The sequence below is a fragment of the Candidatus Magnetaquiglobus chichijimensis genome (assembly GCF_045865675.1).
Lineage (GTDB): Bacteria > Pseudomonadota > Magnetococcia > Magnetococcales > Magnetaquicoccaceae > Magnetaquiglobus > Magnetaquiglobus chichijimensis.
Genome location: NZ_BAAFGK010000001.1, coordinates 114443 through 172113 on the forward strand (window position 1 = coordinate 114443; position 57671 = coordinate 172113).

A 57671-nucleotide genomic window follows, 5' to 3' on the forward strand; every position below is an offset into this window, starting at 1 on the left:
GCGATTGCCGCGGCGTTGGTGGATACCGAGGGTGAGGCGTGAGGGGGCGGGGTGAAGGTGAAGGAAGGAACAGACCCCACTGTTGCAGGGGTCCGGGGACCGCGAGGTCCCCGGCGGAGGTTCGGAGGCAGAGCCTCCGAGGTTTTGGTTTTGACTTTTCTGGTCTTTTGACTTTCTGGTCTTTTGACCTTGATTTTGGCGCGCTCTTCAAAAAAGCGTTTTTTCGCGTTTTTTGCGAAAAAACGCTGCGCGCAGCCTTGGTTGCGGGAACGTTTTTGCGGTTTTGGCAAAAACGTTCCCGCGAACATGGCCCAAACAGGCTGCCGAGGGCGGTTTGAAAAGCTTATTATCTTAAGATCGCGCGAAAAATGAAGAGTCCCAAGGGCTTTGCCCTTGGATCCCGCCAGGGACCATTGGCCCTGGACCCCGGCCATTGTTTGAAACCGAAATCTCAAGGGGGAGCTTGAACATGCGACATGCACGTTGGATGGGATCGGCCTGGATTCTGGCCCTGCTCTTGGGGTTGTCGGGCACGCCGGTCGAGGCCGGCACCATCAAGATCGGCGTGGCCGGACCACTCTCCGGTCCCCAGGCGGCCTTCGGCGAACAGTTCCTGCGCGGGGCCGAACAGGCGGCCAAGGACATCAACGCCAAGGGCGGCATCCACGGCGAAATGATCGAGCTGGTCAAGGGGGATGACTCCTGCGAGCCGAAACAGGCCGTGGCCGTGGCCAACCGACTGGTCGATTTCGAAAAGGTGGCCGCCGTGGTGGGCCATTTCTGCTCCTCCTCGACCATCCCGGCCTTCGAGATCTACGCCGAGGCGGGCATCCTCTCCATGACGCCGGGATCGACCAACCCCCTGGTCACGGAGAGAGGGTTTTCCACCGTGTTCCGCGCCTGCGGACGCGACGACCAGCAAGGGGTGGTGGGGGCCGAATACCTGGTCAAGGAGCTGAAAGCCAAACAGATCGCCGTGATCCACGACAAGGATACCTACGGTCAGGGGCTGGCGGATGCCATGAAGGGCCATCTGGGCAAGCTGGGGCTCAAGGAGGTGCTCTACGAAGGTCTGACGCGCGGTGAAAAGGATTTCAACGCCCTGGTCACCAAGATTCGCGCGGTCAAGGCCGACGGGGTTTACTTCGGCGGGTTGCACAGCGAGGCCGGACCACTCGTGCGCCAGATGCGCGAACAGGGTCTGACCATCCCGCTGGTCTCCGGGGATGGGATCATGTCCGACACCTTCGTCACTTCGGCGGGCGGTCCCAAGTTCGTCGAGGGGGTCTACATGTCCTTCGGGGCCGATCCGCGCAAGATCCCGGCAGGCAGGGAGGTGGTGGAGAAGTTCCGCAAGGCCGGCTACGAACCGGAAGGGTATACCCTCTACTCCTACGCCACCATGCAGTCCATCGCCGCCGCGCTCGCCGCCAACAAGAACCGCGACGGCGCCACGCTGGCCGCCTGGCTCAAGGCCAACCCGGTGGAGACCGTCATGGGCACCAAGGCCTGGGACGCCAAGGGTGACCTGAAGGTTTCGGACTACGTGATCTATCGCTGGACTTCGGACGGCAAGTACGAAGAGGTTCGATAGCGATTGCCGTGAATGGCCACATCCTCGCCCAGCAGGTGGTCAACGGGCTGGTCCTGGGTTCGGTGTACGGCCTGATCGCCGTGGGATATACCATGGTGTACGGCATCATCGGCATGATCAATTTCGCCCACGGCGATGTGTATATGATCGCGGCCTATCTCACCGCGATTGTTCTCGCCGCCCTGACCGCATGGGGATTGCAGTCCATCCCGGTGGTGATCCTGCTGGTGCTGGCCTTCACCATGGTCGTCACCGCCCTGTATGGCTGGAGCGTGGAGCGGATCGCCTACCGCCCGCTGCGCGCCTCCAACCGGCTGGCGCCGCTGATCTCGGCGATCGGCATGTCCCTGATTCTGCAAAACTACGTCCGACTCTCCCAGGGTGCGCGCACCCAGGGCACCCCCACGCTGCTCGATGGGGGGGTGCGGCTGTTCGATGGCGGACCGGATCAGTTCGTCCAGATCACCCATGCCCAGATCCTCATCGTGGTCACCGCCATCGTCGGCATGGGGCTGCTGTGGTATCTGATCCACGGCACGGCCATCGGACGGGCCTGTCGCGCCGTGCAGCAGGATCGGGTCATGGCCAGCCTGCTCGGCGTGGATACCGATCGGGTGATCGCCATCGTCTTCGTGCTCGGGGCCGGCATGGCCGGAGTGGCCGGCTCCCTGGTCACCTTCAACTACGGTTCGTTCGATTTTTTCATTGGCTTCGTCACCGGAATCAAGGCGTTCACCGCCGCCGTGCTGGGCGGGATCGGCTCCCTGCCCGGAGCCATGCTCGGGGGGGTGATTCTGGGTCTGGCCGAATCGATCTTCTCCGGCTTCGTCAACACCGATTACAAGGATGTGTTCGCCTTTGCGCTGCTGGTGCTGGTGCTGATTTTTCGTCCGAGCGGCCTGCTGGGTCGCCCGGAGGTGGAGAAGGTCTGATGACGCGCCGGAGAGAGGTGGCATGAGCTGGACCACGCGATTGCGCGATGCCGGCCTCACCGGGTTGATCGCCCTGCTGCTTTTCGCCCCCCTGACCGGCGTCACCCTCACCGGCTACACTCTGGAAGGACACTGGCAGCGACCCTTGTGGCTGGCCGCCGGGGTGGTGGTCGGCAGGTTTCTGCTCGGACTCTACCTGGAGGCGCGCCATGCCCGGCTTCCGGTCGAGAGCGCCCCTGCGTCCGAAACGGTGGGCTGGATCGACCGCAACCGCCCGTTCATCCTCGGCCTGGCCCTCGCCTGCGCCTTGCTGCTTCCCTGGTTCATCGGCAAATACTGGCTCAACGTCGCGATCCTGGCCTTGATCTATGTTCTGCTGGCCCTGGGACTCAACATCGTGGTGGGACTGGCCGGCCTGCTCGACCTGGGCTTCGTCGCCTTTTACGCGGTGGGCGCCTACGGCTATGCGTTGGGATTCAAGTATCTGGGCCTGAGCTTCTGGCTGGCGCTCCCCTCGGCGGCCATCCTGGCCGGTCTGTGCGGCATCCTGCTCGGTTTTCCGGTGCTGCGCATGCACGGCGACTACCTGGCCATCGTCACATTGGGATTCGGCGAGATCGTCCGGCTGGTGCTCAACAACTGGATGGCGTTCACCGGGGGTCCGAATGGGGTGCGCGCGCCGTTCCCCTCCCTGTTCGGCCTCGAGTTCGGACGCCGCGCCCAGCCGGGTCATACCACCTTCCACGAATACTTCCAGATCCCCTACGCCAGTGAAACCAGGGACATCTTCTTCTATCTGCTGCTGCTGATCGTGGTGTCCGGAATGATCTTCGTGGTGCGGCGACTGCGCCGCATGCCCCTGGGACGCAACTGGGAGGCGCTGCGCGAGGATGAGATCGCCTGCCGCTCGCTGGGGATCCAGCCGGTGTCGGTCAAACTGTCGGCCTTCGGACTCGGGGCCATGACCGGGGGCTTGGGCGGGGTCTTTTTCGCCGCCTCCCAGGGGTTCGTCAATCCCACCTCGTTCACCTTCATGGAGTCGGCCCACATCCTGGCGATCGTCATCCTCGGCGGCATGGGCTCCACCGGAGGGGTGATCATCGCGGCGGTGATCCTCACCGTGCTCCCCGAGGTGCTGCGCGACTTCGCCGAGTATCGCGGTCTGGCCTTCGGCATGGCCATGGTCTTCATGATGATCTGGCGTCCGCGCGGCCTGATGGGGATCCGCCGCGCCCGCTTCCACCGCTCCGAGGTGGGGACATGAGATCTCCGCCGCTTTTGAAGGTGCGCGATCGCTCCGAGGTGGGGACATGAGACCTCCGCCGCTTTTGAAGGTACGCGATCTCTCCATGCGCTTCGGCGGCGTGGTGGCGTTGAACCGGGTCGGTTTCGACGTGAAACCAGGTAGCATCACCGCCTTGATCGGTCCGAACGGCGCGGGCAAAACCACGGTTTTCAACTGTCTCACCGGATTCTACGCCCCCAGCGAGGGGGAGATGCGCTTTCATCCCCTGGACGGCCACGAGGTGGCCCTGCACGACCTGCTGGGCGGACCGTGGCGCGGCGTGGATTTCAGCTCGCCGGCGGCTTTCGCGCGGCGTCTTTATTACAAGATGTTCGGGGGCGCGGCCCTGGCCGCCCGTGTCGGGGTGGTGCGCACGTTCCAGAACATCCGGCTGTTTCGCGAGATGACCGTGATGGAGAATCTTCTGGTGGCCCAGCGCGCACGGGTGAACAACGGCATCCTCTCCGGTCTGCTGGCCACCCCGGATTACCGGCGCGCCGAGGCCGAGGCGGTCGAGCGGGCCTGGGGATGGTTGGATTTTTTTCGATTGGCCGAGGAGGGGAATCGTATGGCCGGCTCCCTGCCGTATGGCCGGCAGCGGCGTCTGGAGATCGCCAGGGCCATGTGCGTGGAGCCGCGTCTGTTGTGTCTGGACGAGCCGGCGGCGGGTCTCAATCCCAGCGAAACCGACGAGCTGGCGGAGTGGATTCTCGCCCTGCGGCGCGGTCACGGGGTGACGGTCTGTCTGATCGAGCATGACATGGGGTTGGTGATGGAGATCTCCGACCATGTGGTGGTGTTGGATCACGGTCAGGTGTTGGTGGCGGGTCGTCCCGAGGTGGTGCGCGACGATCCGGCGGTGTTGGAGGCCTATCTGGGCGCGCCGGAGGAGGGGTGAGGTGGAGAGGTCCGAACCGATTCTGCGGTTGAGCGGCGTGGATGTGGCCCATGGCCAGATTCAGGTGTTGCGGGATTTGACCCTGGAGGTGGGCAAGGGGGAGATCGTCACGCTGATCGGGGCCAATGGCGCGGGCAAATCCACGTTGTTGATGGCCATTTTCGGTCAGCCGCGCGTCCTGCGGGGGAGCGTCGTGTTCGACGGTCAGGAGATCACCGACCTGCCGACCCATCGCATCGCGCGGTTGGGTCTGGCGCAGGTTCCGGAGGGGCGGCGCATCTTTCCCGGCATGACGGTGTTGGAGAATCTGGTGATGGGTTCGCCTGGGGGCGAGGTGGATCAGGCGGTGTTGGAGCGCATTTACGGGTTGTTTCCGATCTTGCGGGAGCGGATCGGGCAGCGGGCCGGAACCCTTTCGGGCGGGGAGCAGCAGATGTTGTCGATCGGGCGGGCGATGATGAGCAAGCCGCGGTTGTTGTTGTTGGACGAGCCGAGTCTGGGATTGGCGCCGTTGATGATCCGACGGATCTTTCAGGCGTTGCGGGCGATCGTGGCCGAGGGTACGACGCTGTTTCTGGTGGAGCAGAATGCCAATCAGGCGTTGCGCCTGGCGGATCGGGGATATGTGTTGGTGAACGGTCGGATCGTGATGGAGGGAAGCGGGACGGGGCTGCTGGCCGACCCCGAGGTGCGGCGTGCCTATCTGGGGGGGCATTGATCCCGGTTCTGGGAACATCACAGCCGGGAACGCCGGCCTTTTCGTTTTATTCTCAACCAGTCACGCGCGACCGTGGCGGATGTCTGTCTGGCCATGTACCCAACCCCGCCCGTGGACCTCCCTGACGGGAGTTCCACGGTAATGCAGGGGTTTTGAATCGTTCTCTCTTGCAAACTTCAAAGAGCCCAGCATGCCCATGCTCCGTACTCCCCATCTTCTGGCGACCTTTTTCGGTTCGGGACTGCTTCCCAAGGCTCCCGGCACCTGGGGCACGCTGGCTACCGTGCCGCTGGCCTATCTCTGTCAGCAAATCAGCCCCATCGGGGCCTGGACGATCCTGCTCGTGGTGTGCGTGCTCGGGGTGTGGAGCGCCGGGGTGGTGTGTCGGGAGACGGGGCGGGAGGATCCGTCGGAGGTGGTGATCGACGAGGTGGCAGGATTCTTGCTTACCATGATCGATGCCCCACATGGCGCCATGGGAATGGTGATCGGATTCGCGTTGTTCCGGCTGTTCGACATCTTCAAGCCGTGGCCGGTGAACGCCCTGGAAAAACTGCCGGGGGGGTGGGGCGTGATGGCGGATGATCTGGCCGCCGGGGTGTATGCCGCCTTGTGCGTTCATGGACTGGTCTGGATGGGTTGGCTATGAAGTGTCTGTTGGTCATGCCACGCTGGAGCGAACAGGGGGCGTTGTTGCCGTCCTCCGGACGCCCCTACCTTGATCTCGCCCTCGAGTGCCTGGGGATCGGCCCTGTGGCGCTGATGGAGATCGATGGCGATGGCCCGTTCGATCCCGGCAAGATCTCCGAGGAGTATCCCCTGATCCTGATCCAGGGGGATGGCCAGGGGGGGCGCCTGCGCCGCTCGCTGGTGTCGAGTCTCGGGCTGTCGCTGGGGCTGGAAGGGGATGACTCCGATCAGCTCAAGGTGTTCGGCGCGCGCGCCCTGACCGATGAGGCCGGACACCCGGAAGGGTTCATCCTGCAACGCCGGGGTCGCACGGTGGCCTATTGCGAACGGTCGATCTGGGCGGCGCGACGCGCGCTGGTGAAGATTCTGCGTGGCCTGATCGGGGATGGAAACGGGGGGCGGCGCAAACGGTCGGTCGCCTGCTGGATGGTGGAGGGGGCCGGGGAACCGTTGGCGCTGGGCCCGGAACCGGGAGCGGCGTTGCATGCCGCCTGTCGGGTGCGCGATCTGCCGAATGGCGATGCCGGCCTGTTGATTCCCGCCACGCTCGGCGAGGCCTACCAGACCCGCCTCGCGGAGCAGTTGGGCAATCGCATCTATGCCACCTCCCCGAAACCTCTGGAAGAGGTGGTGGCGGCCTGCCTGCGGGAGGCGGGTGTCAAGGTGGCGGTGGCGGAGTCCTGCACCGCCGGTCTGGTGGCGGCGCGGCTGTCGGCCCTGCCCGGCTCCTCGGCGTATCTCTCCTCCGGTTGGATCACCTATGCCGACGAGGCCAAGATGCGCGATCTGGGGGTGCATGCGGATCTTTTGGCCAGTCGCGGGGCGGTGAGCTACGAAGTGGCACAGGCGATGTCCGCCGGGGCGCTGAGGCTCTCCGGGGCTGATCTGGCCGTGGCTGTGACCGGTATCGCCGGCCCGGAGGGGGGCAGCGCGGAGAAACCGGTCGGCACGGTCCATCTGGCGGTGCGCAGCCGTGAGGGCATGCTGTTGGAACATCGGGGATTCTACGCCGGCAGTCGCGAACAGGTGCGTTGGCGGGCGAGTCAGACCGCGTTGCATTTGCTGCGTCGCGTGCTGGCAGGTTGAAAAGCGGGAAGGAGAGATTGGGCATGGCGTGTCGCGTATGTTGCATGATGGGGGGAGAACCCCCTCACCCCCCGACCTCGGACCTCCCTGGCGGGCGTGCCACGGTCCGGAGCGGTTTTCGCCTCGGGGTGGCCGCGTTGGCCGCGTGGGTCTGGATCGCGGGCATGGAACCGCTCTATTCCGCCGATCCCCCGCAGGATCTGCCCCGCCGCCGCTATGTGCTCAAGGATCGCAAGGATGAGGTGATCGGCGGCACCTATTTCCGCCATCGTGCCACGGCCAACGATACCATGATCATCCTGGCGCGGGACAACCACATGGGTTTCAACGAGATCATGCTGGCCAATCCGGATCAGGATCCCTGGGGTCCGCGCGTGGGCAGCAAGATCCGCATGGATTTCCGCAAGGTGCTGCCCGGACTGAACAATCCGGCCAAAATCGTGATCAATCTCCCGGAGATGCGGTTGTATCATTTCCGGGGCGATCGCATCGAAACCTATCCGATCGGCGTGGGGCAGGAGGGGATGATGACCCCGCGGGTCCGTACCGCGGTGACGGGCAAGATGGCCGATCCGGTCTGGCGTCCGCCGGCCTCGATCCGCAAGGAGGATCCCTCTCTCCCGGAGGCGATCTATCCCGGACCGCGCAACCCCTTGGGCACCCATGCCATCTATCTGAGTCTGCCGGCCTATCTGATGCATGGCACCAACCGTCCGTTGGGGGTGGGACGACGGGTGAGTCACGGCTGTATCCGGCTCTATCCAGAGGATATCATCGAGTTTTTCCCGAATGTCAATCCGGGCGACAGCGTGGCGTTCGTCAACGAACCGGCCAAGGCCGGCTGGCGCGACGGCGAGCTGTATCTGGAGGTCCATCCGATTCTGGCCGACCTCAAACACGAGGGAAGTCTGCGGGCGTTGATGGAAAAGGCGGTCAAGCAGGCTCTGGCGCGCCGTTCCGATCTGCGCGCGGTGGTGGACTGGCGGCTGGCAGAGCGCATGGCCGACAATCCGGATGGTCAGTCGCGCCGCATCGCCGTGGCCGAGGGGTCCAATCCGGCGGCGCGCGACCGGTATCTTACCGTGCCCGAGGTGCCGGAAGAGCAGACCATCCCGGAGGGTGGTCTGAAACTCCCCGACCTGGAACGGCTCGACCGGGAGGATGGCAATCCGGCGGCGATCCGCATCGATCATCCGGTGCCCAAGAGGCCGGTGGAAGAGGAGCGCAAGGGCGCCAAACCCAATCCTGGTAACGGTAGCGCCTGGCCTCCCGACGGCGACGACTCCAACGCCGAGCCGATGCCGGCCATCGCGCCCGAACCGCCTCCGGCCTCGATCGCGGATCCGGCCTTCGAGCCGAAACTGGACTCCGAGGCTGACGAGGTGCCGCTGGAATCCGCCACCGATCCGTCGGACTCCCCCGGACAGGGCGTGGTGCCACCCGATTACGTGCCGCCGTCGCGATGACGCCTCCGCAAGCCGCAGGATCCCCGGATCCTGCGGCTTGCGAGACGGTCGATTGACTCCGCACTCCCCTCCAAGAGCAGCCGATGGTTCAGGATTTCTCCTTCAGGCGCAAGATCGCGCTGTTCTTTCTGCTGATCTTGGCGGCGTTTGCCGTGACCGTCACCCAATCCTACCTCCATTACGACACCAATCAATCCTCCTGGCAACGCGATCACCTGACCCGACGCATCAGCGAACTGATGCACGGCATCGAAAACGACATCGACCACGCCCATACCGAGGTGGAGTACTTTCTGCGCGTCAAGGATCCACGGGTCGCGGATCATGTGGAGAGGTTGATGCGCGATGCCCTGCCACGTCTGAAGGAACTCGACCGGCTGCAGGTCATTCCCGAGGACAACAGCCGGGAACGGGTGATGACTTGGCTGGAGAGCCAGCTGGATCTGTTCGCCGCGATCCGCAAACGGCTCGGGGCCATCGGATTCGACGCGAGTTCGGGCGAACATGGACGGATCCGCGAGGAGATCCACGAGGTCGAGCAGTTGTTGACCGGGCATGAGACGTCGCAACTGCTCGCCTCGATGTTGCAACTGCGGCGTCACGAGAAGGATTTCATGGATCGCAAGCAGACCGTCCACCTGGAGAAGTTCCATGCCGAGGTGGATCGGTTCCACGAGCTGCTGAGCGGATCCGGGGGCTCCCTGAGCGAGACTGAGAAGAGCCGGATCCGCGTGTTGACGGTGAGCTACGTGCAGGGGTTCTACACCATCGTCAGCGAGGTGCTGGCCCTGGCGCAGCAGATCGACAAGTTTCGCCTCGGCGTCGAGGAGACCCGCAAGGCGCTCGATGATCTGATGGACTCCCTGGAGACCATCTACCAGAGTCACGATTACCAGCAGACCGAACTGGTGACCACCCAGTTCTGGCGATCCCAGTTCACGGTATTGGCGATTCTTCTGGCCATTGGTCTGCTGATGGCCGGCATGCTGTTGGATATGATGAGCGCGGTGAACGGGTTGAGCGCCACCGCGCAACGGGTGGCGCGTGGCGAGGCGTTGACGATCGAGGTGGACCGTCACGATGAGATCGGGATTCTGGCCCACTCTCTCAAGACCATGCAGGAGAGCCTGACCACCCGCAATGACGAGCTGGAGACCACGGTGCGGGAGTTGCGGGCGAGCGAACGGGAGAATCGGCGCGCCCTGGATCTGCGCACCGCCATTTCGACGATTTTGCAGCTGTCGTTGCAGCCCATGACCCTGGAGGAGATTCTCGAACGGGCGTTGCGGGTGGTGCTGGCGGTTCCCTGGCTCAAGGTCGAGCAGCGTGGCGCGATCTTTTTATACAACCGGGCCACCGAGCGGTTGGACATGGCGGTTCATTACGACCTTTCGCCGCAGCTGCTGACCACCTGCGCCTCCATCGGGATGGGCCAGTGTCTGTGTGGCCGGGCGGCCAGCGAGCGCCGGATGGTGAGGAGCAACCAGCTCGATTCGCGTCACGAGGTCCGTTTCGAGGGGATGCGCGAGCATGGCCATTACTGTCTGCCGATCCTCTCGGATCAGGATCTGTTGGGGGTGTTGAACGTCTATCTGCCTGCCGGCCATGTGTTCGAGGAGGAGGAGAGCCATTTTCTCACCAGCATCGTCAACACCTTGTCCGGCGTGATCGCCCGCCATCACGCGGAGGAGAATCTTTCGTACCTGCTCGCCACCCTGGACGCCAAGGTGGTGGAGCGGACCCGTGAGTTGCGGGAGAAGATCGAGGAGCTGGAGACCACGCGCGGCGAGCTGATCGCCAGCGAAAAGCTCGCCTCTCTCGGACGTCTGGTGGCCGGAATCGCCCACGAGGTGAACACCCCCATCGGCGTGGCCTACTCCGGGGCCACGCAACTGCTGGACGAAAGCCGCGTCCTGACCCAGCTTCTGGCCCGGGACGAGGTGGAGATCGACGCGCTTCTGTCCGGCATCGAGGCCATCGAGGGGGCGGCGCGTCTGGTGGAGCGCAATCTGGCGCGGGCGGCGGAGCTGGTGCGGAGTTTCAAGCGCGCCAGCATCGACCACTCCTCCGAGGCGCTGCGCGACTATGTGGTGGGGGAGGTGGTGGGGGATGCGCTGATGAGTCTGCGCAACGCCTTCAAGAAGAGTACCGTCGAGGTCATGGTGGTCTGTCCCCCGGAGTTGTGCGTGGCCGGGGTGCCTGGTTATCTCAACCAGATCCTGACCAACCTGTTGATGAACAGCCTGACCCACGGTTTCGCGGAGGGTGCCCGAGCCGGGCGCATCGACATCACGTTGGCTTTGCGCGGGCATCTGTTGAGCCTTACCTATGCCGACGACGGGGTGGGCATGACCGCCGAGGTGCGGGAGAAGGCTTTCGAACCCTTTTTCACCACCAACCGTTCGGCGGGTGGGAGTGGCCTGGGATTGTACATTTGCTACAATCTGGTCACCACCAAGCTGCGCGGCACGATTCAACTCGACAGCCAGCCGGAGCAGGGGGTGCGGATCACCGCCGCCTGGCCGGTGGCGGTGAAGCGGGGATAGCGCGCCTGCTTGTCAGGCGCATGATGCCCCTTGCAACGTGCATGATGGGGGGAGCCCCTCCCCCCCTTACCATGGATCTCCCGAAGGCAGCCCCATGGTAAGACTATTCGCATTCATGCGCTGAATTTTGTTTGGCATCATTCATGGTATTTTTAAGAATATCATCTTCTGGTAACGACTCAATAATGATTGTCAATAAAAAATTGAAATTGACAGCATATGAATAATTTGTTACAAATGTGACACATTGTGACAAAATTTTATGAGGCTGTTTGGTGATTCCATCCATGGAATCACCAAACGCGCACGGTTCGAAACATGTGAACCGTGCTTGGACAAATTGCCGCGCAATTTGGCGGGCCATCCAGGGCCCGCATCGACTGTTTGGCAATGGCCAAACAGCCTCTCATGCGAGTACGCGCCCATGCCTGCCGAAAAACGCATCTTGCACCTGTCGGCCAAAAGTCCCGCCGCAACCACGGATCCGGGCGCCCTGCCGCCCTGGCTGGTGCTGGTGGTGGACGACGATGCGGACGTGATCGCGGTCACCCGCCTGAACCTGCGTCAGTTCCAGTTCGCGGGGCGGCGTTTGTCCCTGGTCGCGGCCTCCTCGGCCCAGGAGGCGCGGACGCTGCTGGAGGACACCCCCGGCGGTTTCGCCCTGGCGCTGATCGACGTGGTGATGGAGAGCGATGACGCGGGACTGCTGCTGGTGCGCCACATCCGCGAGACCCTCGGGGATCGGAAGATCCGGTTGATCATCCGCACCGGACAGCCGGGACTGGCCCCGGAACGGTATGTGATCGACCACTTCGACATCGACGACTACAAGGAGAAGAGCGAACTTTCTGCGCAGAAGCTCTACACCACGGTCCGTTCGGCGTTGAAGTCCTACCGCGATCTGACCACCATCGACATGGCCCGCCAGGGGTTGGAGGCGATCCTGGGCGCGGCCCCGCGCATGTATCTCCATCCGCTCGACTCCTTCGAGGAGTTTTATTCGGGGGTTTTCACCCAGATTCTCGGCTTGTGCCATCTGGGGGCGCACAGCGAGGTGCGCATTGCCAACGGTTTTCTCGCCCTGTTCAACAAGGACGACATCACCATCAAGGCGGCGGTGGGCGATGTGCGTCTGGACTCCTCGCCCGCCACCCTGCGGGAGAACTTCACCCCCACCGAGACGGTAATTCCGCTGCGGATTCGCGACGAGACCATCGGCATGCTCTATCTGGAGCATGGCCAGCCCCTCGACCCGCTGGCGTTGCACCTGCTGCGGATCTTCACCGGTCAGGTGTGCGTGGCGTTGCAGTCGTTGCGCATGCAGATGGAGCTGCGTCAGGCCCATCGTTCGGCGATCCAGATGCTCTCCGAGGCCGCCGAGGCCAAGGATGCCAACACCGGCGAGCACATCCAGCGCATCGTCGCGCTGACCCGGCGGCTCTCCCTGGCCCTGGGGCTCTCCCCGGACCTGGCCGAACAGTACGCCCAGGCCAGTCAACTGCATGACATCGGCAAGATCGGCATTCCGGACCAGATCCTCAACAAGCCGGGTCCGCTGGATCGGGACGAGTTTTCGCGCATCGCCACCCATTCGGCCATTGGCGGCACCATCATCAAGGACGGGAAGAACTTCGGCATCGCCCGCGAGATCGCCTTGTATCACCACGAAAAGTGGGATGGAAGCGGCTATCCCGAGGGGTTGCGCGGCGAAGCGATTCCGTTGTCGGCGCGCATCGTGTCGGTGGTGGATGTGTTTGACGCCCTGACCCATTGCCGGCCCTACAAGGGTCCGTGGAGCGTTGCCGAGGCGGTGGCGGAGATCCGGCGTCTGAGCGGCGCCAGTTTCGATCCGCGGGTGGTGGAGGCTTTCGAACGGCTCCATGCCGGGGATCAGTTGGGGGATCTGCTCCAGTAGTCGTTCAGGGCGCGCAACAGGGCCTCGCCGCTGGGCAGGGGTGGAACGACGGCGACTCCGACTCCGCGTCGGGTGAGAACCTCGGCGGTCAGGGGGCTCAAGGCCGCCAGCACGCAGCCGGGCGGCGGGCCGTCGGGCAAGAGATCGAGCAGGATCCCGGCCCCGCGCGGGCTGAACAACAACATGGCCGCCACCTCCGGGAGCCGCTCCAGCACCGCGTCGGGCAGGCGTTCCGCGGCCACGCTCCGATAGACCGCGACGGTATCGACCGTTCTGCCCTGGGCGGTCAACAGGTTGATCAACTCCTCCCGTCCCTCCTCGGCGCGCAGGAAAAGCAGACGTCGCGCGTCGGGCAGCCGTTCCAGCAGTGTTTCCCCCAGTTTTTCTCCCCCTTCGGCCTGGTCCGGCACATTCACCATCCAGCCCCGTTCGCGCAGCACGTTGGCGCTTTTCTGTCCCACGGCGAAGAGCGGGGGCGGGATGATGCCGTCCGGGAGCGCGGCGCTCAAGGCGCGGGCGCCGTTGGCGCTGGTGACGAGCAGGGCATCGTAGGTGTGCAGCCGGCTCAGGGCGTCGCGCAGCGGGGCGGGATCCTCGACCGGCTCGATGGCGGTGAGCGGGGCCAGAAGGGCCTGACCGTGCCACCGTTCGATCTGCCGGGCGGTCTCCGTGGCGCCGGGTTGGGGGCGGGTGACCAGGATCAGGCGGTTGGCCAAGTGCATGGGCGGCTCCTGGATCGATGACGTGAACGGGTTGACGAAAAAAAATGGCGGGCGCCGCATCAAGAGAAATGCATGCAATCGCTTCGGATCTCACGTATGATAGACGATCCCTTGAATGATGCCTCTTTGGCAAGGGTGATCCTTATCATTCCCATGGCGTGTTCATGAGTCAATCGTTTCTGGATCGCATCGTTTTGTTCGCATGTTCGCGCGCGTATCTGCCCGGCCTGTTGTGGCTGCTGGCGGTGGTCGCCTCGCTGGCGTGGAATCTGCACGTTTTGGATCTGTCCGACGACGGGAGTCATGGGCGTCACGCCGGCGAGGGCCCCATCGGCACCCGGAGCGTCGATGTCGCCACTCTGCGCACCGAGTCCTGGGTGCTCCATCTGTTCGTGCTGCTGGCGGGCGCCGGGGCGCTGCACCACTTCGACCGGACGCGCCGCAAGCGCGAACGGGACGAGGAAGAGCGCCAGCAAGCCTGGTCGCGGGAGCGGGACTCCCTCAAGGATACCAACCGCAAACAATACACCCTGCTCAAGAAAATGCTGGATCAGTCCAGCAGGCTGACCCGTCAGAACGAGTACCTGGAACAGCAGGGACAGGTGCGCGCGGTGATCAACCGGCTGCTGTTCGACTCGCTGGAGGCGTTGTCGTTGCGCGAGCAGCTCGATCAGGCAGTGCTGCTGATCACCTCGATTCCCTGGCTGGACAGTCCGATCGAGGCCGGGGCGATTTTTTTGTGGGACGAGGAGCGGCATGAGCTGCATCTGGCGGCGCAGCGCGGACTGCCCGAGCCGCTTCTGGAACGGTGCGCGCGCGTGCCGGAGGGGTACTGTCTGTGCGGACGGGCGGCCCGGTCGCGGCAAACGGTGCATGCCACGCGTCTGGACGCCCGACACGAGATCACCTACTACGGCATGAGCGATCACGGGGATCACTGCTTTCCGATCATCGGCGGCGAACGGCTGATCGGGGTGCTGAACCTGAAGATGGATGCCGGCTACCTTTTCACCGAGGAGAACACCAATCTGCTCAAGCCGGTGGTCAACACCCTGGCGGGTCTGATCATCCGCTGTCAGCAGGAGGAGGAGCTGAGCAAGGCCAGACGGAGCGCCGAGCTGGCCACCCAGGCCAAGAGCGCCTTTCTGGCCAACATGAGCCATGAGATCCGCACGCCGATGAATGCCATCATCGGTCTGAGCCACCTCTGTTTGCAGACCGGGCTGACCGACAAGCAGCGGGATTACCTGTTCAAGGTGCACAGCGCGGCCAACTCGCTGTTGCGGTTGATCAACGACATCCTGGACTTCTCCAAGATCGAGGCGGGCCGCGTCGAAATGGAGTCGGTGGAGTTCGAACTCGAGGAGGTTCTGGATGGCGTGCTGGCGGTGATCGGGGTCAAGGCCCTGGAGCAGGATCTGGAGCTGTTGCTGGATGCCGATCCGAAGGCGCCGAGCCATCTGGTGGGGGATCCGTTCCGGTTGGGTCAGGTGTTGACCAATCTGGCCAACAACGCGGTGAAGTTCACCGAACGCGGAGAGGTGGTGATCGCCACGCGGGTGCTGGTGGAGGGGGAGAGCGACTGGTTGATGCAGTTCTCCGTGCGCGATACCGGCATTGGCCTGACCGACGAGCAGATGGGCCGACTTTTCCAGGAGTTCAGCCAGGCGGACAGCTCCACCACCCGCAAACATGGCGGCACCGGGTTGGGGTTGGCGATCTCCAGGCGGCTGGTGGAGATGATGGGCGGCGCGATCGAGGTGGAGAGCGTGCCGGGTGAGGGGAGTTGCTTCACCTTCACGGCACGTTTCAAGCGGGCCAGCCGGGTCATGGAGGATTATCGGGCCCAGATCGGCGATCTGGCCGGACTGGCGGTTCTGGTGGTGGAGGATCATGATGCCACCCGGTCGGTGTTGGCCGGTGGTCTGGAGTCGCTGGGTTTCACGGTCTCCGAGGGGCGCGATGGCGCGATGGCCATGGAGGCCCTGAGCTGGGCCCGGCAGGAGGGTGAACCCTTCGCGATGGTGCTGGTGGACCGGCTGCTTCCGGATGGCGATGGCGTGGAGCTGGCCTGGGCCATCAAGAACCAGGCGCCCGAGGGGTCCGTTCCGGTGGTGCTGGTGGTGGCCGAGCAGGGGTTCGAGGTGCTCGAGTCGCGTCTCGGGGAGAGCGACGGCCTGGATGGCATCCTGGAAAAACCGGTGACGCGCGGCAGTCTGTTCGAGGCGGTGATGCGGGGCTTCAACCGACCCACCGAGAAGTCGCGGCACCGCTCGCAGTTGGGCGACAACGCCGTGGTGCGTCAGATCGCCGGGGCCCGTCTGCTGCTGGCCGAAGACAACGAACTCAACCAACAGGTGGCCCGTGAGCTTCTGTCACGGGTCGGGGTGGCGGTGACCGTGGTGGAGAACGGTCGTCTGGCGGTGGAGCGGGCGACACGGGACCACTTCGACGGCATTCTGATGGATCTGCAGATGCCGGAGATGGATGGACTCGACGCCACCCGTGCCATCCGGCGCGAAGGGTCGTGGGCGGCGCGCATGCCGATCATCGCCATGACCGCCAATGCCATGGTGCGGGATCAGGAGGCCTGTCTGGCGGCGGGGATGAACGACCACATCGCCAAGCCGATCGATCCGGAGATCCTCTACGCGGTGCTGGCCAAGTGGATCCGTCCGGACACCTCGCGGCTGGTGGGGGAGCCGGTGGTGGTGCCGGAGACGGAGGAGGCCGAGGTGTTGCCGCTGCCGGAGCTGCCGGGACTTGACACCGCTTCCGCCTTGCGGATCATGGGGGGAAACGCCAGGCTCTATTTGGACATTCTGGGCCGGTTTGTCCACAATCAGGGGGAGGCGTGCCGGGTGATGGCGCGGCAGGCCGATGCCGGGGCGTGGTCGGAGCTGGAACGGACCGCCCATACCCTGAAAGGGATCGCGGCCACCATCGGCGCCGCCGGATTGAGCGGAAGCGCCCAGGCCGTCGAGCATGCCGCCCGCGAAGGGGGAGAGATCGGCTCGGAGGGGGTTTCGGCGCTGCTGGAGCGGGCCGGGGTCGAACTGGAAAAGGTATTACAGACGATCCGGAACGCTTTGCCCGAACCCCCTGTCCAAGGGGAGGAGCGCGGCGAGCGGGATGGCGGAAGCGACAGGGAGGGGTTGGCGCCCCTGTTCGTCAAGGCGGAGCGGATGTTTCGCCATTTCGATTCGGATGCCGAGGGGGTGATCGAGGCGATGCGCCCCCTGGTGGGCACCGATGCGGACCGGGAGAGTCTGCGGGTGTTGAAAACATTGTTGGATGGTTATGATTTCCAGGCCTGTCTGCGCCATCTGTGGGCGTGGGCCGAGAAGGTCGGGATTCCCTTGCGACCGGACGAGGAGAGCGGGACATGAACACGGTGAACGGCGGTACGGTCAAGGAGGGGACGATTCTTCTGGTCGATGACCAGCCGGATCAGATCAAGGTGATCAAGGCGGCGCTGGATCAACACTTTTTCGTCAAGGTGGCGATTCGCGGCGAACTGGTGCTGCCCATCGCCGCCGAGGGCGGGGTGGATCTGATCCTGTTGGACATCCTGATGCCTGGCATGGACGGCTACGAGGTGTGCCGGCGGTTGAAGGAGAATCCCCGCACCGCCGAAACGCCGGTGATCTTTCTGACCTGCAAGGATACCCAGGACGACGAGACGGTCGGTTTGCGGCTCGGCGCGGTGGATTTCATCCGCAAACCCAGCAGCGCTTCGGTGGTGCTGGCCCGCTGTCGCAACACCATCTCCCATCAACGGGTCAAGGAGGATCTGCGCCGCAAGAACGAGGAGCTGCGCCTGGCGTTGAAGGTCCGCGAGGATATGGAACGGGTGTCGCGCCACGATCTCAAGGGTCCGCTCTCCGGGATCCTGGGTCTGCCCGAGATCATGCTCCTGGATCACAACTACACGGATAATCAGCGCAACCTGCTCAAATTGATCGAACGCAGCGGTTACATCATGCTCGACATGATCAACCGGTCGCTGGATCTCTACAAGATGGAGAACAACACCTACCAGCTCAGGTCCGAGGATTGCGATCTGGTCGAGATCTTGAAGCACGTCACCGGCGGACTGGAGAAGCTCATCCAGACCAAGCGTCTCAAGATCGTGATCACGCTCGAGGGGAGCGACCATGCCGCCGGTCCGTTCCAGGTGCGGGGCGAGCGGATGCTCTGCTATTCGGTCTTCTACAACGTGCTGCTCAACGCCATCGAGGCCTCGAACTTCAACAGCGAGATCCGCATCCACCTGGCCCCGGACGGGGATATGGGCGCCGCGCGCATCACCAACTCCGGCGAGGTGCCGGAGGCGATTCGCGAACGGTTCTTCGACAAGTACGTCACCCATGGCAAGGAGCACGGATCCGGACTGGGAACCTATTCGGCCTGGCTGGCCATCAAGACCCAGGGTGGCCGGATGGAGCTGGACGCCAGCCAGCCGGGTCAGACCAGCGTGATCGTCACCCTGCCGCGTCCAGGGCGGTGACCCGCGCGCTTCGCATGGCTCCCGGAGAACAGGACCGCCCCCCCATGTCGCGCCTCCTGATCGGGTTGTTGTTGTTGATTTCAATGCTTTCCGGCCCTGTCCAGGCCGAGCCGGTGGTGGTTCATCCGGATTTCGACTTCTCTCCCACGGTCAGCGCGGACGGGCGCTGGCTGGCCTACGTTTCCAACCGTTCCGGCAATCGCGACATCTGGATTCAGGAACAGACCCCCGGCAACACCGCCCTCGCCCGACAACTCACCGACCACCCCGGCGCCGACGAACAACCGAGCCTCGATCCGACCGGCGCGCGGCTGCTGTATGTTTCCCACGAACAGGATCCGCGCGGCGACATCGTGCTGATGGATCTGAAAACCAGGACCAGGGAGCGGTTGACCGATCGCGCCTTCGGCGAACAGAGCCCGCTGTGGCTGCCGGAAGGGAAAGGATTCCTCTTCACCCGCCAGGCCGCGCCGGGGAGGCCGGTGGCCGTGTTGCGGCGGATGCTCGGGGAGTCCGGGGCCACCGTGCAGGTGGAGGGGGCCGCCACCTGCACCCCGACCGTGGGGACATGGCTGGTCTGCTCGCGGGAGGGGCGGCTGATCGCCCTGCGCGCGGCAGGGGACGGCGTGGATCAAAGCAGCCTTAAAAACCTCACCCTGGGGCCGGAGTGGGATCTGGAGCCCCGTTTTCTGGCTCCGGACCGGTTGATCTTCACCCGCGTCTCTCCGGAGGATGACAGCCGCTCGGCGGTGTGGATGGCCCGGTTCACCCCGGAGCAGGGGCTTTCAGCCTTGTATCGGCTGACCCCGGAGGGGGACTCCCCGCGCCATCCCGCCGTGGCCGGTGAGGCGATCTGGTTCGGCGACGCCCGCGACGGGGAGATCCATCGACTGGAGATCCCGACCCTGCTGGCCGATTACACCGATCCCGACCGCGCGCGGGAGAAGGGATTCGCACTGTTGGCCGCCGGCAAGAGCGGGGAGGGGATGCGGATTCTGGAGAACCTGTTTCTCAATCCCGAACGCGTGCCGGAGGCGGAACGGTTCGGGTTCGACTGGGAGTATCTCGACCTGCTGCTCGAAACCGAGGCCCTGGATCGGGCCCTGGCGGTGGTGGAGCGGTATCGAAGGGCCGGCGGGGAGTCCGGCGCGCGCGCGGCGATTCAGGGGGTGGTGGTGCCGATGTCGCGCGACTTCCCCCGACTGGGGGCGGATGAGGCGCGGGCGCGCCTGGTCCAGGGGCTCGAGGCCATCGAGGGGATCGCGCGGGGTCATCCCAAAAGCGAGGCGGTGGGGGTGGAAGCGCGCATCGCCGCCAGTCGCCTGCTGCTGCTGGGTGGGGAGACGGCCATGGCGCTGGCGCGGCTGAACGGTCTGGAGAGCCTCCAGGATCGGGATGCCCGCGTGCGGGCGCTGCTGGCGCGGATGCGGGTGCTGGAGCGGGTGGGGGATGGGCCGGGACGCAAGCAGATTCTTTTGCAGGTGATCGGGTTGGTGGGCGAAAAGCACCGCTGGGGAGAGCGGGCCGTGGCGCGCCTGGTGGCGCTCGCCGAGGAGGGGGGGAAGTTCCCCCGTCAGATCGAGTCGCTGCAAGCGCTGATGCAGGCGCATCCCGGCATCGGACGGCTGGCCGTGGCGGCCTGGACCCGCATCGCCACCCTGCACCAGGAGAACGGCGACGAGGAGCGCTGCGTGGCCGCCCTCGAGGCGCTGTCGAAGCGTGACGCGCTCACCCTTCGGGAGCGGATCCGCGCCATCGGCTGGAAGGCGGAACGGCTCATCCGGCTGGAGGATTACGATCGGGCTGCTGCGGCCTATGCCGAATTGCGTGGCGTGCAGGGGCTCTCCGAGGCGGAGGCCGGGCGCGCCGCGACCCTGGAGATCCGCCAGAGGGTGCGCGCGGCGCGCAGACTGGCCGAACTGGGGGATCCGAAGGTGGCGCTCAAAAGGCTGACCGCCCTGCTGGTGGACCATCCGGAGTCGGTGGAGGCCCATCGCGCCCATATCGCCCTGCGGGTGCGCATGCAGGGCGCCGCGCCGGTGGTGGCCCATCATGAAGCGTGGCTCAAGGAGGATCCCAAGTCAACGACGCGCCGTTACGCCCTGGCCCTGGCCCTGACCTATGTGGAGCCGCTCGATCACGAACGGCTGATCGGCATGCTCGAGGCGGTGGTGGCCGAGGCTCCGGACGTGGCCGCCCATCACCAGACCCTGGCCTGGGTGCATGAGCAGTTCGAGCGGTCCGGCAAGGGGGAGCGCGGCCATCTGGAAAAGGCGTTGCAAGGGTATACCGCCGCGTTGCGCCTGACCGACGCGGCCACCGCGCCCCAGGATGAGGCGGATCTGCTGTTGAATCTCGGCCATGTGCACCACGCCATGCGCAACCACGGTGAGGCGTTCCGTTATTGGCAGCGCTGGACGCAACGCAAGCGCCCCCTGGCCGACCCGGTGGCCCATGCGCTGTTGTATCGCAAGATGGGGGAGAGCGCCTTCAAGACCGATCGCTCCCAGGAGGCGGCGCAATACTACCGACTGGCCCTGGATCTGCTTCCGGCGGATCGGACGCTGTTGCGCGTGGAGCTGACCGAACGGTTGGCCCTGGTCCAGCAGACCCTGGGGGAGCACGCGCGCGCGGCCCTGGGATTCGCCAAGGCGCTCGAGATGAATCTGGCCGGGAACCGCACCGGCAATCTGGCCCTTTTGCAACGCAACATCGCCTTCAACCTCCACCAGGCCACCCGGCCCGCCTCCACCCCGGAGGAGGCCCCGGTGGATCGCGAGGCGGTGCGCGCCGCTTTGGCCGGCTATCTCCAGAGTCTGGAGCTGTTGAAAAAACATGGCAAGGAGGAGCGTCCGCCGGAAAAGGGGTGGTTCAGTCTGCAACTGGCCCTGGGGGAGAACGGCTCCCAGGCGGCGTTGGGATTCGACCAGCACGGCGAGGAGAAGCTGTTGTTCGGTCTGGTGTCCACCCTGCATCAGGCCCTGGACGCGCCCGAACGGGCCCTGGCGGATCTGGAGCGCAAACGGGCGCTCCTGGAGTCGGGCGGGGTGCTCGAAGGGGGAACCCAGAAGGCCGAGCTGGCGGTGGTGCTCAACCGGCTCGGCCAGCTTCACCATCGGTTGAAGCAGTTCCAATCCGCCTGGGAACGGACTCTGGAATCCTTGACCCTCACCGAGTCGCTGCATCTTCAGGCCGGCTCGCGGGCCAACCTTTATAATCTTTCCAAGATCGCGGTGGAGCGGATCCTGGCCGGGGAGGCGCATGATCCGGGGTGGGGGGTGCTGCTCGCCGATCGGCTGGCGGCCCCGGAGTGGGAACAAACCCAACCCAAGCTGGCCTTTTTCACGCTGGCCAACGTGGCGTTTCTGCTCGCCCAGCCGCTGGATGGCATGGTGCTCCCGAAAGGGGGGAGCGAGGCCGGACGGATGGCGCGCTGGCATGGCTGGCTGACGGCGCGCGGGCGCTGCGACGGCTTCTACCGTCGCGCCGAGGCGCTGTTGCATGCCGACAAGGGGTTCGGGGCGCGGGAGTTGTGGAGTCATCAGCTGCGCATCCAGTTGAATCGGCTGGTGATCGCCCAAGAGGCGGGCAAGGAGGAGGCTGCGGCGCGGCTGCGAGGCGAGATCGATACCTTGTCCACGGCGGGTCTGGCCGAGGGGGGGTGGATCGTGGCGCTGCTGGAGGCCGAAGGGAGCGCGGATTCCGAGTTCCGGAACGCCCGGCTGGATGCGGCGCTCGCGGGGGCCCTGGACTGGCCGGCTCCGCTCCATCCGCGCGGGGCGGGGCGGATCCTGGCGCCGTTTTACGAGCGGTTGATCGCCCTGCGGGTCGAGCGACGGGTGGGGGAGGGGCATCTGGAGGCGGCCCTGGACGAAGGGGAGCGGCTGGAGCGGATGAGGTTGGCGCTGCTGCTCAACGACCGGTTGGGGCGGGGTTTTTTTCTCAACGGTCTGGAGCGGGAGCGGGGGGCGATCGAGGAGCTGTTGCGCGGCCTGGAGGCGGTGTCGCTGGGACGCAGGCGCGTCGCCAGCGAGGCGGCCTGGAAGGGGTGGCGGGAGGCGATCGCCGGGCTGCGCGAGAGCCATCCCGAGGCCGCCGGCTGGTTGTCGCCCCGCGAGCCGGCGCGCGCGGCGTATGCCGAAACCTCGGAGCGGCGTCCGTATGTGCGGTATCTGCCCGGCGCGGCGGGGGGACACCTGTTCACGGTCACCGGTCCGGGAAAGATCCGCCATGCACGGGTGGAGGTGGACGGTCGGATACGGGACGGAGAGTCGTCGCGGTTCCTGATCGCGGGGGCCGAGTGGCTGCATGCGGCCCTGCCCGAGGGGATCGAGGGCGGGGAGATCGCCCGGCTCGTGGCCACGGTTCCCGTGGCGCGGGTGAGCGGGTTGGAGGATCTCGTCGTTGGCGATCCCCGGCGTGGGGTGTGGAGCGGACGGCTGGCCACGAGTGGTCCCCTGGGGGTGGCGTTCGACCCCTCGCCGGATGTGCCGCCCCGGCGGGTGGCGCCCCTGGTGTACGGCGCGGAGCCGGAGCCGTCGAACGTGTTGATTCAATCCAACGTTTTCATGAGCCTGCTGCCGGTCACCTCCCTGGCCTTGCCGGTGCCGGGGAAGGATGGGGATCGGATCCGGCTCTCTCTCGCCGATTTCCGGCTTGCCGAGGGGCATGGGGCGTTGCTGGTGACCGGTTCGTCGTTGGCGGATGGGCGCGAGAGGGCGCTGCTCGAGGCGGCCCTGCGGCGCGCCGGCTTTGCCCATGGGATTCTGGTGGATGCGGGGGAGAAGCCGGAGCTGGTGGAGCGGGTGTGGCGGGATTACCTGGTCCATCTGGCGCGCATGCCGGCCCTGTTGGCCCTGGAGACGGCCTGGAAGGGGAGCGGGGAGAAACGGGCCAATCCGTTTCGGTTTTCCGGCCACGCCGGCTGGGATGGGGAGGGGGCGCGGGAGCGGTTCGAGGCCGAGGTGGCCGAGTCGGGACGTTTGCGGGAAGACGGAAAACCGGAGGCGGCGGTCGGGCGCATCGAGAACGCCCTGGCCCTGGCCGGACGGGCCGGACGGGAGGGGGAGATCGGGACGTTGACGGGCCGGGCGGTGGCGCTCTGGTCCGGGTTGGGGGAGGATGGGCGCGCGGCTGAGGTGCAGGGGTGGTGGCTGGAGCGTTTGAAGGCGGCGGGAACCAGCGGGGATACCCTGGCCCATGCCCATCATGTTCTCGGGGTGTTGCTGGCGCGGCAGGAGCGGTACGAGGCGGCGATGCCCCATCTGGACGAGGCGATGCGTCTTTGGGAGCAACACGGGGAGGGGGCGCGACCGGGTGCCCTGGCCTCCGGCGAGGTGGCGCGCGGGGTGGTGGCGGAGAATCGCGGTCTGGCGGGCGAGGCGCTGCACCGTTTCGAGCTGGCGTTGGAGCTGGATGGCAAGCGTCGGGATCGGGCGGCCATGGCCGAGCATCATTCAAGGCTCGGACGCATCCATTTGCACCGTTTGTACCGTCCGGCGCCCGCGCTTCAGGCTTTCGGGCAGGCGGTGGGGTTGTACGAGGCGCTTGGGGATCGGATCGGGGAGGGGCGGGCGAGGCTGGAGATCGTGCAAGCCCGGATCGGCATGGGGGAGCTGGAGGCTGCCGGACGGGAGCTGGATATCGCGCGTCGGCTGGCCGAGGCAAGCCGGGATGGGGCGTTGGAGGCCGAGGTGGCGTTGCGCGAGGCCAACATCGCCTGGTATCGCGGCGCGTACCAGACGGCGTTGCAGGCTTTGGAGCGGGTCGAGCCGTGGGTGGAGAAGCGTCGGGATCCCCGCCTGACCATCCAGCTGGCCAACAGTCGCGGTCTGATCTATTGGAGTCTCAACGAGCCGGATCTGGCGGCGCGTCATCTGGACGCGGCCATCGATCTGTCCCAAAAGCGCAATCTGACCGGCGAGCTGGCCGCCTCCCTGAACAACCGGGGTCTGATCGAGCGGCAGAGCGGCGATACGGCGGCGGCGCTGGCGTCATTCCAGCGGGCTCTGGCCCTGGACGAGGCGCGGCACGACAAGCATCACATGGGCAATTCGTTGCGCAACATCGGCATCACCCAGTTGAAAGCAAGGCAGCTCCCGGAGGCCGAGGCCACGTTGCGTCGTGCCGAGGCGTTGGCTCGAGAGACCGGGGATCGGATCCTGTTGGCCAAGGGGTGGTTGGCGTTGGCCCAGCTTGGGCGGGTTCAGGGACATGTCAGGGAGGCGCTCAAGGGGTTTGAGCGCACGGCGGAACTGTCGAATTCGATTGGGCTTGCCGAGGTGCGTTGGCGGGCGTTGACCGGTGCCGCCGGGGCGTTGCGGAGTCTGGGTCGGGATGGAGAGGCACTCGACCGGCATGCCGAGGCGATCCGGGTGGTCGAGGGGTTGCGTGCGCCGCTGGAGATCGACACGTTGCGGCATGGCTTTCTGGAAGACAAGCAGGAGCTGTATCGGGACATGATCGTCCTGTTGGCCGATCGCGGGCGGGAGCGAGAGGCGTTCGATCTTCTGGAGCGTTCCCGTTCCGGGGAGTTCCAGGATCTGTTGGCATCCGGCAGTGCGATCGAGGTGCATCCCGAGGATGAGGCCCGTTTGAGGCAGGTCAACGCCATGTTCGCGGAGGTGGAGTCGCGGGCGCGGGCGTTGGCGGCTCTCAAGGGGACGGAGGCGAAGCTGTGGGCCGACTATCGGGCCAAGCGTGCCGAGGCCGAGGAGGCGTTGGTGAGCTTGCGGGTGCGGAGTCCCGGTCTGGCGGCGCGGGTGGCGGTGGCGCCGGTCACGTTGGAGCGGTTGGAGCGTGTGTTGCCTGCCGGGGTGGGGGTGGCGAGTTATTTTGTGACCGAGAAGGAGCTGTTCATCTGGTTTTCGCGCGCTTCGGGAACCCGTTTCAAGCGGGTTCCGGTGAGCGAGGCGCGATTGGAGGAGACGCTGCGCGTCTATCGGGACGCCATGCAGAATCAGGCGCGGGTGGATGGCGTGCTCACCCGTTTGCATGGTTGGTTGATCGAGCCGTTGGCCGAGGATCTGGAGGGGGTGACCCATCTGGGGATCATTCCGCACCGGTCGTTGCATGTGTTGGCGTTTGCCGCCCTGCGTGCTCCGGAGGGGTGGTTGATCGACCGTTTTCCGATTTTTCACGAGCCTTCCGCCGCGTTGCTGGAGCGTGCCTTGAGCAGGCCGATGGATCAGAAGGTCGGCAACGGGCGGGTGTTGGCCATTGGCAATCCGGATCTGGGGGATGCGGATTTCGATCTGGCCATGGCGGAGTTCGAGGCCGAGAGTGTGCGTGGCAATTTCACCGAGGGGGATCTGCTCAAGGGCAAGCGGGCCACCAAGGGGTGGATTCTGGAGCACATTGGCGACTATTCGGTGATTCACATTGCCGCGCACGGGGACTTTCAGAACATCAACCCGCTTTTTTCCTCGCTTTGGCTGGCGAGCGGCGACAAGCCTGGCCATGGGAAGCGTGAGCGTGGGGTGGTGCCTTCGGAGGCGGGGCGGTTGAGTGCGCGTGAGGTGGCGGGTTTGCCGATTCGGGCGGAGTTGGTGACCTTGAGTGCCTGTCAGACCGGATTGGGGCAGTTGCGTGGCAGTGAGTTGTTGGGATTGAACCGGGCGTTTCTGTATGCCGGCACGCGGTCTGTACTTTCGTCGTTGTGGCGGGTGGATGATTTGGCCACGGCCTTGCTGATGAAGCATTTTTATCGTTATCATGGACGGATGGGCAAGGCGGAGGCGTTGCGGCAGGCCCAGTTGCTGGTGCGGCAGGCCCACGCCCATCCGGCCAATTGGGCGGGATTTGCGTTGGTGGGGGAGTATCGGTGAGGGGGTGATTGAACAACGTTCGCCGGGGTCCGGGGACCGGCCCGGTCCCCGGCGGAGGCCGGAGGTAGAGCCTCCGGGACGTTGATTTTGATTTTTTCTGTTGGTTTTGAATCTTATTTTTTGTTTTCTTGACTTTGTTTTTCAGGCGCGTCTTTCAAAGAAAATTTTTTTCACGGTTTTTGTGAAAAAAATTTTGCGCCAGCCTTGGCTGCGGGATCGTTTCGCGCCTTTGGCGAAACGATCCCGCGAACATGGCCCCCAAGCAGGCCACCGCAGGCGGCTGGTGCGCCGTTGGCTGCCCAAAAACGGCAACGACCCAGGACGCATGAGACCGCGCGCTTGCGTGATTTTTCGCAAGAATCGCTTATCGTAAAAGTGCGCAAGAGGCAAAAGAAGCGTCCCAAGGGCTGTGCCCTTGGATCCTACCAGGGGCCAATGGCCCTTGGATCCCGCCCGTTTACCGCTGGCCATTGGCCCCTGGCTCCGACTTCATGAACACATCCAACCTGAAACGACACATTCTCATCCTCGCCCTGGCCCAGGGACTGCTGACCCTCAACAACGTCACCCTGATCGCCATCAACGGCCTGGCCGGACTGCTCCTCGCCCCCGACCCCAGCTGGGCCACCCTGCCCGTGGCCGCATTTGTGGCCGGGGCCGCCCTGGCCACCCTGCCGGCATCCTTTCATATGCTGCGCCATGGCCGCCAGAAGGGATTCCGCCTCGGCGCCCTGTTCGGCCTGCTCGGCGGCCTGCTCGCCACGCTCGGCGTGATGGAACAGACCTTCACGCTGATTTGTCTGGGAAGCCTGCTCTCCGGATTCCATAACGCCTTCGGCCAACAGTACCGCTTCGCCGCCGCCGATGTCGCTCCGGAAGCGTGGAAAAGCCGCGCCATCTCCTGGACACTCGCCGGCGGCATCCTGGGCGGCGTGCTCGGCCCGGAATTGGGCAAAATCACCCGCGACCTGATCACCCCCCTGTTCGCCGCCTCCTACGGCTCGCTGAGCCTGTTCACCCTGCTGGCCTGGTGGGTGCTCGGTCGGCTGGATCTGCCCCCCCTTCATGAAGATCACTTCGCCACCCCGGGACGCCCGACCTGGCAAATCATCACCCAGCCGGTCTATCTGGTGGCGGTGCTCGCCTCGACCACCGGCTATGGGGTGATGAATCTTCTGATGGCCGCCACGCCCTTGGTGATGCAATCCTGCTCCCTGCCGTTCGGCGACGCCGCGTTCGTGCTCGAATGGCATGTGCTCGGCATGTTCGTGCCGTCGTTCTTCACCGGTTCCCTGATCCACCGTTTCGGCGTGCCGCGCGTGTTGCTGGCCGGCGTGCTGCTTCTGTTCGGCTGCGGGGCCGTCGCACTCTCCGGCCAGTCGCTGGCTCACTTCTGGTGGGCTTTGCTGCTGCTGGGGATCGGCTGGAATTTTCTCTACATCGGCGGCACGACCCTCCTGACCACCACCTACCGCCCCGAAGAGAAGGCCCATGCCCAGGGATTCCACGATCTGATGATTTTCGGCGTCCAAACCGTGACCGCCCTCTCCTCCGGCATGATCGCCACCTCCAGCGGTTGGGATGGCCTGAATCGCGATGCCCTGCCGGCCATCATGCTCACCGCCCTGGCCGTTTTCTGGTTGATGATCCGTGGTCTGAGAGCGGAGAATCCCAGGCCCTGAACCAGGCCCAGCCTGGAATATGTGGGTTTCATTGTTGAAAAATGGTCACCATTCAGGACTCCCGCTCCTGCAAGGTTCTCCGTTCCCTGCAAGCGTGGGGATTCTGAACGGTTGCCAAAAGACGCATCCCAAAACAGGTGCGATTCAGAACTGGAAAAATGGGGTGGCGAGCCCCCTGGCGGAGCATGTATGATATCCAGACATGACGGCAATCGCTCTTGCCGTGGAACGTCCGCAAGGGAGGGCCACGTCGGGGTAAGGGTGGGGGATCTCCCCCATCATGCAAGTTCGTCACTCTTCCACCGGGATCCCTGAATCATGGCCTGTGACCAGATCTTCATTCGCGACCTGTTGGTGCGCTGCATCATCGGCATCCAGGAGTGGGAACGCCACACCTTGCAGGATGTGGTGATCCAACTGGAGTTGACCACCGACACCGCCCGCGCCGGCGTGAGCGATAACATCGACGACGCGGTTGATTACAAAAGATTGACGAAAAAAATCATTGCCCATGCCGAGGGTTCGGCCTGCTGGCTGGTGGAGGCGCTGGCCGAACAGATCGCCGCCATCTGCCTGGAACATCCACGGGTCGAGGCGGCACGGGTGAGCGTCGAAAAACCAGGCGCGCTGCGCTTTGCGCGCACGGTCGGGGTGACCATCCTGCGTCGTCGCACCCCGGCGTGAACAGCCCGGTGCTGATCGCCTTTGGCGCCAACATCGCCCCAGAGGAGAATCTGGCCGCCGGGATCGCCCGGCTGCACGCGACGGTCAGGGTGCGCGCCATCTCCACGGTCTACCGCACCCCGGCCCTGGTCGATGCCAATGCCCCGATTCAAGCGCCACTCCCCGATTTTCTCAACGGCGCGCTCTGCATCGAGGGTGGCTGTGAACCCCTTGGATTGCGGGAACTGCTGAAAAAAATCGAACGCGAACAGGGGCGGCAACCCGGTCAACCCGGCTGGGCGCCGCGCCCGCTGGATTTCGACATCGCCCTGATGGGCGAGGCCCGTTTCGACCAGGAGGGGTTGACCATCCCGGACCCGGACATCCCCAAACGGGATTTTTTGGCCGTGCCTCTGGCGGAACTGGCCCCGGAGCTGATCCATCCATTGCTCGGTGAGCCCATGGTTCAGGTTGCGGCCCGATTTTTGGGTCACACCGCATCCATGCGCCCGGATCCGACCGCGACCGCCCGGCTGCGGGCCATTATCTCCTTGTGACCCGCTCGGGATTCCGGTATAGATAACGGTAGACAAAACGGCCCTGATTCATTCCTCCCGCATCACATTCATGGAGAGAGCATTCCGATGTCCAATCTTTTCGAAGGGGTCTTCACGGCCCTGATCACCCCGTTCAAGAACAACCAGATCGATGGCGAGGCGTTTCGCAATCTGATTGAATTTCAGATCGCCAACGGCGTCCATGGCATCGTGCCGTGCGGCACCACCGGCGAATCGGCCACCCTCTCCCACGAGGAGCATCGCGAGGTGATCCGACTGGCGATCCTGGCCGCCGCCGGTCGGGTCAAGGTGATCGCCGGCGCGGGTTCCAACTCCACCAGCGAATCCATCGAACTGGCCCGCCATGCCCAGCAGGCCGGCGCGGACGGCGCCCTGCTCATCACCCCGTATTACAACAAGCCGGGGCAGGAAGGGCTCTATCAGCACTATCGCGCCATCGCCGAAAGCGTCCAAATTCCTCTGGTGCTCTACAACGTGCCGGGACGCACCGGTGTGGATCTTTTGCCGGCCACGGTGGCCCGTCTGGCCAACATGGGTTCGATTGTCGGCTTGAAAGAGGCGACCGGCGGCATGGAACGCGCCTCGACCATCCGGCGCATGTGCGGCAATGCCATCACCCTCTTTTCCGGTGACGACGCCACTTTTCTGCCTTTTCTGTCGATCGGTGGCAAGGGGGTGATCTCGGTCACCTCGAACGTCGCGCCGGCGCAGATGGTGGCCATCTGGAACGCCTGGCAGGCCGGAGATGCCGCCAAGGCGCTGGAGGCCCACGAGTTTCTGCTTGACCTCAACCAGAAGCTCTTCTGCGAGACCAATCCGATTCCGGTCAAGGCCGCGGCGGCCATGCTCGGCCTGTGCGAACCGGAGATCCGTCTGCCGTTGACCTGGCTGGCCGAGAACAATCAGGCGATTGTGCGCGCCACGCTGGTCAAGATGGGGTTGCTGGCGGCGGCGTAGGGGGTCGGTTCGCGCGGCGTATCGACGCCAGCGCGCAGACCTGGTTCCGGATTGGTTGCGCCAACAAAAACCCCAAACCTATCCGGAACCCTTGCTTTGAAACTGGCCGCCTGGGCGGTCCCTTCGGAATATCATGGGCATCAAACTGATCAGCGAGAACCGCAAGGGGCGGTTCAACTACGAAATCCTGGAGAGCTTCGAGGCGGGCGTGTCGCTCACCGGGACCGAGGTCAAATCCCTGCGGGCCGGCAAGATCAACCTCAACGACTCCTTCGCCGTGATCCAACGCGGGGAGTTGACTTGGCTCAACGCCAACATCTCCGCCTACACCTACGGAAACATCCACAACCACGATCCCATGCGCACCCGCACGCTGCTGGTGCATCGGCATGAGATCCAGCGATTGATCGGCGTGACCAAGGAGAAGGGGCTGACCCTGATACCGCTCAAGGCCTACTGGAAGAATGGTCGGGTGAAGCTCGAAATCGGTGTGGGGCGCGGCAAGAAGCTCTACGACAAACGCCAAACCGTGCGCGAACGCGAATGGGCGCGCGAAAAAGGGCGCATCATGAAGGGGGAGTGAGCGGACGCCACCCCCGGATGGCCAGTGTGAAGCGAATGCCCCCCGGATGGCCAGTGTGAAGCGAATGCCCCCCGGATGGTCAGTGTGAAGCGAATGCCCCCCGGATGGCCAGTGTGAAGCGGACTTTACTGCCAGCAGGTATGGGTCCGACGGGTTGAGATCATCGGACCCATGCCAACTGGCCCCGGATCGTCATGGATCCAGGTCATGACTTCAAGATCGTCAGGCCGGTTCGGCCTCGGCATCGGCATCGGCTCCGGAAAGAACCAGAGGACTGGCCCGATAGGTCACCACCTTGCGGCTGGTGATTTCGATGGGTTCACCGGTTTTGGGGTTGCGGCCCGGACGGGCCCGTTTGCTGCGTACCGAGAAAACTCCGAATCCGGACAATTTTACGGTTTCTCCCTGTTCGAGCCGCTGGGTGATCATCTCGAACACCTGCTCGACGATGGCGGTCGATTTGGGTCTGGAGAGCCCGATGCGTTCATAAACCGCTTCGACCAGATCCGCCTTGGTAGTCGTTGCCATATCCTTCCCCTTGAATTCCAACTGCTCCATGGAATGTTTATCATTGATTCCCGTCCGCAGACACTTCGCTCTCCACGCGGTGCGCGACGAATCGGCCATTTTGGCATAATGCCCCACAGTATGCCCTGCAATCCGCTATATTCGCAAGAGCCATTATCACTTTTTGCAATAGGGCTTTTTTGATTGATGCGCTTCATTCGTTCGCCGGCGCATCGAGGATCGCGCTGATTTTCCTGTACTCCTCCTCCATGGCATCGAGTTGGGCGAGGGAGAGGGGTTTGTTCTTGAGTTCTACCTGTCCGCGCAGGCGCATGGCCTGCCATTTCACCCGGTAGGCGCCGATGCGATCGGAGGAGGATTTGAACCATTCCACCTCGTCCTGGGCCTGATGAAAGTCATCCGCCTGGAGGGCTTTGCGCAGCCGGGACGCCTGTTCGGGGGCCCGTTCCAGAAAGGCGCGGCGTTGCCGGTCGATCTCCTGGGGATCCCCTTCCACGGGCTTGAGAACCGCAGCGATGCCGGTCGGCGCGTCGGCCTTTTCTGCGGCGGGGGTGGCTGGTTTGCGCAGGAAGGGCTCGAGGGCGGCATGCAGCTCCTCGGCGCGGTAGGGCTTGCGCAAAAAGCCGTTCATGCCGTCCTCCTGACAGCGCTGCCGATCGGTCTCCAGGGCGTGGGCGGTGCAGGCGATGATGGGGGTGCGGGTGTTGGGGAACTGCTCCGGATCGGCGGCGCGGATGCGTCGGGTGGTTTCGTGGCCGTCGAGTTCCGGCATTTGCAGATCCATCAGCACCACGTCGAAGGGTTTGGTCTTGAGGATGGCGAGGGCCTCGTTGCCGTTTCCGGCCAGGGCCACCTCGTGACCGGCCTGCTCGAGCAGGTTGAGGGCCACCTTCTGGTTGTTGATCATGTCATCGACCACCAGGATGCGCAGGGTGATCGGGCGTCGGCCACCGATGCGTCGTGGCGGGGCCGAGGCGGTCACCCGTCCCAGGGCGCGGTTGACCGCGCGCAGCAGCGGAAAACGGAGCGCCGGTTCGGAAAAGGGGACGGCATCGGAGAAGGCATCGGCCAACAGGGTCTCTTCCACGCGACGGGCGGGAGGAGCGGTGACCACCGGTCGATTTTTCCAGCCGTCGCGTTGGGAGAGTTCCGGGGGCACGCTTTCGGCGTTGCGCAGCAGGTGGTAATCGACGATCAGCAGATCATGGGGCGCGCCACGCTCCGCCGCCTGGCGCAGCACGCCGCGCAGCGCCTCCAGATCGGCCACCATCGTGGTCTGGGCGCCGGCCTGGTCCAGAAGATCGTTTAAAATGTCGCGTCCGGTCGGATTGTCGTAGGCGGCCACGATGCGCAATCCGGCCATGGGCAGAGAGACCTCCCCGCCACCACCACGGGCCTCCATGACCGCCTCCTGGCCCGACGGGGCACGGCGTCCGGTGGCGAAGCGCGCGGTGAAGTGAAAGACGCTCCCTTCACCCAGCGTGCTCTCCACCCAGATGTTTCCGCCCATCAGATGGGTGATGCTGCGACAGATGGTCAGACCCAGACCGGTGCCGCCGTATTTGCGGGTGGTCGAGCCATCCACCTGGGTGAAGCGGTCGAAGATCAGCTCCAGGCGATCCGCCGGGATGCCGATGCCGGAGTCCGACACCGAGAATTGCAACAGCACGCTGCCATCGGTCTCCTCGGAGGCGCGTTGCACGTTCAAGACCACCTCGCCCTTTTCGGTGAACTTGATGGCATTGGCGATCAGATTGATGATCACCTGGGAGAGGCGCAACGGATCGCCCACCAGGGTTTCGGGCAGATCCGGGGAGATGCGGCAGTGGAAACCGATTCGTTTCTGATAGGCGCGGATGGCCATGGTTTCGCAGGCGGCGCCGATGCGGCCATGGACGTCGAAGGGGATGCTTTCGAGCTTGAACCTTCCGGCCTCGATCTTGGAGAGATCCAGGATGGAGTTGATCAGATCCAGGAGGGTCTGGGAGGCGTTCTGGACGATCAGCAGGTTGTCGCGTTGCACTTCGGTCAATTCGGTGCCGAGCACCAGATCGGTCATGCCGATGATGGCGTTCATCGGACTGCGGATTTCGTGGCTCATGTTGGCCAGGAATTCGCTTTTGGCGCGGTTGGAGCTTTCCGCGACCTGGAGGGTCTCTTCCAGGGATTTGAGCAGCTGCTTGCGATCGGTGATGTCGTGGAGAAAGGCGGTGAAGATGGTGTCGCCGTCGAGCACGTCCGAGGTGAGCGCCATCTCCATGTCGATGATCTCGCCGTCGGCGCGCATGGCCGGGGCCTCGATGCGGCGGCGCAGAGTGCCGTTCCGGTCTGTGCTGGTGGCCTTCCAGCGTTCCATGCCCGAGAGATGTCCATCGCGTTGATCGGGCGGGATGATCAGTTCGGCGACGGTCTTGCCGAGGGCCTCCTGGGACGAATATCCGAAGAGTTTTTCTGCCGCCGGGTTGAAGCCGATCACCCGGCCTTCGGCATCGGCGGTGATGATGGCGTCGAGGGCGGTGTTGAGGATGGAACCGAGCCGTCTTTCGCGACTCTTGAGCTGTTCGTGGGCCTCCATGAGACGGCTGGTGCGTTCGGCCACGAGGTTTTCGAAGTGGACGTTTTTTTCGATGATCTCGATGTTCTGGGAGACCCGGCAGAGCAGTTCCTCGTCGCGGAACGGCTTGGTCAAGAAGTCGTTGGCGCCGGCCTTGAGGAACTGGGTGGCCATGTCGGTGCTGCCGTGGGAGGAGAGACCGATGATGGCGGTGCGATCGCGGGTGTGGCGGGGTCGGATGCGTTTGATGAGTTGAAAGCCGTTCATGCCCGGCATTTCGTAATCCACGAGGATCAGGCGCACATCCGGGTGTTCAAGGAGCAGTTCGAGGGCCGCGGGGCCGTCGGCGGCCTCGAGCACCTGGAAGTTGCATCGTTTGAGGAACTGCCCGACGTGGTAGCGGGAGCTTTTGGAGTCATCGACGACCATGGCCTTGATGGAGGCGTTTTTGCGGAGGCGGTCGATGAAGTAGAGCACCGCGTCGATGCTGCTGGCGTTGTCCTTGATGAAGTAGTCGAGCACCCGTTTCGAAATGACGCTGGCGCGCACGTCGTCTTTGATTTCGCCGGTGAAGACCACGGAGGGGATGTCGAGGGACTGGATGTAATCGACGATTTCGCCGTTGGGCGCATCGGCAAGGTAGAGCCCGAGGATGCCGAGAAAGAAGTCGTTCCCCTCCTGGCGCACGATTTCCTTGGCCGAGGCCATGGTGGCGGCCCAGAAGACCTGGAAATGCAGTTCCGTTTCGATGCGCTGCCGCAGCAGGGCGGCAAAGCTTTTGGAACTTTCCACCAGGAGGATTTTTTCCACGGCTGATCCCGAGTTCGAGGAGAGGGGGCGTTTCGGGAGTGGTCCCGAATTCAGGCAATTCTGGAAATAGATACCATTACCGCGAAACGGTCGCGGGGACAAGTGTTTGTTTTAGCAATTATAGTATAAATGATATCCATTTGCGGTGATGGGTCGATTTCCGCGCCACGGGCCGGATTGCACCTGCTCCGGGGCACCCGGTTGGGGAGGGATTTTCTTGGATCGGCGTGGCGGTTTCGGATAGACTTGCAGACAAGATGATCCTTGACTGCTGTCGGAGATGGTGCCATGAGCAGCCTTGTCATGCCATTGGATCCCTTGGCGATTGTCAAGAAGCCGGAGTCGGCGCGCCTGTGCCGGCATGGGAAGGCATCGACTCCGCGAACCTGATGCATGCGGCGAGGCCGGGCGGTTGAACTCATTATCGAAATGCACGATAATTGTATGCAAAGGTCAAGAAATCCTCGCTTGACCCCTCGAATCCCATCGATGGGCGGAGAAAATCGGCATGCAGACGGCCAATCCCTGGCTCAATCCCCCTTCCGAGGCCCCACGACCCCCCAAAGTGGATGAAAAGCAGGCAACCGTTCCGGTTGGTATGCGCCGACTGACCCGTATCTGCCCGCAATGCGCACAGGAGGTGGCCTTCGAATACCCGGAGGCCGCCACCCGCTGGCAACAAAATTGCCCAAACTGCGCTCAGTCGATCACCATGGAGCTGGTCAACGGGCGGCGCTGTCTGGTCCACGAGGCGCGCGGACGCCGGGTGGTGGAGCGGCTCGGGCCGGGGGAGCGGCGCCGGCGTTTCTATCGGGTGCGCTGTCATGGTTGCGATGCCTGGCTGATGGTGGCCGGGGAGGAGCTTGACGCGGGTCGGGCGTGTCCGGTCTGTGGGCTTGAGCACCGGTTGCGCGTGGCGGATGGGGAGGTGTGCTACGAGAGCGAACCGCGCGTGGGCGGTATGGTGGTCTTATCCTGTGAGCGGGTGATCGAGATCTCCGGGTATGTGAACGATCCGGCGTCGCTCTTTGCCACCGGTGCGAGTGGGGCCATGGCGGCTGGACGCGGGGATGGCGCGGCTTTGTCGGTTGGGCGCGGCAGCGGCGCGGTTGCGTCGGGTCACGAGGAGCGGCTCGCCCTGGCGGACGCGCGTCGGGAGATGAAGCTGTTGCGCGAGCGGGATGTGGCCTCGCGGCTGGCGCTTCGTCAGGTGGCCGACGAGCGCGATGCCGCAAACCGCCGCCTGGAGCGGGCCGAAGGGGAGTTGACCCGGATTCGGGCCGAGCGGGATGCGGCCCTGGCCACGCTGGAGGCGACGCGACGGGAGGGGGTCGAGGCGCGGGAGACATTGCGGCGCGAGCAGCGCGAGCGCATGATGATGGAGGAGGCCCTGGCCACCAGTCAGGAGCGGGTGGAGGGTCTGGAGGCGGAACGGCGGCGTTTGATCCAATTGTTGGAAGAGGAGTCCGAGGCCGTGGAGTCCGCGACCTCCGGGAACCTTTTGCCTGGGCCGGGGTCCGAGGATGGGGGGACGATGACGCCTGATGAGGCGTGGTACTGTCCCGAGGGGCGGGAGGAGGCGTTGATCCCGGCCTGGGATGAGCTGGGTCTGGCGCGTCGGGTGTTGGGGATTCGCGGCGAATTGACCGTCGAGCGCATCCAGTGGGCCTACCGGACGCGGGTCAAGAGCTACCACCCGGACCGGCTCGCTTCGATGGGCGTGGCGTTGCGCGCCCTGGCGCACGAGAAGATGCGCGAGATCAACCGGGCCTATGGGATTCTGATGAAAGCGCATGGACATGGTTAGGGCCTGTTCTCGTTCGAGACGCCAAGGCCTTCAGACAAGGCGCGGGGAGGCGAGCAGCGCGGCATGCACGTTTGGTATGTGAGCGGCGAAGCGCTCCCGCCGCAGGTTCAAGGACTTTGGGACCGAATGAGAACCGCCCGTGGGCACATCATCGCCGGAGTGTTTCCTTCGCTCGCTGCCCTTGGGCTGTTCGCGAGCGGGGTCGCCTGGGCCGGCGCACCAACCGGCGCGGGACCGGATCCGTTGGAGAGCGTCCGCGCCGAGTTGCGCGCCGGGCGCCACGAGAGCGCCATCGACGGCTTCACCCGTCTTTTGACCACCGGCGAGCCGACCCGCGAGCGGCGTCTGGCCGCGCTCGAAGGGCGTTGCGAGGCCCAGACCCGTCTCTCCCTGGCCAAGAAGCGTCCCGAGGCCGCCGCGCGCGCCATCGAGGACTGTTCCGCCGCGTTGCACCTCGAAAGCGGGGTGGCGCGTCTCTGGCGGCTGCGCGGTCTGGCGCGTCTGGCCGCCGGACAGCCGGAACAGGCGTTGATCAACTTCAACCACGCCCTGCGTCTCGAACCGGCGGATGCCGTGGCCTTGCGTCATCGCGGGTTGGTGCAGTTGGGGTTGGGTCGGCACGCCGAGGCGGACGCCGATTTTCAGCGCGCCGCGCGCCTGGATCCGGATCAGGCGTGGCACGCCTTCAATCGCGGTCTGTTGGCAGCCCGGAGCGGCAAGATTCCCGAGGCGGTCGAGGCCTGGCGTGCCTTCGAGCAGGCCCGCGGTCCGGCGGGTCGGGAGTGGCTGGCCTTCGTGGCGCGTCGCGAGGGTGGGGATGCGGATGCCCGCCGCGTGGTCGAGGCCATGCAGCGTGCCGATGGCAACCGGGATGCGTCGAAGAACGAGCCCGCGCCCGAACCGGCGAAGAAAGCGGAGATTCCGCCCGAACCGGCGAAAAAAGCGGAGATTCCGCCCGAGCCGGCGAAGAAAGCGGAGATTCCGCCCGAGCCGGCGAAGAAAGCGGAGATTCCGCCCGAACCGGCGAAGAAAGCGGAGATTCCGCCCGAACCGGCGAAGAAAGCGGAGATTCCGCCCGAACCGGCGAAAAAAGAGTCCGCGTCAATGGCTGGCAAAGGGGGGCGTTATGAGTTCCGTTTGGGATCTTTTCTGGATCGAGGCAATCTGGAGTCCACGCTGCGTGCGTTGAATGGCGCAGGTCTGGCGGTGCGTGAAGAGGAGGTGATGGTGGGTGAAATGCGCTTCTTTCGCCTGACCGCCGGACCTTTTGTCACCGAGGAGGAGGCCAAGACCGCCCAGGAGAAGGCCGCCAAAGTGCCGGGGGTGCGTCCCGAGCCGGTGCGTGTGATGCGTTGAGAGGCTGTTGTTTGGCAAATGCCAAACAGCCGACGCGGATCCTTCATGGCTCGCCAGATTGCGCAGCAAGTTGAGAGGCACGAATCGATTTTTTCGATTCGTGCCGGTTTGATGATTCCATTTAGGGAATCACCAAACCGCCTCTGAAGATAGAGCGGCCTGCAACGTGCCTGTGCGGCATCTCTCTTCTGCTGGCCTGTTGCTGCGGCATCTCTCTTGTCAGTTGGCCTGTTGCGCGGCCTGCCTCGGCCCGTTTGAGGCAAGGCAAGCCCCCATCGTTTGCCAAAGGCGCAAACGATGGGGGCTTGCAAGGCTGCGCGCGGCGCATTTTTCGCCAAAATCGCGAAAAATGCTTCTTTGTGAAGAGCGCGCTAAAATCAAAGTCAAAACCCTGGGAGAGGAATCTCCCAGACGCTCTCTTTTTTTTCAACGATCACGTCAAAAGCAAAACCCTGGGAGAGGAATCTCCCAGACGCTCTCTTTTTTTTCAACGGTCACGTCAAAAGCAAAACCCTGGGGGCGTCTTGAGGCGCCTCAGTGCTGAATCCCCTTGCTCTTGGCCGCTTCCAGAAGGTTCGTCTTGGGATTCGAGGCACAATGATTGGCCAGACGCTCGGAGAAACGGGTGAAATCACTCGGCTTCCATACCGTGTCCCCGGAAACGCCGCTCAGATAGCCATCGATCCACATCAACACCACGCCGATATCCTCCTCGTCTCCCTCCGCAGCCTCCTTGAGGAACTGTCCGCAGGTGTAGGAGCCGAAATCGATGTTGCCTGAATCCTGGCTCTGCTTTTTGGCGTGAACCGGATTCATGGCCAACAACACGGTGCAGAATGCAAGTGAAGAAAAAATCAACTTTTTCATGATGGAACGCCTTACATGGAATCGGAGAACAAGAGAAGGTGGTATAGATCGAGAAATTGATTCTATCAATCTACAGAATTGAGAATGCCAGATCACCACCAGCCTGTCAACCGGTGGCCAAGAGAAACATGCAGGATGGGGGCGCCCGCTCACCCCCGGACCGTGGCGCTTATCTGGCGATCAGCAAAGAGCGTCCGTCTTGGTCGGATCACCCCTTCGGACCGGTCAACGCCGCCTTCAACTCCCTCCGGATCCGCCCCAGACCCGGTTCGTCGGCCTTGGGAAAAGGAATCGGTCGGCACAGGCGCAGACAACGCAAACCCACCCGCGCGGTGAACAGTGCGTTGGTGGCCGCCTGACCGGCTCCCGCCAGAGCGGCGCCGGTCAGGGTATCCCCAAGCGCCTCGGCGGCGGATTTGGCCAGCACGTCGCCCGATCCTGCGGCCAGCATCCCCTCGGCCACATGACGCATCAACACAAAGGTGCCCGCCGGTCCGGGACGCAGACCGTATACCTGGGCGATCTCGCGCATCATGCGCAGGTTGCGCCAGAAAAACAACAAAGCGTCCAGCAGCGCCAGGGGGCTGAGCACCGCCAGAAAGGCCGCCGAGGCGGCATGCTTGCCGATGATGCGCAAGGCGGCCTCGTCCAGGGGTTTCAACGCCCGCTGGGAGAAAAGCGTCAACGCCTCCCGATCTCCCAGATGGGCCTGGTTGAGGGCGCGGAACGCCTCCAGGGCGTCGCGCAACTCCGGACGCTCGGCGTGTTGATCGACCAGCCGGCGCAGCAGGGGTTGGGCATTGCCGAAACCATCCTCGGCCATCAACCGCGCCGCCTCGGCACGCTGTCCGTCCTGTGCCCGAATTGCCTTCAATCCGCGCAGCTCCCTAAGCAACGCCGAAATCAGCACAGAGATCAACACACCCACCAGGCCGCTGAAAAACAACCCCAGTCCCACATGCAGCCGGAACTGTTCCACGAGGAACAGGACGCTCTCCTCGATGAGAATGCCGGCCAGCAGCAAAAAAAACGACCAGAAGAACCAGCGCCAGCGTCGCCCGGAACCGGCTGCCCCCGGTGACTCGCCAAGTGGCGGCAATGGATCGGAAAAACCGTTGCCCGGCTCCTCCTCCTTGACCGGTTCGGCCTCGGTGGGTGGTTGAAACGTGGGCGTGACGCGCGGTGAATCGGCGATCAGGGGGTCTGGAGAAAGCTCCACCGGAGCTGTCCAGGTCGGGCGGCTTCTCATCGCAACTTATCCCCCAACAGAAACTCCAACGCCTGATCCAAACGGATGTGCGGCGGGGCCAATCCTTCGGTGTCCGGGGGTCGGCGCGGCTCGAACTCCATGAAATGAAACCGATGGGTATCCCAATCCTCGGCCTCGGGGAGGGCATCCGGGATTTCGCCGGGGAAAAGCAGCGTCTCTCGTTCGCGACCGCGTGGCGTCCCCTGAACGAACGACAGGCGGCGTCCCTGGTGCTCCCGCATCACGGTGCGGGTGCAACGCAGCGAGGCCAACGGCTGGGTCTGGATCTCCACCCCCTGGAACGAGGCGTCGTTGGCCGAACGGGCCACCAGGCGCCTCAGCAGACGTTCCAGATTGGGGTGCTGGTCTGCGGCCACGTAGTCGGCCTTGGTGGCGGCAAACAACAGCCGGTCGATGCGCGGATTGAACAGCCGGTTCAACAGATTCGACGGGCCATGGCGAAAATGGCCCAGAATCGCCTCCAGGGCGGCGCGCATGTCGGCAAAGGCCCCCGGACCGCGATTCAACGCGCCGAGCAGGTCCAACAGCACGATCTGGCGATCGAAGCGGGAGAAGTAACGTTTCAAGAACCCCTCGGCCACCAGTTTCTGATAGGATTCGAATCGTCTGGCCATCTCCTCGCGCAGCGAACCGGGGATCACCCCATGGGCGCCGGGCGGCGGCAGGGGACAGAAGGTCAACAGCGGTGCTCCCTTCAGATCCCCCGGAATGGTGAACCGTCCGGGTTGCAGAAAGCTCAAACCCACTTTCGAACTTTTGCAGGCGAGCAGAAAATCGGTGTAGAGCCGCGCCGACTCCCGCAAGGTCTCATCCGTGGCCTGGGCCGTGGGATCCAGGCGGGTCAGATGATCCCGCCACTGGGCGGACAACGAACGTCGCGGCTCCTCCTCGCAGTGACGCAACGTCTGCTCGGACCACGCCTCGAACGAGAGCTGCAACATCGGCAGATCGATCAGCCATTCGCCGGGATAGTCGATGATATCCAGATGCAAGGTGGCCGAGGAGGTCAAACGGCTGCTCAGGATGCCGGACGGCTTGTACCGGATCGCCAGCCGGATCTCGCTCAAGGCATCGGTGGGTACCGGCCAGGTGGGTTTGTTGCCCAAAAGCGACCGCATGTACCGCTCGTAGGTGAAGGCCGGCACATCCAGATCCGGTTGCAGCATCACCCGTGTGCCGAGCAGACGGTTTTCACTCGCCACGCTGAAGTTCGGCAGATTGGCCCCTTCCAGGGCGTGCAGCAGATGGTGGATCAGCGTGGTGGTGAAGACGGTCTTGCCGCTCTGGTTCAACCCCGTGACCGCCAGCCGCACGGTGCGATCCATGGTCAGATGGAACAGCTCGTCGAGATGGCGTCCGACCTGATTGGCATGCCGGCTCACTTCCTTGGAGCCAAAAACCCGTAACAGATTCTTCATGGTTGATTCATGGCCGGAGGACGGGGCGCGGTTCGATCGAAACGTCGCGCCGGGGGTCTGGAGGAGTCGGTGGATGGAGCGCCGCCCGGTTTGGGAAGCAGGGTGGTGATTTCGGGCGATGGCGCGGTTGCCGGCTCGGGAGGCGTGGCCGGCTGGTTGAAGTAGGCCTGGCTTTGCACCAGACCCGGCGTGCGCGCCGACAGCGACTCGATCTCCTGATTCAGCTCCGTCAGACGGGCCTCGCGTTGTTTGAGCTGCGCCTCCAGGGTCACCCGCGCCTGACGCGCCTCCCCGGCCTCCCGCGAACTCTCCTCCACCAGGGTGAAGAGCCGGAACACCTCGGTCTGCAACTGCTTGATGCGCGCCTCGCGACCTGCCAGCAGGCTCTCTTTGTTTTCGCCTTTTTCGACCGTTTTTCCATCAGGCTGGACGTCCGTGTGAGAGGCATCCCCCTTGCGATCCACAGGAGCGGTCTTTCCGGCCTCGCGCGCCTCCAGGGCGCGCCGCAGGGTCTCGTTGCGGGCGGTCAGGTCCGCCACCTCGGCGCGCAGCAGGGTCAGGCTCGAGGCCTCAGCCGCAGCGGAGGGGGGCAACGGCTTCCCCCCATCTCGCCCGGCGGAAGGGGCATCCCGGCCCTGAACATTCCCCTCCTGGGCCAGAAGCCGCGCCGACAACTCGGTGTTCTCGGCACGCAAACGGCGCGTCTCAGCCTCTGGCGGCTCCGCCGGACGCGGCTGGGGCTGGACGGTCACCAGAATCAGCACGAAAAACAGCATGCCGACCAGAAGATCGAGTACGAGAAGCGGCATGCCGAGTGAAAGGGCCTTCATGGGTTCGGTTGAATCTGCTTAAAGTAAAGGGTCCAATCCCAAATCCATCCGAATGTCCGGCCCGAACATGCGGGCCGTGTCATCCTGGTCACGTCAATCCAGAGATGTTGCGCGTCCGACGGCTGAAAAATTGTTGATACAACGCCGATACCCCTTCCTCCCGACCAACCGACTCCACCACCTGCCGCGCCCGATCGCCATCGAACTCTTCGATCACCTGCGCCACGATCTGCTGGTTGTTGCGTGCCAGCCGTTCCAGAAGCGCCTCCGCCGAGCGGGCGAAACTCGAGGACATGCGCTCGTTGAACCCCTCCACAGCCGACACCAACGCCTCCACGGCCTCGCGATTGGCCCGAATCGACCCTTCGCTGGCGCGGCGCGTTTCGCGGGCCAGCTCGCCCAATCCGTCCAACCCCTCGGATTGCCGCTCCAGGGAGCGGGCCGCCAGCTCCATGCGATCGACGATCCGCATCCACGACTCCTGCTCGTCACGCGATACCATGGCCGATGCCTCGACCGGACGGACCAGCAGGGGCTGGATCTCCCGCGCCAGATGCAACGCCAGCTCCCGCGCCAGTTGACGCCCCTCCTCGCGCAAGGAGTCCACCAGCGGGCGCCAGGCGGTCGGATCCAGTCCGATCAGCGTGGTGCCGGTCCCCTCGACGAGCATGGATTCGCCCGGCATGGGCAGTGGCGCGGATGGAAATTCAGGCAGGCGTTCGCGGATCAGATCGCGCAGTTTGCCATTCTCCTCGCGCAGGGCGGCGATCATCGGATCCAGGGAGAGCGGCGCGGGGGAGGGGACGGGGGCTGGCGGTGCGTCGGGCAGCCGTTCGCGGATCAGATGACGGAGTTTGTCGTTCTCCTCGCGCAGGGCGGCGATCATCGGATCCAGGGAGAGCGGCGCGGGGGAGGGGACGGGGGCTGGCGGTGCGTCGGGCAGTCGTTCGCGGATCAGATGACGGAGTTTGTCGTTCTCCTCGCGCAGGGCGGCGATCACCGGATCCAGGGAGAGGGTGACGGGCGTCTGACGCGCCCCATCCGTCCGGACGGCCAGGGGGGGCTGCCCCGTCCCTTGTCCCAGCTGTTGCATCGCGAGCAGTTGCGCGTGCAGAAGCTGCTCGCGGGAGACGAACGGGAAGCGCTGCGCCAGTTGATCGCAGAGGAGGGTCAGCTCTTTTTTCAGCCGTCCGCGCCAGACCCGCGCGCGCCAGGAGAAAAGCCAGGCGGAGAGCAGACCCGAGATCGAGGCGAGAAATTTGAAGGCCGCCAGGCCGAGCAGGTCACGGACCGCCTGTTGGGTGGCGGAAGGGTCGTTGGGCGCCAGACCCGTCGAGGCCACCTGCAAGGCGCCGAGCAGACCGACGAAGGTGAACAGCACCCCGGCCCCGATCAGCTGCAACGGCAGAAAATTTAGCCGTTCCGCGTGGCTGTTGGATTGGGAGAGGGTGGTCAGATCGAACAGGGTGGCGGGTTGCACGCCGCGCATGATCGGGGAGTTTGGGGTGTCGTGATCGATCAGGGTGGCCACAAAGGCGCGCCAGGCCGGAGCCAGCCTGGGCAGCCCCTCCATGCCGGCGTGCAGACGACGGAGATGGGGCGCGAACGCTTCCGGTTCGTCCGGGGTTGCGTCGCACAGCTCCCGCGCCGAACGGATCTCCTGGCGCAACGGCTCCAGCCAGGCATCGCGGGTGAACCACCAGGCGGCGATGGCCCAGACGGGCAGCAGATCCGCCGCGATCCAGGGGAGCGCGGGATGGTTGAGCAGATGAATCAGCCATTCGAACATGACGCGTGCTCCGCGTGGGTCAAATCCGGTTCACGGGGTTGTCACGCCCCAGATGTCACCAACGCCACGGCCCCCATCCCGGTGACCAGGGAGACCAATCCAGGCCGTTTTCACCCCTCCACGGCGTTCCAGCGTCGGAACGCCTCGATCACCACGGCCTTCACATGGGCGTGATAATGGCCGTAACGCTCGCGCAACGATCCGGCCAGGCTCCCGTCATCGGTGGCGGCGGTCAGGGTCTGGGCATTGGGCAGGACGTTTTCGAACACCGGAATCCCCAGGCGTTCGGCCAGGGCATGCACCTGTCCGATGTTGCGTTGATACTGTTGCCCCCGTTTGTCCGCGCGGTTGAGCAGCATGCCCAGACAGAACGGTCGCTCCCCGCCGCCGCGTTCACGGGCGTAGCGGATCATCTCCAGGGTGTTCGGCAGCGCCTCCAGGGAGAAGCGCGATACCTCCACCGGGGTGATCACCGAATCGCTCATGATCAATCCGTTCACCGCCAACAGATTGCGCTCGTCGATGTTGCCGGGCAGATCCATCAGCACGATGTCGCAGCGCGTGGCCAGAAAGGGACGCAGCTTCTCACGCAGGGTGGTGAGACGATGGAGGGGATTGACCTCGAAGGCGAATCCGCTCGCCTTGTCCGAGACCAGCACCGCGACTTCGCCGATCGCCGTGGCGCGTCCCTTGACCGGCGTCGCAGGACGACGGTGCAGATAGTTCTCGATCGCCACCGGTTGTCCGGCATCCAGGCGCCGCGCCAGATCCCCCAAGGTCAGGCCGCTCCGACGGGCCTCTTCCAGCGTGTCCTGTCCCAACAACGCGGTCCCGCATGACCCCTGAGGATCCAGATCAAGCACCACAACCCGCAATGGACGATCACGAATCACCAGCGAGGCGAGAAAATCGGCCATGAACACGGTCAAGGTCGATTTGCCCACGCCGCCTTTGTTGTTGTAGATGGCGATCGCGTACATGCATGGACCTCAGGCAGCGGTGGAGGTGTTCCGTCGAGCCGGCATGATCATTGCATTAATCATCCCTGAAACCTGCTTCCCCAAAGCCTCGAAGGAGACTACCATGAGCCGTGAAATCCAGGCACTGCAAGACAAAGTGAACTTCCTGCGCCAGACCCCCCACGTTTACGACATCGTGACCACCCATTGCGGCGTCAAGGATCTGACGAACCTCAAGGGCATCAGTCCGAGTTCCCTGCAACGGGTGCAACGCTACGTGGATTACTACTACGGGATCTTCGCCTATCCGTATTGAGACCGGTTGCCACGCCGCTCCGAATTCCCCCGCGACATCGGGGAGCTTGCCGCGCCAACCGCCTGCCAGCTCCCCGATCTTTCCTCATGCCGGGCATCGATCCGGTCTGATGCTTCGGTCCTGCGCGCGCCGTCGTGCCGTCCTCTCGACCAACCGTCCTGTCTATCCGGTCGCCGTTTTTCCGACCAACCGTCCCATCCATCCGGTCGCCGTTTTTCCGACCAACCGTCCCATCCATCCGGTCGCCGTTTTTCCGACCAACCGTCCTGTCTATCCGGTCCAGTCCCCCCCTGGAGGGGGCGTCACCACGGCATGAAGCGGTTGATGAAGCTCATGGGCCGCGACGCGCTGTTCATGTCGTAACTCATCACGTTCATCGCGCCGGTCATGGCATGCACCGCCTGTCCCATGGCCGCGACATTTTGATTGATCGGCGCCAGAACGCTCATCTTCTGGTTGATGTCGGTCATGCTCTTGTCCATGTTCTTGATGCTGCCGTTGAGCGAGGTGACGTTCTGGTTCATGCTCGCGACGTTCTGGTTCATGCCGTTGACCGAATCGGTGATGTTCTCCATGTTTTCGGCCATGTTCTGCAGATCCACGGACATGGTTTCCATGTTGTCGCTGATGTACTCGAGATGGGTGGACATCAGTTCGATGTTGTTGGAGAGCATGGCGATGTGGTTCGAAAGGCTCCCCATGTTCACCCCCATCTTCGGGTCGATGGAGGAGGCCATGGTGCGGATGTCCTGGGTGAGGCTGTAGATGAGGAAAAAGCCATACATCGCCAGAATGATGAAGGCAAACAGCGACGGATAGACGATCAACTCCCAACGACGGGCGCTCTTGTCGAAACTTTTGGCGAACTCGGACAGGATCATCGCCGAACATTCGCCACACTCCCGGTAACGTCCGGCAGGCACGATCGGCATGTTGGGCGGCATGGATTTGATTTTGGGCGCGGCTTTTTGACCGTCCATGCTGTCCGGGCTGATGGGGTCCTGGGGAGGTTCCCGCGGCGTGACGGTGTCCGACATGGATCAGGCTCCTTTTTTGGATGTGCGCGTCACCGGTTGCTTGCCGGTTGAGACCAGTTCTGGATAGAGCGGTTCCATCAGATCCAGAAACTCCTGGGTGGCCTTGCCGCTGGGCGACAGTTCGAATACCGCGCGCCCTTCGCTGAACGAGCGTCGATAGGCGGTACGCTGGGCGATGCGGGTTTTCAGAACCGTCACCCCTGGCAAGGTGCCCAGGGCGGCTTCGGTTTCGTCCGACTCCCGCAGCATGGGATGTGTATCGGCGCGGTTGATGAAAAGATAAATTTCCGGTCGCTTGTTCCGGGACGAGGCGGTTTCCTTGATGATGTCCAGGAAACGGGCCGTGGACCACACATCCGCCTGACTCGGCGGGACCGGGGAGATGATGCGATCCGCCTGGGCGATCGCCTGGCGCATGGCCCAAAGGTTGGAGGCGCCCACGTCCACCAGCACCTCGCCTTGATGATGGGCCATGATGCGGGCTGGGTCGCTCTCGGAACGATAGACCTTGATGTCGGGTTGGACCCCCTCTTCGCGGCGAACCTCGATGGCATCGCTCAAGGTGGCCTGGGGATCGAGATCGAAGGTGATCACGTTTTGGCCACGACGCGCCAGCCAGACCGCCATGTTGAAGGTGATCGTGCTTTTGCCACAGCCGCCTTTCAGGTTGCCAACGACGGTGATCATCCGCGCCTCATTGAGTTCCTTGACCGCCTTTGGGTTGATCGTAGCTCCAACTGACGGAGCTGTCTTCCAGGATCTTCCAATCTACGCAATAATTATCAAGAATTCAAGTCTCCACTTATGGATCTGGTCAAGTGGCGGTGATAAGCAGACTCGATGGGATCGGCTCCTTCCCCCCCCCGACCGTGGAGCTTCACGGCGAATCGACCGAATGGGGGCAGCCCCCCCTCACCCTTCCGACCCTGGAGTTCCAGGGCAAAAAAAAGGGCGGCCCAAAGGCCGCCCCCATGCAGGATACGTTCCAGAGAACGTATGGACGCGCAAGCCTGACTTACTTGCCAGCCGGAGCCGCTTCGGCGGGAGCGGCGGCGGGAGCCGGAGGAGCACCCCAACCCGGAGCGCCACCCCAACCACCCGGAGCGCCACCCCAACCACCACCCGGAGCGCCACCCCAACCACCCGGAGCGCCGCCCCAACCCGGACCATAACCATAACCGGGATTCCAGCCGTTGTTCCAGCCGTTGTTCCAGCCATTGTTCATGTTGTTGTTCCAGCCGTTGTTCATGTTGTTGTTGCCGGAACCAGAGGCGTCACCGCCCATGTTGAAACCGAAGTTGCCGGAGGCGCGGCCATTGCCGTTGCCGGAGCCGTTGTTGCCCCAGTTGTTGCCCCAGTTGTTGTTGCCCCAGCCGTTGTTGTTGCCCCAACCCGGGCCATTTCCCCACCATGCGGAAGCTTCCGGCGCCGTCAGCAGCGCGCCAGCACCCAACAGAACCGCCACTGCCAGCACCTTCATTCCAATTTTCATGATAATCTCCACTTTAGTATGTGATTGTGAGGGCTAATCGTTGCTGCCTTACGTCAAACTTTTACCACCAGCCGCCAGGTCCCCAGTTACCGGGCCCGTTGCCGGGTCCCCAGTTGCCGGGCCACCAACCGCCTGGCCCACCGTTCCAGGGACTGCCCCCATTGGGTCCCCAGCCGTTGTTCCATCCATTGCCGTTGTTCCAGCCGTTGTTCCAGCCGTTGCCATTGTTCCAGCCATTGTTCCACAAATTGTTCGCCCAACCGTCCATGTCGCCATCGATGGTGATGGTCAGATTGCCACGGGCGCGACCATTGCCGTTGCCGTTGCCATTGCCCCAGCCGTTGTTGGACCAGCTGTTGTTGTTGCCCCAGCCGTTGTTGCCCCAGCCGTTGTCCCACGGACCCCACCAGGCGGACGCACTCTCCGGGAGGGCCTGACCCAGAACGGTCAAGACTCCGGCCAAGGCCAGAATACGCGCGGATCTCTGCATGTCCCAAGACTCCTTGTCATCAAGAGTAGTGTCGGGCGGTCCGGAATTTTCCAGCCACCCCATTACCACCAACTGCCCCGGCGATAACCGTCGCTCCACGGACGGTAGGAACGCGGGGCGGCTTGTGGTTCGTCCTCGGGCAGTCGATAACCCGGCCCCAGGCGCGGACGCTCGTAGTAGGAGGGGTCATGCCAACGCCGCTCCGCGCGCGGATCCAGTGGCGGCTCGAGGGTATCCCAGGGGGGGAGTCCCGCCCCGTAGTAGCCGCGACCCCGATCCCAGTCGCCGGTGGCCGCCCAGCCGAGAGATCCTGGGTCGTTCCAGGGATTCCCGTAACCAGGCGGATGGGAACGGCCAGGATAGGGACTGTTTCCGCCCCAAAGTTCCCACTCCGGATAGGGTGAACCCCGTTCGGCGACACCCCATGGATCGTACAGCGGCATGTAACGATACATCTCGCGCGACTCGCCACGTCGTGCCGCCGGGTCATATTCATGGCTCCGGCGTCCATCCACCGGTTCCCGCATGCGCGGTTCCCCGCGCCATCCCTCGCCGCTTTGCTCCTGCGGGGATTTCATTTCGCGCATGAACGAGCCCATGAACTTGCCCATGCGTTGTCCCATCTCCGTGGCGTCACCCTGATCCGTGGCGCCCATCACCCCGGGCATGCCCGGCATGCCAGGGGTGACGGACATGCCGGGTACGGAGGGCATGACTTCTGCGATGGGATTACCGGCGTCCGCGTCCGCCGTCGGACCCATCCAAAACAGTCCGATGGTCGCGGCAAAAACTAAGTTTTGATAACGCAGAGAGATCCTCATGGAGTCACCGCTGGATCGTTGGTTCGAAAATCGTGCTTCGAGCATACGTTTATCGACCCATGATATCAATTTATTCAGTGACGAAACCAGGGGAGAAATCCCTCCGCAGCTATTATTCGTATATGATGAATTTCTAATATACCCATTCCGGGACGATTGCAAGGGAATTTTCATCGTCGGCTCATTTTTTTGACCAAAAAAGTCAGATTTAGGTTCCTGGATGCCATGTCAAGGCGCTTGCTTTTGATAGTCCTTGGGAATTTGAAACAGTTCCACAGGTTGAGTGCCCTCCTGGATGTTGGAAAGTTCGACTTGCAAACCATCCATGTATTGTTCCCGGATGGCGATTCCCAGCCGAGGGTCGATCCAAAGATGGGCCTGGGGGATTTCACGCTGGTCGGGACCGCGTTGCGAGATCTCCCAATGGATGGTTTGCCGACTATCGATTTTTTCGGTTCCAACCTGACGACAGATGAGCGATTTATCGCGTCGGCAGGGTCCATCTGGATCATCGGGCAGGGGAGGTCGGTTTTGGCTGACACCTTTGCGCTCGGAATATGTTTTTTGTTTTGGCAAAAGTATCCATAAAGTTTTTTCTTTGGCGAGGTGAATCATGACGACCGGGATATCATCCCGTTGCGACTCTCCACGCACCCCATCCGGGGAAACGAACAGTTTTCCACGGGTTTGGATCCATTTTTTTTGGGGAACCTCCCGTGGCGAGGCGCCACGGGCCGACGGGACCGGAGGTCTGGCCCCCTCCTGGACGATTTCGGGTCGGGAGCGGGTGACCTCTGCGGAGAAGGGAATCGGGGTGGAATCGGCATGGGCGTTCAAGGCCCACCCAACCCACGCGAGCAGCAGGGTGCGGGCCAGGAACGGATGGCGATGGCGACGCGCGGAGTGGTTCAAGTTGGGCATGGTCGCATGGCGGGAGTAGGGGAGGGAGGTTGAGAAACAGCCAGGACAAAAAGCCCGCCCAAGGCGCAACACACCACGAACCACAAGGCTCGCGTCAACGCCAGGGCTCCGTCAGCGCTCTTCGGGCCAATAGCGACCGCCGGAGGAACCGGAGCCGCGTCCCAATGTCCGTCCGTCATTCCGGAACCGCTCATCCTCGTAGCCGTTCGGGCCTGGATCCCGGTCGTCATACCCACGCTCCCGATACCCCCCGTCGCCCCAACGACCGCCGCCCCGCGAATACTCGCGCTGATAGGGGCCATCCCAACGCGACGAGCCACCACGCGATTCATGGGGATCGTCCCGGTAGCCGGATCGGGAGCCCGTGGAATCACGGGAGCGGGCCGGTCCGTCATTCCATCGCTCGCTGACAGGGGGACGATCCCCGGCAGACGAGGAAGAACGCTCCTCCATTTCATAACGATTCGGACCACCCCCGCCATTCGGACCACCCGACTCCTCCCACTGGGAGGGGACATGACCCCAGGGACGACTCGGACGGCGCGATTCATCATTCCAACCCCGCCCCCAGCCACGCGCCTGGCCGGACGGAGGGGGCGCATCATCCCGTCGTCCCTCGCGCCACTGAATGCCGCGATCATCCTCTTCGTAGTCGCGACGCGGGGCGGGCGGGCGGATCTTGAACGGGGTACGCTCGGGATCGACTCGATAGAACCCGGAATTCCATTGGGTATCCTCTTCGGCCCAGACATGGGCCGACCATCCGGCCATGACCCCGAAAACCAGCGCGAACGACAGGGTGACGCCCTTCGGCGTGCCACCAACTCCCCACCAACCCATCTGACGCATCGACGATTCCATCGGCCTCATCTCCAGGGATTGCCGTCCTGCCCATACCACTCACTGCCGGGATTCCAACCATCCCCGGAAGGGGCGGAATCGCTCAGGGGACCCGTCGGCAGCATCAAAACGCCGCGCGCCGGCATCTCGCCCGAAGCGCCCGGCGGTTCCAGGCCGGCGGGACGTCCGCGTCCGTTCGGTACCGGCGGAGGCGGCGCGAACAGAGGATCCGCACCGCTTAAAAAACCCTCTTCCAGCCGTTCGTTGGACGGCGGATTGGCATGGTCGCCCTTGACCCCGCCAGAGATCCCTGGCCCGAACTCCGTACGCCTGGACAGGCCACGTCCACCTCCCTCCACACCCCGCTCCGCTGCCGATTCCAAGGGTTTTCTCTCGGCCACGGGCGGTTGTCGGCCCTCCTCGCCGCGCTTTCCAGGCGGGGGACGACGTTTCTCCTCCTTGCCTGTGCCCGGCGTCCGCGCCGCTGGCAGGCCCGGAGGTGCATCCTCGGCCCGTTGAAACAGGCTGTCATCCATGAGATTCAACGGTTTTTCAGATCCAGGATCACCGGAATCCGCCGGGCTTCCCCACCAACGGAAACCGCCTCCGCGCTCGGATGGCGCGCTCTGCTGGTTCGGCAGAGTCACCGGCTTCTCCTCGCCAAAAGCCCAGAGCGGACCCGCGATCACGCAGCCGATCGCCGTCATCGCGACCACCACCCCGCCATGCGCGCCACCCCTCATCAACCGTCCCCGCGCGGTTCGTCCGTCTTGCCGTGGTCGCTCTTCAAGCGAATCCCACGCCTGGTCACCGGTTTCGGCCTGTTCTCCTCGGCACCGTTCTCGACCGGTTCGACCTTGGGATCGGGCGACGGGTCGCGGCTCTGGGGCGACTTGGATGCGGGGGCGGAGGAGTCGTCCAGCCGGGCGACCGGGGAGGGATCGACCGCCTTCTCCACCGACGCGGACTCGGCGACCGGCTCGGGATCCAGCACCACGGGTGCCATCGGCTGGGGAGTTGCCGGTTTTGGCCTGGCTTTGACCTTGGGTTTCTTCGGTCGGAAGATCAATCCCCAGAAAAGCTGCCAGATGGCGAGCAGAATGCCGGTCCGGGGGGCTTTGGTCACCTTGACCCCCGGCTTGGGAGCCGAGGCGTGGGGCAGGTCGGCCTCGCAGGCGCCGTCGAGTCGCCCGCCACCACGCGAGGGGGGCAGATGCTCCGGATCAACAAAGGCATGGCTCGCGCTCACGCAGCCCAGCGGAATCACCAGCAGGGTCAGAAGCGTCGAGACCAGGGAGCCGAACAACAACGAAATCGCCATGCCCTGGAAAATGAAGTCCCCCAGAATCACGCTCGATCCGGCCACCAGCGCCAGGGCGGTGATGATGATGGGCCGGGTGCGCGCCTTGCACGACAGGATCACCGCGTCACGCACGCTGGTGCCGCGCATGATCTCCTGCTTGGCGAAGTCCACCAGCAGGATCGAGTTGCGCACGATGATGCCAGCCAGGGCGATGAAGCCGATCATCGAGGTGGCGGTGAACTTGGCGTTCAGCAGCCAGTGACCGGGCAGAATCCCCAACAGCGTCAACGGGATCGGCGCCATGATCACCGCCGGCAGCACGAAGTTGCCAAACTCCCACACCACCAGCATGTAGATCAGGATCAAGGCCACGCCAAAAGCCAGCCCCATGTCGCGGAAAGTTTCATAGGTGACCACCCACTCGCCGGTCCACTCGAAGGCTGAATGGGTGTAGCTCTTGGGCGGTCCCATCATCTCGCCGGTGATCTTCACCCCGTCCGGCGCGGTGTAGTTCTTGAGCATCGCCTCCACGTCCATCATGGCGTAGATCGGCGCGTCCAGACGTCCCTCCACCTCGGCGGTCACATACTCCACCGGGCGCAGATCCTTGTGGAAGATGATCGGATCATGGGGCTGCTTGACGAAGCGTCCCAACTCGCCCAAGGGCACGATCTTGCCCTGCGGGTTGACCAGCGGCAGGTCGCTCAGGCTCGAGATGTTGGAGCGCACCCCCATCGGCACCTGCAACACGATGTAGGTCGGCTCGAGCACGCTGCCGCGCTTCACGTCGCCCACCTGGGCCCCGCCCATGGCCATGCCGAGGTTGCGGTTGATGGCCTCCACCGTGATGCCGCGGCGTACCGCCTTTTCGGTGTCCACCTCGAAGCGCCAGATGTCGTAAGGCTCGCGCATGTAGGTATCGACATCCACCAGGGAGGGCGATTTCTTGAATATCTCCTCCATGTCCCGCGCCAATTTGCGACGGGTGTCGGCATCCGGGCCGGTCACCTCCGCGACCACGGATTGCAACACCGGCGGTCCGGGCGGCATCTCCACCACCTCGATGTGGGCCCCGACCTCGCGCGCCATTGGGGTGAGCAGCTTGCGCGCTTCGATGGCGATGTCGTGGCTGGTGCGCTTGCGTTTGCTCTTGTGCAGCAGTTGCACCTGAATATCGGCCTGCCAGGCATCCTGACGGAGATAGTAGTGACGCACCATGCCGTTGAAGTTGAACGGGGAAGCGGTGCCTACGTAGGTTTGCAGCGCCGTGACCTCCGGGATCTGGGTCTTGAGCGCCTGGGTCATGCGCCGCGCCAGATTGGTGGTCTTGGGCATGGCCGTCCCTTCCGGCATGTTGATCACCACGTTGAACTCCGGCTTGTTGTCGAGCGGCAGGATCTTTACCGTGACGTCCGTGGTGTAGAAAAGCAGCATGGACAGAAAGAACAGACCGATGAGCAGAAACAGGAAACCATACCCCTTGACCTTGCTGTCCAGCAGGGTGGGAATGATCCAGCGGAAAAATTGCTCCAGCCGTTCCGAGCTTTTAATCTCCTTGTCGGAGTGGTGGTGCAGAGAGCGCATGCTCGGTTTGATGAGTTGGGCCAGCCACGGGGTGAAAATGAAGGCCGCAAAGAGCGAAAAAAGCATGGCCACCGATCCCAAAGCCGGGATCGGCAGCATGTAGGGGCCCATCATGCCGCGCACGAAGCCCATGGGCAAAAGCGCCGCGATCACGGTGAAGGTGGCCAGGATGGTGGGATTGCCCACCTCGCGCACCGCGTCGATGGAGATCAGATGGCAGCACTTGTCCTCCATCAGCCAGCGCCGGTAGATGTTCTCCACCACCACGATGGCGTCATCCACCAGGATGCCGATGGAGAAGATCAAGGCGAACAGACTCACCCGGTCGATGGTGTATCCCATGATGAGCGCCGCGAAGACGGTCATCAGGATCACCACCGGGATCACGATCAGGGTCACGGTGGCCGGCTTGAAACCGAGGGCGAACCAGACCAGCACCGTGACCGCCATGGTGGCCACCAGCAGCTTGAAGAGCAGTTCGTTCACCTTTTCGTTGGCGGTTTCGCCGTAGTTGCGGGTCACGGCCACGTTGACGTTCTTGGGGATCAGGCGTCCTTTCAGCTCCTCGATCTTGGCGAGCACGCCATTGGCCACGGTGACGCCGTTGGCCCCTTTCTTCTTGGCGATCGCGATGGTCACCGCCGAGGATTGATTGGCCGTGGGACCGTTCGGATCCGCCGCCGGCCCGGTGGTGTAGGTGACCATGCGCTGGGTCTCCTCCGGACCGGAGAAGACCTCGGCCACGTCGCGCACCCGGATCGGCTGGTCGCCGTGGGTGCCGATCATCAGACGGGCCACGTCATGGGCGTTCTTCAAGAAGGCGCCGGAGTAGACCTGAAAACCCATGTCCGAGGATTCGACGCTGCCCAACCCCTTTTCGCTGTTGGCGGTGCGGATCGTCTGGGCGATCTGGTCCAGGGTGATGCCGTAGCCGCTGAGTCGTTCCGGGGAGACCTCGACCCGGATCTGTTCCGGGCGCCCGCCGACCACGAAGCTCTGGCTGGCGTTCTCCACCTCGTTGAGCTTCTGCAGCACGTCCAGGGCCAGGATGCGCAGCGAGGAGTCATCCACGTCGTTGGACCAGAGGGTCAGGGTCACCACCGGCACGTCATCCACCGCCTTGGGCTTGACCAGGGGTTTGGTCACGTCCGGCGGGATGAGATCCATGTGGGATTCGAGCTTGTCGTAGAGCTTGACCAGGGATGCCTCCATGTCCTGGCCCACGTCGAACTCCACGGTCACCATCGCCTGACCGCGCAACGAGGCGGAATAGACGTGTTTGACCCCCTTGATTTCGCTCATGATCCGCTCAAGCGGTTCGGCCACCAGGGTGGAAACCTGATCTGCCGATGCACCGGTGTAGCGCACGAAGATGTCCACCATCGGCACCGAGATCTGCGGATCCTCCTGTCGCGGGGTGAGGATCAATCCCATGATCCCCATGGCCAGACAGGCAAAGAGCAGCAGCGGCGAGAGCGGCGAGTGGATGAAGGTTTTGGCCATCGAACCCGCCACCCCGAGATTGTGCGTCAGGGTGGTGGGAGTCGGGGGAGGGGGCAGCGAATCTTTGTGGAATGTCGTCATGTTCGCGCTTCCGGGGCTCGGGGTTCGGGGCCACCGCTTTGGGAGAGGTCTTTAAGGGGTGAAGCGACATGCGTTGCCGAGGTCGCTCCGGATGGGCACGCTCCGTGGAACCCATTTTGACGGGGGCTCCACGGGTGGAACGCGCGGGGCGTTCCCCGCACGTTGTTCTAGTGCTGCTTCTCCATCTTTTTGCCAGCGGGATTGGTGGACGAGGGGCTCCAGTCTGTGGCCATGCCGCTCGGCGGGGTGGCCAGGATGCGCTCGCCGATCGACAGACCCGACAGCACGCTCACCGACTTGTCGTCCACGAAGCCGCCCAGGCGGATCATGCGCAGTTGGGGTTCATCCCCCTTGTGGTCCGGGGCGATCAGCACCGCCGGCAGACTGCCACGCCAGATGACCGCAGCCTTGGGCACGATCGGCATGCTTTTCACCGGCGTGGTGACATCCGGGATCATCACCTCGGCGTACATGCCCGGACCGCCCGGCGCATCCTTGGGCAGATCGAGCTTGACGGTCACCGTGTGCCGCTGGGCATCGGCCATCGGATAGATCTGCGCCACCTTGGTTTCGATGCGGGTGTCTCCCACATCGAGCTTGGCCGGAATGATCATATCCTTCTGGACGCCGGGCATCAATCGGGCCGGGATGTCCACCTTGACCTGAAGATGGCGCGTGTCCGCGAAGGTCAGAAGGGGCATGCCGGGTTGCACGGTATTCCCCTTTTCGATGTGCTTGGCCACGATCACGCCGGAGAAGGGGGCGATCGATTTGGTGTCGCGCAGCTTGGCCTCGAGTTCCTGCAATTTGGCCTGGGCCTGGGTACGGCCCGCGTAGGCCTGATCGATCTGCGAGCCCTGATTGTAGATGCGGGCGCGCCGGGTGAGTTCGGGGTTGTCGATGCCGATCATGCTCGACATGGGCCGGGTGACCATGTAGTCCCACATGCGCGGCATGGCCATGCCGGTGTTGTCGGCGCCGCCGTAATCCGAGCCGCTGTAGACCTGACGGGTATACTGGACCCGGGCATTCTTCCAGTTGACATCCGCGGATTCGAGGGCCGCCTGGGCCGAACGGCGCATGGCCAGCAGGTCATCGTTGTCCAGGGCCACCAGGACGGTTCCGCTCTTGAACCAGTCACCCTCCACGCCGGCGATGTACTCGACCCGTCCAGGCATCTGCGCGGTGAAGGCGACCTCTTTGAAGGGGACCACGGTACCGCCCAACGTCGTGGTGGAACCAATCGAGCCGGCTTCGACCGTGATGATGTTGCCATCGGCGCGCGTCTGGGGAGCGGCCAATGTCACCATGAACGCGGAGAGAAGCGCGATGAACGTTTTTTGGTTTGTCATGACGTGCGTGCCCCCTTGACTGGCGATGAAGACCCCGACCTCCGTGAAGAGGTCGGGGCGTTCAAACCATCGATAATTATGAGATTTTTATACCCGTCCCATGACGGTGAACGACTTGATGAACGGGCCGGCCATGCGCGGATCCTTGATCATCGCGCCATAGTCGCCCACCTCGAACTTGAGCTTGCGGGTGGTGTAGGCCATGCCCAGCCCCATCATGCCCAGCCCCTTTTCGATCCACTTGTTCCAGCTCTCTTCGCTGGCGCGCAGATCCCAGTTCACCTCTTCTCCGGCATAGGCGCCACTCTTGACCGCCTTGCCCCCCTCGATCACCAGCACCCCGCGCGGTGCGTCTTCGCCATCGATGCCGTAGGCGATGGTGGAGTTGAAACCGATCTTGGCCAAGGCATCGGCCAGTTCCGATTCGTTGTTCCATTCGGTTTGAAAGCGGTTCATCCATTGTGCGGAAAACAGGTCAGCCATGTGTGTGGTTCTCCTCTATTTTTCATTAACAGGGCTGGATCGGCGCGGGATGCGACCCGCTTGGACCCTTGTACAAAATAGCCCTCGATTATAAGAGAATCCTGTTGCGTTCGCCAAATTTTTTTTACCGATGTCGCACTCTAAGGCGCGATTCACCGGTGGTGGCGATGGGGATACACCCATCATGCCAAGTTGGTTTGGCCACGAATGACGCTCCGCAACCTATGAATCGGCAGGTTGGGACGGGAACTTAAACGATGATGCGTTTTCGGATACGATTTACCGCCAGGGGGAAGCAGAGTGCGAGGAGTGCGAGGAGTGCGGCGAGGTGCCAGAGCGGGTATTCGAACGGCAGTCCGGTGGTGAGGGGACGGATCAGGGCGACGACGTGGGTGAGGGGGAGGAGTTGGGTGGCGAGCGTGAGCGGGAGGGGCAGGGTATCGACGGGGAAGAACACCCCGCAGAAGAGGAACATGGGAGTGATGATCAAGGTGAAGTAATACATGAAGAAATCATAGTTGGGCGCGGTGGCGGTGACCACCATGCCCATGGAGGCGAAGACGAGACCGGAGAGGAGCACCACCGGCAGGGCGAGCAGGGCGGTGGGTG

The 57671-nt window shown here is 63.8% G+C and carries 45 protein-coding genes (2 of these 45 running past the window's edge); 24 read left to right on the forward strand and 21 right to left on the reverse strand.

Annotation, left to right across the window (positions count from 1 at the left end; genetic code table 11):
- From ACOY6C_RS00520 to ACOY6C_RS00570, 11 genes are all read left to right on the forward strand, one after another.
- Nucleotides 1-42: the end of a type III secretion system chaperone family protein gene (locus ACOY6C_RS00520; RefSeq protein WP_420903518.1), read on the forward strand. 471 nt of this gene lie to the left of the window's left edge; 42 of the gene's 513 nt are visible here — the last part of the coding sequence; its start codon lies off the left edge, out of view; the stop codon is at nucleotides 40-42.
- 427 nt (nucleotides 43-469) lie between these two features.
- Nucleotides 470-1594 carry a branched-chain amino acid ABC transporter substrate-binding protein gene (locus ACOY6C_RS00525; protein ID WP_420903519.1) on the forward strand — a complete coding sequence of 375 codons (1125 nt, stop codon included), beginning with the start codon at nucleotides 470-472 and terminating at the stop codon, nucleotides 1592-1594.
- Between the two features lie 8 nt (nucleotides 1595-1602).
- Complete coding sequence (locus ACOY6C_RS00530; protein WP_420903520.1) at nucleotides 1603-2526, forward strand: ABC transporter permease subunit; 924 nt, start codon at nucleotides 1603-1605, stop codon at nucleotides 2524-2526.
- Nucleotides 2527-2548: 22 nt separating this feature from the next.
- On the forward strand, nucleotides 2549-3790 hold the full coding sequence (gene livM, locus ACOY6C_RS00535; protein ID WP_420903521.1) for a high-affinity branched-chain amino acid ABC transporter permease LivM: 1242 nt from the start codon (nucleotides 2549-2551) through the stop codon (nucleotides 3788-3790).
- Nucleotides 3791-3836: 46 nt separating this feature from the next.
- Entirely contained in the window at nucleotides 3837-4709 is an 873-nt protein-coding gene (locus ACOY6C_RS00540) for an ATP-binding cassette domain-containing protein (RefSeq protein WP_420903522.1), read from the forward strand.
- 1 nt (nucleotide 4710) lies between these two features.
- Complete coding sequence (locus ACOY6C_RS00545) at nucleotides 4711-5427, forward strand: ABC transporter ATP-binding protein (RefSeq protein WP_420903523.1); 717 nt, start codon at nucleotides 4711-4713, stop codon at nucleotides 5425-5427.
- Between the two features lie 190 nt (nucleotides 5428-5617).
- Nucleotides 5618-6076, forward strand: coding sequence for a phosphatidylglycerophosphatase A family protein (locus tag ACOY6C_RS00550; RefSeq protein ID WP_420903524.1), 459 nt, complete (start codon nucleotides 5618-5620; stop codon nucleotides 6074-6076).
- Nucleotides 6073-7203 (forward strand): CinA family protein, encoded by a 1131-nt coding sequence (locus ACOY6C_RS00555; RefSeq protein WP_420903525.1) that lies wholly within the window; start codon nucleotides 6073-6075, stop codon nucleotides 7201-7203. The genes ACOY6C_RS00550 and ACOY6C_RS00555 overlap by 4 nt, the downstream gene beginning before the upstream one ends.
- 23 nt (nucleotides 7204-7226) lie before the next feature.
- Nucleotides 7227-8669, forward strand: a complete 1443-nt coding sequence (locus ACOY6C_RS00560) for a L,D-transpeptidase (RefSeq protein ID WP_420903526.1) — start codon at nucleotides 7227-7229, stop codon at nucleotides 8667-8669.
- Nucleotides 8670-8752: 83 nt separating this feature from the next.
- Nucleotides 8753-11215, forward strand: a complete 2463-nt coding sequence (locus tag ACOY6C_RS00565) for an ATP-binding protein (protein ID WP_420903527.1) — start codon at nucleotides 8753-8755, stop codon at nucleotides 11213-11215.
- Between the two features lie 424 nt (nucleotides 11216-11639).
- Nucleotides 11640-13130, forward strand: a complete 1491-nt coding sequence (locus tag ACOY6C_RS00570; protein WP_420903528.1) for an HD domain-containing phosphohydrolase — start codon at nucleotides 11640-11642, stop codon at nucleotides 13128-13130.
- Here the strand turns inward: ACOY6C_RS00570 and ACOY6C_RS00575 are convergent.
- Nucleotides 13106-13852 (reverse strand): uroporphyrinogen-III synthase, encoded by a 747-nt coding sequence (locus ACOY6C_RS00575; protein WP_420903529.1) that lies wholly within the window; start codon nucleotides 13850-13852, stop codon nucleotides 13106-13108. The genes ACOY6C_RS00570 and ACOY6C_RS00575 overlap by 25 nt on opposite strands.
- A 164-nt stretch (nucleotides 13853-14016) precedes the next feature.
- Here ACOY6C_RS00575 and ACOY6C_RS00580 point away from each other — a divergent pair, with 164 nt between their 5' ends.
- From ACOY6C_RS00580 to smpB, 9 genes are all read left to right on the forward strand, one after another.
- On the forward strand, nucleotides 14017-17241 hold the full coding sequence (locus ACOY6C_RS00580; RefSeq protein WP_420903530.1) for a response regulator: 3225 nt from the start codon (nucleotides 14017-14019) through the stop codon (nucleotides 17239-17241).
- Nucleotides 17238-18362 carry a hybrid sensor histidine kinase/response regulator gene (locus tag ACOY6C_RS00585; RefSeq protein ID WP_420903531.1) on the forward strand — a complete coding sequence of 375 codons (1125 nt, stop codon included), beginning with the start codon at nucleotides 17238-17240 and terminating at the stop codon, nucleotides 18360-18362. The genes ACOY6C_RS00580 and ACOY6C_RS00585 overlap by 4 nt, the downstream gene beginning before the upstream one ends.
- A 44-nt stretch (nucleotides 18363-18406) precedes the next feature.
- Nucleotides 18407-26188: a CHAT domain-containing protein gene (locus ACOY6C_RS00590; RefSeq protein ID WP_420903532.1), complete on the forward strand. Its 7782-nt coding sequence runs from the start codon at nucleotides 18407-18409 to the stop codon at nucleotides 26186-26188.
- A gap of 100 nt (nucleotides 26189-26288) precedes the next feature.
- Nucleotides 26289-26561, forward strand: a complete 273-nt coding sequence (locus ACOY6C_RS00595; RefSeq protein WP_420903533.1) for a hypothetical protein — start codon at nucleotides 26289-26291, stop codon at nucleotides 26559-26561.
- A gap of 118 nt (nucleotides 26562-26679) precedes the next feature.
- Complete coding sequence (locus ACOY6C_RS00600; RefSeq protein ID WP_420903534.1) at nucleotides 26680-27870, forward strand: MFS transporter; 1191 nt, start codon at nucleotides 26680-26682, stop codon at nucleotides 27868-27870.
- Nucleotides 27871-28188: 318 nt separating this feature from the next.
- Nucleotides 28189-28554 carry a dihydroneopterin aldolase gene (gene folB, locus ACOY6C_RS00605; protein WP_420903535.1) on the forward strand — a complete coding sequence of 122 codons (366 nt, stop codon included), beginning with the start codon at nucleotides 28189-28191 and terminating at the stop codon, nucleotides 28552-28554.
- Nucleotides 28551-29090 carry a 2-amino-4-hydroxy-6-hydroxymethyldihydropteridine diphosphokinase gene (folK, locus tag ACOY6C_RS00610; RefSeq protein ID WP_420903536.1) on the forward strand — a complete coding sequence of 180 codons (540 nt, stop codon included), beginning with the start codon at nucleotides 28551-28553 and terminating at the stop codon, nucleotides 29088-29090. Before folB ends, folK begins: the two co-directional genes overlap by 4 nt.
- Nucleotides 29091-29177: 87 nt before the next feature.
- Nucleotides 29178-30068 carry a 4-hydroxy-tetrahydrodipicolinate synthase gene (dapA, locus tag ACOY6C_RS00615; protein ID WP_420903537.1) on the forward strand — a complete coding sequence of 297 codons (891 nt, stop codon included), beginning with the start codon at nucleotides 29178-29180 and terminating at the stop codon, nucleotides 30066-30068.
- 133 nt (nucleotides 30069-30201) lie between these two features.
- Nucleotides 30202-30651, forward strand: coding sequence for an SsrA-binding protein SmpB (gene smpB, locus ACOY6C_RS00620; RefSeq protein WP_420903538.1), 450 nt, complete (start codon nucleotides 30202-30204; stop codon nucleotides 30649-30651).
- 222 nt (nucleotides 30652-30873) lie between these two features.
- Here the strand turns inward: smpB and ACOY6C_RS00625 are convergent, their stop codons facing one another.
- Both ACOY6C_RS00625 and ACOY6C_RS00630 read right to left on the reverse strand, forming a co-directional pair.
- A complete protein-coding gene (locus ACOY6C_RS00625; protein ID WP_420903539.1) occupies nucleotides 30874-31179 on the reverse strand; it encodes an integration host factor subunit alpha in 306 nt (101 codons plus the stop codon).
- A 193-nt stretch (nucleotides 31180-31372) separates the two neighbouring features.
- Nucleotides 31373-34543 (reverse strand): response regulator, encoded by a 3171-nt coding sequence (locus ACOY6C_RS00630; RefSeq protein WP_420903540.1) that lies wholly within the window; start codon nucleotides 34541-34543, stop codon nucleotides 31373-31375.
- 508 nt (nucleotides 34544-35051) lie between these two features.
- On the opposite strand from ACOY6C_RS00630, the gene ACOY6C_RS00635 reads away from it, so the two are divergent.
- Nucleotides 35052-36350, forward strand: a complete 1299-nt coding sequence (locus ACOY6C_RS00635; protein WP_420903541.1) for a J domain-containing protein — start codon at nucleotides 35052-35054, stop codon at nucleotides 36348-36350.
- 126 nt (nucleotides 36351-36476) lie between these two features.
- Nucleotides 36477-37706, forward strand: coding sequence for an SPOR domain-containing protein (locus ACOY6C_RS00640; protein ID WP_420903542.1), 1230 nt, complete (start codon nucleotides 36477-36479; stop codon nucleotides 37704-37706).
- Nucleotides 37707-38240: 534 nt separating this feature from the next.
- Here ACOY6C_RS00640 and ACOY6C_RS00645 read toward each other — a convergent pair.
- The 6 genes from ACOY6C_RS00645 to ACOY6C_RS00670 form a co-directional block, all read right to left on the reverse strand.
- The gene (locus tag ACOY6C_RS00645; protein WP_420903543.1) at nucleotides 38241-38573 is read right to left on the reverse strand and encodes an HdeA/HdeB family chaperone; all 333 of its coding nucleotides are present in this window, start codon (nucleotides 38571-38573) and stop codon (nucleotides 38241-38243) included.
- A 208-nt stretch (nucleotides 38574-38781) separates the two neighbouring features.
- Entirely contained in the window at nucleotides 38782-39822 is a 1041-nt protein-coding gene (locus tag ACOY6C_RS00650; RefSeq protein ID WP_420903544.1) for a TIGR01620 family protein, read from the reverse strand.
- Entirely contained in the window at nucleotides 39819-41261 is a 1443-nt protein-coding gene (locus tag ACOY6C_RS00655; protein WP_420903545.1) for a YcjX family GTP-binding protein, read from the reverse strand. Before ACOY6C_RS00655 ends, ACOY6C_RS00650 begins: the two co-directional genes overlap by 4 nt.
- Nucleotides 41258-42091: a hypothetical protein gene (locus ACOY6C_RS00660; RefSeq protein WP_420903546.1), complete on the reverse strand. Its 834-nt coding sequence runs from the start codon at nucleotides 42089-42091 to the stop codon at nucleotides 41258-41260. The genes ACOY6C_RS00655 and ACOY6C_RS00660 overlap by 4 nt, the downstream gene beginning before the upstream one ends.
- 88 nt (nucleotides 42092-42179) lie before the next feature.
- Complete coding sequence (locus ACOY6C_RS00665) at nucleotides 42180-43880, reverse strand: hypothetical protein (protein ID WP_420903547.1); 1701 nt, start codon at nucleotides 43878-43880, stop codon at nucleotides 42180-42182.
- Between the two features lie 110 nt (nucleotides 43881-43990).
- A complete protein-coding gene (locus tag ACOY6C_RS00670; protein WP_420903548.1) occupies nucleotides 43991-44860 on the reverse strand; it encodes a ParA family protein in 870 nt (289 codons plus the stop codon).
- A 103-nt stretch (nucleotides 44861-44963) separates the two neighbouring features.
- Between ACOY6C_RS00670 and ACOY6C_RS00675 the strand changes: the two genes are divergently transcribed.
- Entirely contained in the window at nucleotides 44964-45155 is a 192-nt protein-coding gene (locus tag ACOY6C_RS00675; protein ID WP_420903549.1) for a hypothetical protein, read from the forward strand.
- A gap of 109 nt (nucleotides 45156-45264) precedes the next feature.
- Complete coding sequence (locus ACOY6C_RS00680; protein WP_420903550.1) at nucleotides 45265-45471, forward strand: hypothetical protein; 207 nt, start codon at nucleotides 45265-45267, stop codon at nucleotides 45469-45471.
- On the opposite strand, the gene ACOY6C_RS00685 is transcribed toward ACOY6C_RS00680, so the two are convergent.
- The 12 genes from ACOY6C_RS00685 to ACOY6C_RS00740 form a co-directional block, all read right to left on the reverse strand.
- Nucleotides 45458-46192: a hypothetical protein gene (locus ACOY6C_RS00685; protein ID WP_420903551.1), complete on the reverse strand. Its 735-nt coding sequence runs from the start codon at nucleotides 46190-46192 to the stop codon at nucleotides 45458-45460. The two genes, ACOY6C_RS00680 and ACOY6C_RS00685, sit on opposite strands and share 14 nt — an antisense overlap.
- A 3-nt stretch (nucleotides 46193-46195) precedes the next feature.
- The gene (locus tag ACOY6C_RS00690; RefSeq protein WP_420903552.1) at nucleotides 46196-46879 is read right to left on the reverse strand and encodes a nucleotide-binding protein; all 684 of its coding nucleotides are present in this window, start codon (nucleotides 46877-46879) and stop codon (nucleotides 46196-46198) included.
- Nucleotides 46880-47207: 328 nt separating this feature from the next.
- Entirely contained in the window at nucleotides 47208-47684 is a 477-nt protein-coding gene (locus ACOY6C_RS00695; RefSeq protein ID WP_420903553.1) for a hypothetical protein, read from the reverse strand.
- A 61-nt stretch (nucleotides 47685-47745) separates the two neighbouring features.
- Nucleotides 47746-48174 (reverse strand): hypothetical protein, encoded by a 429-nt coding sequence (locus ACOY6C_RS00700; RefSeq protein ID WP_420903554.1) that lies wholly within the window; start codon nucleotides 48172-48174, stop codon nucleotides 47746-47748.
- Between the two features lie 62 nt (nucleotides 48175-48236).
- The gene (locus ACOY6C_RS00705; RefSeq protein ID WP_420903555.1) at nucleotides 48237-48887 is read right to left on the reverse strand and encodes a hypothetical protein; all 651 of its coding nucleotides are present in this window, start codon (nucleotides 48885-48887) and stop codon (nucleotides 48237-48239) included.
- 336 nt (nucleotides 48888-49223) lie between these two features.
- A complete protein-coding gene (locus tag ACOY6C_RS00710) occupies nucleotides 49224-49610 on the reverse strand; it encodes a hypothetical protein (protein WP_420903556.1) in 387 nt (128 codons plus the stop codon).
- 417 nt (nucleotides 49611-50027) lie between these two features.
- A complete protein-coding gene (locus tag ACOY6C_RS00715; RefSeq protein ID WP_420903557.1) occupies nucleotides 50028-50777 on the reverse strand; it encodes a hypothetical protein in 750 nt (249 codons plus the stop codon).
- A gap of 5 nt (nucleotides 50778-50782) precedes the next feature.
- Nucleotides 50783-51499, reverse strand: coding sequence for a hypothetical protein (locus ACOY6C_RS00720; RefSeq protein WP_420903558.1), 717 nt, complete (start codon nucleotides 51497-51499; stop codon nucleotides 50783-50785).
- Entirely contained in the window at nucleotides 51499-55146 is a 3648-nt protein-coding gene (locus ACOY6C_RS00725) for an efflux RND transporter permease subunit (RefSeq protein WP_420903810.1), read from the reverse strand. Before ACOY6C_RS00725 ends, ACOY6C_RS00720 begins: the two co-directional genes overlap by 1 nt.
- Nucleotides 55147-55394: 248 nt before the next feature.
- Entirely contained in the window at nucleotides 55395-56579 is a 1185-nt protein-coding gene (locus tag ACOY6C_RS00730) for an efflux RND transporter periplasmic adaptor subunit (RefSeq protein WP_420903559.1), read from the reverse strand.
- 87 nt (nucleotides 56580-56666) lie between these two features.
- Nucleotides 56667-57062 carry an SCP-2 sterol transfer family protein gene (locus ACOY6C_RS00735; protein WP_420903560.1) on the reverse strand — a complete coding sequence of 132 codons (396 nt, stop codon included), beginning with the start codon at nucleotides 57060-57062 and terminating at the stop codon, nucleotides 56667-56669.
- A gap of 250 nt (nucleotides 57063-57312) precedes the next feature.
- A protein-coding gene (locus ACOY6C_RS00740) for an ABC transporter permease (RefSeq protein ID WP_420903561.1) crosses the window boundary here: on the reverse strand, nucleotides 57313-57671 show its end. 415 nt of this gene lie beyond the right edge of the window; 359 of the gene's 774 nt are visible here — the last part of the coding sequence; the start codon falls outside the window, past its right edge — the gene reads right to left on this strand; it ends in the stop codon at nucleotides 57313-57315.

Coding starts and splice junctions, on each gene's coding strand:
- ACOY6C_RS00560 (WP_420903526.1), top strand. CDS start 7,227: ATGGCGTGTCGCGTATGTTGCATGATGGGGGGAGAACCCCCTCACCCC.
- ACOY6C_RS00600 (WP_420903534.1), top strand. CDS start 26,680: ATGAACACATCCAACCTGAAACGACACATTCTCATCCTCGCCCTGGCC.
- ACOY6C_RS00700 (WP_420903554.1), bottom strand. CDS start 48,174: ATGCAGAGATCCGCGCGTATTCTGGCCTTGGCCGGAGTCTTGACCGTT.
- folB (WP_420903535.1), top strand. CDS start 28,189: ATGGCCTGTGACCAGATCTTCATTCGCGACCTGTTGGTGCGCTGCATC.
- ACOY6C_RS00735 (WP_420903560.1), bottom strand. CDS start 57,062: ATGGCTGACCTGTTTTCCGCACAATGGATGAACCGCTTTCAAACCGAA.
- ACOY6C_RS00665 (WP_420903547.1), bottom strand. CDS start 43,880: ATGTTCGAATGGCTGATTCATCTGCTCAACCATCCCGCGCTCCCCTGG.
- ACOY6C_RS00670 (WP_420903548.1), bottom strand. CDS start 44,860: ATGTACGCGATCGCCATCTACAACAACAAAGGCGGCGTGGGCAAATCG.
- ACOY6C_RS00525 (WP_420903519.1), top strand. CDS start 470: ATGCGACATGCACGTTGGATGGGATCGGCCTGGATTCTGGCCCTGCTC.
- ACOY6C_RS00635 (WP_420903541.1), top strand. CDS start 35,052: ATGCAGACGGCCAATCCCTGGCTCAATCCCCCTTCCGAGGCCCCACGA.
- ACOY6C_RS00660 (WP_420903546.1), bottom strand. CDS start 42,091: ATGAAGGCCCTTTCACTCGGCATGCCGCTTCTCGTACTCGATCTTCTG.
- ACOY6C_RS00540 (WP_420903522.1), top strand. CDS start 3,837: ATGAGACCTCCGCCGCTTTTGAAGGTACGCGATCTCTCCATGCGCTTC.
- ACOY6C_RS00650 (WP_420903544.1), bottom strand. CDS start 39,822: ATGAGAAGCCGCCCGACCTGGACAGCTCCGGTGGAGCTTTCTCCAGAC.
- livM (WP_420903521.1), top strand. CDS start 2,549: ATGAGCTGGACCACGCGATTGCGCGATGCCGGCCTCACCGGGTTGATC.
- ACOY6C_RS00730 (WP_420903559.1), bottom strand. CDS start 56,579: ATGACAAACCAAAAAACGTTCATCGCGCTTCTCTCCGCGTTCATGGTG.
- ACOY6C_RS00675 (WP_420903549.1), top strand. CDS start 44,964: ATGAGCCGTGAAATCCAGGCACTGCAAGACAAAGTGAACTTCCTGCGC.
- ACOY6C_RS00685 (WP_420903551.1), bottom strand. CDS start 46,192: ATGTCGGACACCGTCACGCCGCGGGAACCTCCCCAGGACCCCATCAGC.
- ACOY6C_RS00680 (WP_420903550.1), top strand. CDS start 45,265: ATGCTTCGGTCCTGCGCGCGCCGTCGTGCCGTCCTCTCGACCAACCGT.
- ACOY6C_RS00565 (WP_420903527.1), top strand. CDS start 8,753: ATGGTTCAGGATTTCTCCTTCAGGCGCAAGATCGCGCTGTTCTTTCTG.
- ACOY6C_RS00715 (WP_420903557.1), bottom strand. CDS start 50,777: ATGGAATCGTCGATGCGTCAGATGGGTTGGTGGGGAGTTGGTGGCACG.
- ACOY6C_RS00550 (WP_420903524.1), top strand. CDS start 5,618: ATGCCCATGCTCCGTACTCCCCATCTTCTGGCGACCTTTTTCGGTTCG.
- ACOY6C_RS00725 (WP_420903810.1), bottom strand. CDS start 55,146: ATGGCCAAAACCTTCATCCACTCGCCGCTCTCGCCGCTGCTGCTCTTT.
- ACOY6C_RS00695 (WP_420903553.1), bottom strand. CDS start 47,684: ATGAAAATTGGAATGAAGGTGCTGGCAGTGGCGGTTCTGTTGGGTGCT.
- smpB (WP_420903538.1), top strand. CDS start 30,202: ATGGGCATCAAACTGATCAGCGAGAACCGCAAGGGGCGGTTCAACTAC.
- ACOY6C_RS00705 (WP_420903555.1), bottom strand. CDS start 48,887: ATGCCCTCCGTACCCGGCATGTCCGTCACCCCTGGCATGCCGGGCATG.
- ACOY6C_RS00655 (WP_420903545.1), bottom strand. CDS start 41,261: ATGAAGAATCTGTTACGGGTTTTTGGCTCCAAGGAAGTGAGCCGGCAT.
- ACOY6C_RS00585 (WP_420903531.1), top strand. CDS start 17,238: ATGAACACGGTGAACGGCGGTACGGTCAAGGAGGGGACGATTCTTCTG.
- ACOY6C_RS00555 (WP_420903525.1), top strand. CDS start 6,073: ATGAAGTGTCTGTTGGTCATGCCACGCTGGAGCGAACAGGGGGCGTTG.
- ACOY6C_RS00625 (WP_420903539.1), bottom strand. CDS start 31,179: ATGGCAACGACTACCAAGGCGGATCTGGTCGAAGCGGTTTATGAACGC.
- ACOY6C_RS00590 (WP_420903532.1), top strand. CDS start 18,407: ATGTCGCGCCTCCTGATCGGGTTGTTGTTGTTGATTTCAATGCTTTCC.
- ACOY6C_RS00570 (WP_420903528.1), top strand. CDS start 11,640: ATGCCTGCCGAAAAACGCATCTTGCACCTGTCGGCCAAAAGTCCCGCC.
- dapA (WP_420903537.1), top strand. CDS start 29,178: ATGTCCAATCTTTTCGAAGGGGTCTTCACGGCCCTGATCACCCCGTTC.
- ACOY6C_RS00720 (WP_420903558.1), bottom strand. CDS start 51,499: ATGAGGGGTGGCGCGCATGGCGGGGTGGTGGTCGCGATGACGGCGATC.
- ACOY6C_RS00580 (WP_420903530.1), top strand. CDS start 14,017: ATGAGTCAATCGTTTCTGGATCGCATCGTTTTGTTCGCATGTTCGCGC.
- ACOY6C_RS00575 (WP_420903529.1), bottom strand. CDS start 13,852: ATGCACTTGGCCAACCGCCTGATCCTGGTCACCCGCCCCCAACCCGGC.
- ACOY6C_RS00710 (WP_420903556.1), bottom strand. CDS start 49,610: ATGATTCACCTCGCCAAAGAAAAAACTTTATGGATACTTTTGCCAAAA.
- ACOY6C_RS00645 (WP_420903543.1), bottom strand. CDS start 38,573: ATGAAAAAGTTGATTTTTTCTTCACTTGCATTCTGCACCGTGTTGTTG.
- ACOY6C_RS00640 (WP_420903542.1), top strand. CDS start 36,477: ATGAGAACCGCCCGTGGGCACATCATCGCCGGAGTGTTTCCTTCGCTC.
- ACOY6C_RS00690 (WP_420903552.1), bottom strand. CDS start 46,879: ATGATCACCGTCGTTGGCAACCTGAAAGGCGGCTGTGGCAAAAGCACG.